This window comes from Asanoa siamensis (assembly GCF_016862555.1).
Taxonomy (GTDB): domain Bacteria; phylum Actinomycetota; class Actinomycetes; order Mycobacteriales; family Micromonosporaceae; genus Asanoa; species Asanoa siamensis.
This window is the reverse complement of sequence record NZ_BONE01000054.1, coordinates 1-56,854: the sequence shown is the minus strand read 5'-3', so window position 1 is coordinate 56,854 and position 56,854 is coordinate 1. Positions and strand designations below refer to the sequence as shown.

At 73.7% G+C, this 56,854-nt stretch carries 50 protein-coding genes; 31 read left to right on the top strand and 19 right to left on the bottom strand.

The genetic code is table 11. The features are described 5' to 3' along the window. Nucleotides 1-27 precede the first annotated feature (27 nt). Complete coding sequence (locus Asi02nite_RS28355) at nucleotides 28-951, bottom strand: NAD(P)/FAD-dependent oxidoreductase (protein ID WP_203716997.1); 924 nt, start codon at nucleotides 949-951, stop codon at nucleotides 28-30. Between the two features lie 68 nt (nucleotides 952-1,019). Between Asi02nite_RS28355 and Asi02nite_RS28350 the strand changes: the two genes are divergently transcribed. Next, entirely contained in the window at nucleotides 1,020-1,598 is a 579-nt protein-coding gene (locus Asi02nite_RS28350; protein ID WP_203716996.1) for a helix-turn-helix domain-containing protein, read from the top strand. 382 nt (nucleotides 1,599-1,980) lie between these two features. Here Asi02nite_RS28350 and Asi02nite_RS28345 read toward each other — a convergent pair whose 3' ends face one another. After that, nucleotides 1,981-2,391 carry a DUF2000 domain-containing protein gene (locus Asi02nite_RS28345; RefSeq protein WP_203716995.1) on the bottom strand — a complete coding sequence of 137 codons (411 nt, stop codon included), beginning with the start codon at nucleotides 2,389-2,391 and terminating at the stop codon, nucleotides 1,981-1,983. Nucleotides 2,392-2,441: 50 nt separating this feature from the next. On the opposite strand from Asi02nite_RS28345, the gene Asi02nite_RS28340 reads away from it, so the two are divergent. Continuing rightward, nucleotides 2,442-3,263 (top strand): AraC family transcriptional regulator, encoded by an 822-nt coding sequence (locus Asi02nite_RS28340; RefSeq protein ID WP_203716994.1) that lies wholly within the window; start codon nucleotides 2,442-2,444, stop codon nucleotides 3,261-3,263. 66 nt (nucleotides 3,264-3,329) lie between these two features. After that, entirely contained in the window at nucleotides 3,330-4,265 is a 936-nt protein-coding gene (locus Asi02nite_RS28335) for a tyrosine-type recombinase/integrase (protein WP_373312341.1), read from the top strand. Between the two features lie 32 nt (nucleotides 4,266-4,297). Here Asi02nite_RS28335 and Asi02nite_RS28330 read toward each other — a convergent pair whose 3' ends face one another. Continuing rightward, nucleotides 4,298-5,476: a winged helix DNA-binding domain-containing protein gene (locus tag Asi02nite_RS28330; protein ID WP_203716992.1), complete on the bottom strand. Its 1,179-nt coding sequence runs from the start codon at nucleotides 5,474-5,476 to the stop codon at nucleotides 4,298-4,300. 95 nt (nucleotides 5,477-5,571) lie between these two features. Here Asi02nite_RS28330 and Asi02nite_RS28325 point away from each other — a divergent pair, with 95 nt between their 5' ends. Together Asi02nite_RS28325 and Asi02nite_RS28320 are read left to right on the top strand one after the other, a co-directional pair. Continuing rightward, a complete protein-coding gene (locus Asi02nite_RS28325) occupies nucleotides 5,572-6,150 on the top strand; it encodes an ArsR/SmtB family transcription factor (protein ID WP_203716991.1) in 579 nt (192 codons plus the stop codon). Then, nucleotides 6,147-7,382, top strand: a complete 1,236-nt coding sequence (locus tag Asi02nite_RS28320; protein WP_203716990.1) for an MFS transporter — start codon at nucleotides 6,147-6,149, stop codon at nucleotides 7,380-7,382. Before Asi02nite_RS28325 ends, Asi02nite_RS28320 begins: the two co-directional genes overlap by 4 nt. Here the strand turns inward: Asi02nite_RS28320 and Asi02nite_RS28315 are convergent. Together Asi02nite_RS28315 and Asi02nite_RS28310 are read right to left on the bottom strand one after the other, a co-directional pair. Continuing rightward, nucleotides 7,359-7,679, bottom strand: a complete 321-nt coding sequence (locus tag Asi02nite_RS28315) for a helix-turn-helix domain-containing protein (RefSeq protein WP_203716989.1) — start codon at nucleotides 7,677-7,679, stop codon at nucleotides 7,359-7,361. The two genes, Asi02nite_RS28320 and Asi02nite_RS28315, sit on opposite strands and share 24 nt — an antisense overlap. Nucleotides 7,680-7,743: 64 nt before the next feature. Continuing rightward, complete coding sequence (locus tag Asi02nite_RS28310; RefSeq protein ID WP_373312340.1) at nucleotides 7,744-8,169, bottom strand: Hsp20/alpha crystallin family protein; 426 nt, start codon at nucleotides 8,167-8,169, stop codon at nucleotides 7,744-7,746. A 140-nt stretch (nucleotides 8,170-8,309) separates the two neighbouring features. Here Asi02nite_RS28310 and Asi02nite_RS28305 point away from each other — a divergent pair, with 140 nt between their 5' ends. From Asi02nite_RS28305 to Asi02nite_RS28285, 5 genes are all read left to right on the top strand, one after another. Further along, on the top strand, nucleotides 8,310-8,870 hold the full coding sequence (locus Asi02nite_RS28305; protein WP_203716988.1) for an RNA polymerase sigma factor: 561 nt from the start codon (nucleotides 8,310-8,312) through the stop codon (nucleotides 8,868-8,870). Continuing rightward, a complete protein-coding gene (locus Asi02nite_RS28300; RefSeq protein ID WP_203716987.1) occupies nucleotides 8,867-9,778 on the top strand; it encodes a zf-HC2 domain-containing protein in 912 nt (303 codons plus the stop codon). The genes Asi02nite_RS28305 and Asi02nite_RS28300 overlap by 4 nt, the downstream gene beginning before the upstream one ends. A 188-nt stretch (nucleotides 9,779-9,966) precedes the next feature. Then, complete coding sequence (locus Asi02nite_RS28295; protein WP_203716986.1) at nucleotides 9,967-10,647, top strand: hypothetical protein; 681 nt, start codon at nucleotides 9,967-9,969, stop codon at nucleotides 10,645-10,647. Next, a complete protein-coding gene (locus Asi02nite_RS28290) occupies nucleotides 10,644-11,456 on the top strand; it encodes an ABC transporter permease (RefSeq protein WP_203716985.1) in 813 nt (270 codons plus the stop codon). Before Asi02nite_RS28295 ends, Asi02nite_RS28290 begins: the two co-directional genes overlap by 4 nt. A 12-nt stretch (nucleotides 11,457-11,468) precedes the next feature. Further along, nucleotides 11,469-12,347, top strand: coding sequence for an ABC transporter ATP-binding protein (locus tag Asi02nite_RS28285; RefSeq protein WP_203716983.1), 879 nt, complete (start codon nucleotides 11,469-11,471; stop codon nucleotides 12,345-12,347). Nucleotides 12,348-12,859: 512 nt separating this feature from the next. On the opposite strand, the gene Asi02nite_RS28280 is transcribed toward Asi02nite_RS28285, so the two are convergent. Then, nucleotides 12,860-14,461 (bottom strand): Hsp70 family protein, encoded by a 1,602-nt coding sequence (locus Asi02nite_RS28280; protein WP_203716982.1) that lies wholly within the window; start codon nucleotides 14,459-14,461, stop codon nucleotides 12,860-12,862. Between the two features lie 43 nt (nucleotides 14,462-14,504). Between Asi02nite_RS28280 and Asi02nite_RS28275 the strand changes: the two genes are divergently transcribed. The 9 genes from Asi02nite_RS28275 to Asi02nite_RS28235 all read left to right on the top strand — a co-directional run bounded on the left by Asi02nite_RS28275 (nucleotide 14,505) and on the right by Asi02nite_RS28235 (nucleotide 24,138). Beyond that, nucleotides 14,505-15,263, top strand: a complete 759-nt coding sequence (locus Asi02nite_RS28275; protein ID WP_373312339.1) for a glycerophosphodiester phosphodiesterase family protein — start codon at nucleotides 14,505-14,507, stop codon at nucleotides 15,261-15,263. Nucleotides 15,264-15,282: 19 nt separating this feature from the next. After that, nucleotides 15,283-16,683: an MFS transporter gene (locus Asi02nite_RS28270; protein ID WP_203716979.1), complete on the top strand. Its 1,401-nt coding sequence runs from the start codon at nucleotides 15,283-15,285 to the stop codon at nucleotides 16,681-16,683. Nucleotides 16,684-16,720: 37 nt separating this feature from the next. After that, the gene (locus Asi02nite_RS28265; RefSeq protein ID WP_373312338.1) at nucleotides 16,721-17,410 is read left to right on the top strand and encodes a thymidine kinase; all 690 of its coding nucleotides are present in this window, start codon (nucleotides 16,721-16,723) and stop codon (nucleotides 17,408-17,410) included. A gap of 55 nt (nucleotides 17,411-17,465) precedes the next feature. Further along, nucleotides 17,466-18,017 (top strand): RNA polymerase sigma factor, encoded by a 552-nt coding sequence (locus tag Asi02nite_RS28260; RefSeq protein WP_203716977.1) that lies wholly within the window; start codon nucleotides 17,466-17,468, stop codon nucleotides 18,015-18,017. Continuing rightward, nucleotides 18,014-18,811, top strand: a complete 798-nt coding sequence (locus Asi02nite_RS28255; RefSeq protein ID WP_203716976.1) for a cupin domain-containing protein — start codon at nucleotides 18,014-18,016, stop codon at nucleotides 18,809-18,811. The genes Asi02nite_RS28260 and Asi02nite_RS28255 overlap by 4 nt, the downstream gene beginning before the upstream one ends. Continuing rightward, entirely contained in the window at nucleotides 18,808-19,680 is an 873-nt protein-coding gene (locus Asi02nite_RS28250) for an ABC transporter ATP-binding protein (RefSeq protein ID WP_203716974.1), read from the top strand. Before Asi02nite_RS28255 ends, Asi02nite_RS28250 begins: the two co-directional genes overlap by 4 nt. A 52-nt stretch (nucleotides 19,681-19,732) precedes the next feature. After that, nucleotides 19,733-21,337, top strand: coding sequence for a hypothetical protein (locus Asi02nite_RS28245; protein ID WP_203716973.1), 1,605 nt, complete (start codon nucleotides 19,733-19,735; stop codon nucleotides 21,335-21,337). A 56-nt stretch (nucleotides 21,338-21,393) separates the two neighbouring features. After that, a complete protein-coding gene (locus tag Asi02nite_RS28240) occupies nucleotides 21,394-22,068 on the top strand; it encodes a hypothetical protein (protein ID WP_203716972.1) in 675 nt (224 codons plus the stop codon). 387 nt (nucleotides 22,069-22,455) lie between these two features. Beyond that, nucleotides 22,456-24,138, top strand: a complete 1,683-nt coding sequence (locus Asi02nite_RS28235; protein ID WP_203716970.1) for an acyl-CoA dehydrogenase family protein — start codon at nucleotides 22,456-22,458, stop codon at nucleotides 24,136-24,138. Nucleotides 24,139-24,310: 172 nt separating this feature from the next. Here the strand turns inward: Asi02nite_RS28235 and Asi02nite_RS28230 are convergent, their stop codons facing one another. The 3 genes from Asi02nite_RS28230 to Asi02nite_RS28220 form a co-directional block, all read right to left on the bottom strand. Beyond that, nucleotides 24,311-24,979 carry a hypothetical protein gene (locus tag Asi02nite_RS28230; RefSeq protein WP_203716968.1) on the bottom strand — a complete coding sequence of 223 codons (669 nt, stop codon included), beginning with the start codon at nucleotides 24,977-24,979 and terminating at the stop codon, nucleotides 24,311-24,313. Continuing rightward, complete coding sequence (locus Asi02nite_RS28225) at nucleotides 24,976-26,823, bottom strand: dynamin family protein (RefSeq protein ID WP_203716966.1); 1,848 nt, start codon at nucleotides 26,821-26,823, stop codon at nucleotides 24,976-24,978. The genes Asi02nite_RS28230 and Asi02nite_RS28225 overlap by 4 nt, the downstream gene beginning before the upstream one ends. A gap of 63 nt (nucleotides 26,824-26,886) precedes the next feature. Then, on the bottom strand, nucleotides 26,887-28,407 hold the full coding sequence (locus tag Asi02nite_RS28220; protein WP_203716964.1) for a dynamin family protein: 1,521 nt from the start codon (nucleotides 28,405-28,407) through the stop codon (nucleotides 26,887-26,889). 245 nt (nucleotides 28,408-28,652) lie between these two features. On the opposite strand from Asi02nite_RS28220, the gene Asi02nite_RS28215 reads away from it, so the two are divergent. Both Asi02nite_RS28215 and Asi02nite_RS28210 read left to right on the top strand, forming a co-directional pair. Continuing rightward, a complete protein-coding gene (locus Asi02nite_RS28215; protein ID WP_275410397.1) occupies nucleotides 28,653-31,535 on the top strand; it encodes a helix-turn-helix transcriptional regulator in 2,883 nt (960 codons plus the stop codon). Between the two features lie 13 nt (nucleotides 31,536-31,548). Further along, a complete protein-coding gene (locus Asi02nite_RS28210; RefSeq protein ID WP_203716963.1) occupies nucleotides 31,549-32,082 on the top strand; it encodes a LuxR family transcriptional regulator in 534 nt (177 codons plus the stop codon). Between the two features lie 654 nt (nucleotides 32,083-32,736). Here Asi02nite_RS28210 and Asi02nite_RS28205 read toward each other — a convergent pair. From Asi02nite_RS28205 to Asi02nite_RS28190, 4 genes are all read right to left on the bottom strand, one after another. Beyond that, a complete protein-coding gene (locus Asi02nite_RS28205) occupies nucleotides 32,737-33,534 on the bottom strand; it encodes a lysophospholipid acyltransferase family protein (RefSeq protein ID WP_203716962.1) in 798 nt (265 codons plus the stop codon). 35 nt (nucleotides 33,535-33,569) lie between these two features. Next, nucleotides 33,570-34,046, bottom strand: a complete 477-nt coding sequence (locus Asi02nite_RS28200) for a pyridoxamine 5'-phosphate oxidase family protein (protein WP_203716961.1) — start codon at nucleotides 34,044-34,046, stop codon at nucleotides 33,570-33,572. A gap of 3 nt (nucleotides 34,047-34,049) precedes the next feature. After that, nucleotides 34,050-34,772, bottom strand: a complete 723-nt coding sequence (locus tag Asi02nite_RS28195; protein ID WP_203716960.1) for a hypothetical protein — start codon at nucleotides 34,770-34,772, stop codon at nucleotides 34,050-34,052. Between the two features lie 93 nt (nucleotides 34,773-34,865). Continuing rightward, a complete protein-coding gene (locus tag Asi02nite_RS28190) occupies nucleotides 34,866-35,708 on the bottom strand; it encodes a patatin-like phospholipase family protein (RefSeq protein WP_203716959.1) in 843 nt (280 codons plus the stop codon). A gap of 216 nt (nucleotides 35,709-35,924) precedes the next feature. Between Asi02nite_RS28190 and Asi02nite_RS28185 the strand changes: the two genes are divergently transcribed. Further along, nucleotides 35,925-42,392 carry a polymorphic toxin-type HINT domain-containing protein gene (locus Asi02nite_RS28185; protein ID WP_203716958.1) on the top strand — a complete coding sequence of 2,156 codons (6,468 nt, stop codon included), beginning with the start codon at nucleotides 35,925-35,927 and terminating at the stop codon, nucleotides 42,390-42,392. A gap of 520 nt (nucleotides 42,393-42,912) precedes the next feature. On the opposite strand, the gene Asi02nite_RS28180 is transcribed toward Asi02nite_RS28185, so the two are convergent. Both Asi02nite_RS28180 and Asi02nite_RS28175 read right to left on the bottom strand, forming a co-directional pair. Further along, nucleotides 42,913-43,542: a hypothetical protein gene (locus tag Asi02nite_RS28180; protein WP_203716953.1), complete on the bottom strand. Its 630-nt coding sequence runs from the start codon at nucleotides 43,540-43,542 to the stop codon at nucleotides 42,913-42,915. Between the two features lie 106 nt (nucleotides 43,543-43,648). After that, on the bottom strand, nucleotides 43,649-43,897 hold the full coding sequence (locus tag Asi02nite_RS28175; RefSeq protein ID WP_203716952.1) for a TIR domain-containing protein: 249 nt from the start codon (nucleotides 43,895-43,897) through the stop codon (nucleotides 43,649-43,651). Nucleotides 43,898-44,014: 117 nt separating this feature from the next. On the opposite strand from Asi02nite_RS28175, the gene Asi02nite_RS28170 reads away from it, so the two are divergent. Continuing rightward, entirely contained in the window at nucleotides 44,015-44,854 is an 840-nt protein-coding gene (locus Asi02nite_RS28170) for an AraC family transcriptional regulator (protein ID WP_239127179.1), read from the top strand. Nucleotides 44,855-44,925: 71 nt separating this feature from the next. Then, nucleotides 44,926-45,504, top strand: coding sequence for a dihydrofolate reductase family protein (locus tag Asi02nite_RS28165; RefSeq protein WP_203716950.1), 579 nt, complete (start codon nucleotides 44,926-44,928; stop codon nucleotides 45,502-45,504). Here Asi02nite_RS28165 and Asi02nite_RS28160 read toward each other — a convergent pair. Continuing rightward, nucleotides 45,455-46,291 carry an endonuclease/exonuclease/phosphatase family protein gene (locus Asi02nite_RS28160; protein ID WP_203716949.1) on the bottom strand — a complete coding sequence of 279 codons (837 nt, stop codon included), beginning with the start codon at nucleotides 46,289-46,291 and terminating at the stop codon, nucleotides 45,455-45,457. The genes Asi02nite_RS28165 and Asi02nite_RS28160 overlap by 50 nt on opposite strands. A 182-nt stretch (nucleotides 46,292-46,473) precedes the next feature. Between Asi02nite_RS28160 and Asi02nite_RS28155 the strand changes: the two genes are divergently transcribed. The 4 genes from Asi02nite_RS28155 to Asi02nite_RS28140 are packed head-to-tail and all read left to right on the top strand — an operon-like array spanning nucleotide 46,474 to nucleotide 51,423. Beyond that, nucleotides 46,474-47,886 (top strand): IucA/IucC family protein, encoded by a 1,413-nt coding sequence (locus tag Asi02nite_RS28155; protein ID WP_239127177.1) that lies wholly within the window; start codon nucleotides 46,474-46,476, stop codon nucleotides 47,884-47,886. After that, entirely contained in the window at nucleotides 47,883-49,460 is a 1,578-nt protein-coding gene (locus Asi02nite_RS28150) for an IucA/IucC family protein (protein ID WP_203716948.1), read from the top strand. The genes Asi02nite_RS28155 and Asi02nite_RS28150 overlap by 4 nt, the downstream gene beginning before the upstream one ends. After that, nucleotides 49,450-50,586, top strand: a complete 1,137-nt coding sequence (locus Asi02nite_RS28145; RefSeq protein ID WP_203716947.1) for a type III PLP-dependent enzyme domain-containing protein — start codon at nucleotides 49,450-49,452, stop codon at nucleotides 50,584-50,586. The genes Asi02nite_RS28150 and Asi02nite_RS28145 overlap by 11 nt, the downstream gene beginning before the upstream one ends. A gap of 9 nt (nucleotides 50,587-50,595) precedes the next feature. Beyond that, a complete protein-coding gene (locus Asi02nite_RS28140) occupies nucleotides 50,596-51,423 on the top strand; it encodes a hypothetical protein (RefSeq protein WP_203716946.1) in 828 nt (275 codons plus the stop codon). Here Asi02nite_RS28140 and Asi02nite_RS42430 read toward each other — a convergent pair. Both Asi02nite_RS42430 and Asi02nite_RS28130 read right to left on the bottom strand, forming a co-directional pair. Further along, on the bottom strand, nucleotides 51,405-53,342 hold the full coding sequence (locus Asi02nite_RS42430; protein WP_203716945.1) for a sigma-70 family RNA polymerase sigma factor: 1,938 nt from the start codon (nucleotides 53,340-53,342) through the stop codon (nucleotides 51,405-51,407). The two genes, Asi02nite_RS28140 and Asi02nite_RS42430, sit on opposite strands and share 19 nt — an antisense overlap. Before the next feature lie 159 nt (nucleotides 53,343-53,501). Beyond that, nucleotides 53,502-54,239 (bottom strand): arginase family protein, encoded by a 738-nt coding sequence (locus tag Asi02nite_RS28130; protein WP_203716944.1) that lies wholly within the window; start codon nucleotides 54,237-54,239, stop codon nucleotides 53,502-53,504. Between the two features lie 90 nt (nucleotides 54,240-54,329). On the opposite strand from Asi02nite_RS28130, the gene Asi02nite_RS28125 reads away from it, so the two are divergent. From Asi02nite_RS28125 to Asi02nite_RS28115, 3 genes are read left to right on the top strand one after another with little or no spacing between them, the layout of a single operon-like run. Further along, the gene (locus Asi02nite_RS28125; RefSeq protein ID WP_203716943.1) at nucleotides 54,330-54,959 is read left to right on the top strand and encodes a hypothetical protein; all 630 of its coding nucleotides are present in this window, start codon (nucleotides 54,330-54,332) and stop codon (nucleotides 54,957-54,959) included. Between the two features lie 46 nt (nucleotides 54,960-55,005). Continuing rightward, complete coding sequence (locus tag Asi02nite_RS28120; RefSeq protein ID WP_203716942.1) at nucleotides 55,006-55,866, top strand: SDR family NAD(P)-dependent oxidoreductase; 861 nt, start codon at nucleotides 55,006-55,008, stop codon at nucleotides 55,864-55,866. Between the two features lie 19 nt (nucleotides 55,867-55,885). Next, nucleotides 55,886-56,344, top strand: coding sequence for a MerR family transcriptional regulator (locus tag Asi02nite_RS28115; RefSeq protein ID WP_203716941.1), 459 nt, complete (start codon nucleotides 55,886-55,888; stop codon nucleotides 56,342-56,344). Between the two features lie 4 nt (nucleotides 56,345-56,348). Here Asi02nite_RS28115 and coaD read toward each other — a convergent pair. Further along, nucleotides 56,349-56,854, bottom strand: a 506-nt coding sequence (gene coaD / locus Asi02nite_RS28110; protein ID WP_239127174.1) for a pantetheine-phosphate adenylyltransferase, incomplete at its 5' end; no start/stop codon positions are given.

Sequence of the window (56,854 nt, the reverse complement as noted above, 5' to 3'; positions counted from 1 at the left end):
CTAGCCGGGGTGCGTCCGTGTGGTGGCTCAGCCGGCGGCGCGGTGGGCGTCCGCCATGACCAGGTCGGCGTTGATCATCGCGCCCGCGTTGAGGCCGGCGGCCGCGCTGACGATCACCTGGGCGCGGAGGTCCGTGACGTTGCCGGCCACCCAGACCCCTGGTACCGACGTGGCGCCGTTCGCGTCGGCCTTGACGCCTACCCCGACCTCCACCTCGCCCATTTTGACCGGCTCCGTTTCGACGCCAAGGTCGGTCAGGAGCGCGGAGCGGGCCACCATGCGGGTCGGGGTCACCCAGACGTCGCGGGTCAGGGTGTCGCCGCCGGCCAGGTGGAGGGTGCGGTCAGGGTCGAGCCTGGTGGCCCGGTCGTCGACGACCGTCACGCCGCGGGCGGCCAACAGCTTCGCCTCCTGCTCGGACGGGGCCGGCTGTCCGTTGAGGACGATGGTGACGTCGGCGCTCCACTGCCGCCACAGCAGGCCCGCGTGGGTGATGCCCGGTGTGGTGGCGATGATCCCGATCGCCTGGTCGCTTACCTCCCAACCATGGCAGTACGGGCAGTGCAGCACGTCGCTGCCGAGCCTGCCCGCGATGCCCGGGATGTCGGGGAGGTGGTCGGCCAGGCCGGTAGTGATCAGGAGCCGCCGCGCACCGTACTCCCGGCCGTCGTCGAGCGTGACCGTGAAGCCGTCGTCCGCCGGCTTGGCCGCGGTCGCCGTACCCGTCACGAACCTGGCGCCATAGCCCGCAACCTCCGTGCGGCCGAGTTCGAGCAGTTCCGCGGGCGGCGTGCCGTCACGGGTGAGAAAGTTGTGCACATGCCCGGCGGCGGCGTTGCGGGGCGTGCCGTTGTCGACGACCAGCACCGACCGCCGCGCGCGGGCCAGGGTGAGCGCGCCGGCGAGCCCCGCGGGCCCGCCACCGACCACGATGACGTCATACGTTTCCATGCGGTCCACGTTCCCTCGCGGCCCGGGACAGTGGCAAGTTTCGTTGCCGTTGTGGCAAATTCGGTGGCATGGAAGCGCGCGAAGTGGGCGAACGGCTACGGGCGTTGCGGAAGCAGCGCCGCATCACGCTGGCCGACCTGTCCGAGACGACCGGCATCTCGATCAGCACCCTGTCCCGCCTGGAGGCTGGCCGCCGCAAGCCGACGCTGGAGCTGCTGCTGCCGCTGGCCCGCGCACACCAGGTGGCCCTCGACGAGCTGGTCGGCGCGCCGGAGACCGGCGACCCCCGCGTGCACGGCCGCCCGATCCGCCGCGGCGAGGTCGTCTTCCTGCCACTCAGCCGCCGCCCGGGCGGGCTGCAGGCGTTCAAGCAGATCATCCCGCCGAGATATCCGTCGTTCGGCTACGAGCTGCAGACCCACGAGGGGTACGAGTGGTTCTACGTCCTCGCCGGCCGCGTGCGCCTGCAACTCGGCGAACACGACCTGACGCTGCGCGACGGCGAGGCCGCTGAGTTCGACACACGGACGCCGCACGCGATCACGAACCCCTACGAGGAGCCGGCCGAGGTACTCAGCCTCTTCGGCCCCCAGGGCGAACGCATGCACGTCCGCGCCCGCCCCAAGCGCGCGGACACCGGGAGTTGACGCGGTCCGGCCGGGGCCGCCGCGACCGCCCGCCCGGGACCGCCCGCCCGGCACCGCCGCGGACCGCCCGCCCGGCGTTACGCACCGCCCGCTTGCGCCGGACGATCACCCGCCGCAGCTACGTGGTGGGACCCTCCCGCAGGTTGGGCAGCACGGCGCGCACGTCGGCTGCGGCATCGCGGCCGCAGACCGGGCACGCGCGCTGTCGGCCCCGCCGCCCGGTACGGCCCGCGCGGCCGGCTCTGGCGGCGGCCTGGCGCGCACGCGGGCCCGCCGCCGGCGCCGCCGGCCAGCGGCCGGTCACGGGTGCAGGGCCGCGCCCTTGAAGGCCTAGTCGACGTCACCGCGCGGCCCGCCGCCCGCGCCGCCGGCCAGCGCCCGGTCACGGGTGTAGGGCCGCGCCCTTGAAGGCCTTGTCGACGTCACCGCGCGCCCCGTGGACAGCGATGCCGACCAGGTCCAGCTTGTCCGCGTGGACCGCCGCCACCGCGGCGCGGTTGTCGGCGTCGTTGCCCGTCGCGAACAGGTCCGCGGTGAACACCGCCGGTGTCAGGCCGCGGCGCAGTGCCCGCTCCCGTGCCGCGGTGAGCAGCGCCGCGTCGCCGGTGAAGACCATCACCGGCTGGCGGAACATCGGCAGGTACGGGGTGCCGTCGGCGTCCGCGTACGGCTGGCCGATCGTCTCCGGGCGCGTGCCGGCGATGCCGCTGACCAGGAACGCGGTCACGTTCAGCCGTTGCCACGTGGCCAGGTCGTCGCGGAGCAGCACAGCGATCTTGGTGTCGAACCTCATGACCTCCAGCGTGCCGGCGCGCGAGCCCGCCGGTCTTGTACGTTCCTGACATGGACGGTCAGCGACTGCGGGCCTGGCGGCCCGCGGTGCCGGGGATCGCCGAGGTGCTGCACGCCCGGTTCGTCACGCACGCCTACCCGCCGCACACCCACGACGCGTGGACGCTGCTGGTGGTCGACGACGGCGCGATCCGCTACGACCTGGACCGGCATGGCCACGGCGCGGTCGCCGACCAGGTCACCCTGCTGCCGCCGGACGTGCCGCACGACGGGCGGGCCGCGACACCGGGCGGCTTCGTCAAGCGCGTCGTCTACCTCGACGCCGACGTGGTCGGTCGCGACCTGACGGGCGCCGCCGTGGACCACCCGGCCCTGGCCGATCCGCTGCTGCGCCGCCGGGTCACCGAACTGCACCGCGTGCTCGACGGACCGGGCGAGGAACTGCAGGCCGAGAGCCGCCTCGCCCTCGTCGTGGACCGGCTCCGTGGTCATCTCGGCGCGCCGGCCCACCGCGAGCCGGAGCCGCGCCGGCTCGCCCGGGACCTGCGCGACCTGCTCGACGCCCACGTCGACACCGGCATCACGCTCGAGACCGCGGCCGCGCGGCTCGGTGGCGCGCACCCCACCCACCTCGTCCGCGCGTTCACGGCGTCGTTCGGCCTGCCGCCGCACGCCTATCTCGTCGGCCGGCGGGTCGACCGGGCCCGCGCGCTGCTGCTCGCCGGCCAGCCACCGGCGCAGGTCGCGGCCGCCGCCGGCTTCTACGACCAGGCCCACCTGACCCGCACGTTCCGTCGCTACCTCGGCACCACACCGGCGAAGTTCGCGCGGAGTGCGGCGCGCCGCCCGGCCGCGCCCGACCGTGCTGGCTAGCGTCTGCGCGTGACCTCGCTCGTGCCGGCCAGCCGCGGCGTGCCGGCGCCGCGTGACCCGCACCGCGTGCCCGTGGTGGCCGCATCCGGTGCGGGCGAGTTCACCGACGCGTGGCTCGCCAACCGGCGCCTCTCGCCCCACACCCGGGCCGCCTACCGCCGTGACGTCGGGAGTTGGCTGACCTGGTGCGGCGCCCGCGACCTCGACCCCCTCGCGGCGACGTTCCTGGACGTCAACGCCTACGCCCGCGAGGTCGAGGAGACCGCCGCCCCCACCACGGTCGCGCGCAAGATGTCGGCGCTGTCGAGCTGGTACGACTTCCTCGTCAAACTGCAGGCCCTCGACGGCAACCCGGTCGCCGGCGCCGACCGCCCCCGGCTCGACCGCGACCACTCGGCCACCATCGGCCTGCTCCCGGAGGAGGTCGACGCGCTGCTGCGCGCGGCCGCCGCCGCGACCGGCCCGACCGCCGCCCGGACCCGGGCCGCCCTCGCCCTGCTCGCCGACCTCGGCCTGCGGGTCGGTGAGCTGGTCTCGCTGGACGTCACCGACCTGGGGGAGGAGCGCGGTCACCGCAGCATCCGGTTCACCGGAAAGGGCGGCAAGCACCGCCGTCGGGCCTTGACGCCCGGCACGGCCGCCGCCGTCGACACCTACCTGACCGAGCGCGCCGCCGCCGAGGGTGTCACGGTCGCCGAGCTGACCGGGCCGCTGCTGGCCACCGCGTCCGGCGGACGGCTCGACCGGCACGCGCTCTTCCGCCTGGTACGCAAGGTCGCCCGCGACGCCGGCATCCCCGCCGCTGACAAGCTGTCGCCGCACTCGCTGCGCCACGCGTTCGCCACCACCGCCCGCGCGGAAGGCGTGGCGTTGGAGGACGTCCAGGACGCGATGGGCCACGCGGACCCCCGCACGACACGCCGCTACGACCGCGACCGCCACAACCTGGACCGCGACCCGGCCTACGCGATCTGGGCGGCCCGCGCCCGCCGCACGCCCTGACGGCGAACCCCCACCGCCGCCCGGCGAAAGGGCTACGAGCCGGACAGCTCCTTCTCCAGCGGCGTGCGGAACTTCGGCTTGACGCGGACGTCGCCCAGCCAGTCGGCCAGTTCGTCCGCCGCCGCGGCGATCCGCTTCGACGTGCCCGCGGGCACCTCCTCTAGTAGGCGGTGAACCACCCGCCCGTCCGGGTGCTGGCTCCAGCCGCCCACCACCCGCCCGTCGACCCAGACCGTCGGCCCCGGGTTGCCCGACCGGTCGAACAGGGCCGGCGCGTGCGGACCCAGATACCACCCGCGGCCGACCCAACCCATGATGGTCGGGTCGAGGGACGGTAGGAGCGCCACCCACGGCTCGGGCGACGCGACCGGCTCCACATCGGACGCGAGCACGTAACCGGTCTCGCCGCCGTCGAGGTCGACCGTCTCCACGTCCAGCGCGGCCAGCGCCGCCTTGACCTGGGCGCCCGTCCAGCCCGCCCACCACTTCAGATCGGCGGCCGTGCCAGGGCCGAAGCGCGCCAGCCAGAGCCGCGCCAGCTTCGCTCGCGCGGTCGCCGCGTCGTGCAGGTGCAGCCCGCCCGGGACCCAGTCGGCGGCCGGCGCCCACGCGTACTGTGTGGACAGCCATGACCCCCGCGGCCGTCCCCGGACGATGAGGCCCTGCATCGACAGCAGGTTGAGCACCCGCGACGTGATCGCCGGCGTCGCGCCGTAGCTCTTGTCGGTGTCGATGGTCAACAGCGTGCGCAGCCGCGGCTCGTCGGCCGACAGTTGCGCGGCGGTGGCCGAGCCCCGGGCCACCAGCGCGGCCAGCGTGCTCCGCTCGACGTCACGTAGCCAGTCGTCGCCGACGTCGTGGCCCGCCTCGGTCAGGTGCTTGAGCAGCAGCTTGCGCTGCACGACCGCGATCGCGTCGGTGCAGGCCGCCTGCACGATCGGTGCGTGCTCGACCGGGGCGATGAACACCGTGCGGCGCATGCCGAGCATCCGGATCAGCGTGCGGTCCGCGTACAACGCGTGCTCGATGTCCTTGATGACCGGTGCCTGCAGGCGCGCCGCGGCCGACAGGTAGACGGTCGCCGGGTCGGTGGCGTGCAGCACCACGAGGTCGCGGGTGACCTCGACCGGGTCGTGTGCGGATGGGCCGGCCAGCCGGTGGCGGAGCGCCAGGCGGGCCCGCCGCTCGGTCACGTCGATGCGTCGCGTCACGGCAGGGATCGTCGCACGACCCACCGACAAGAACCGGCCGTCGCCATGCAAAGACTCCCTTGCAAAGATTCCTTGGCAAAGATACCTTTGCATACATGACGGAGCGCGAAATCAACCTCGACGCGACAACGCTGCGCGGCCTGGCCCACCCCCTGCGGGTCCGGATCCTCGGTCTGCTGCGCGAAGACGGCCCGGCGACGGCCACCACGCTGGCGGAGCGGCTCGGCCAGTCGACCGGCGCCACCAGCTACCACCTGCGGATCCTGGCCAACTACGGCTTCGTCGTCGACGACCCGGAACGCAACGTCGGCCGCGAGCGCTGGTGGAAGGCCGCCCACCGGACCACCCGGCTCGACGTTCCCACGGGCCTGCAGGCGCCGCCCGAGGCGGAGGGCTACCTGCGCGCGGTCGCCACGCAGTACGCGGACCGGGTCGCCCGTTTCCTCGACGAGATGGTGTCGCTGCCGCCGCGCTGGCTCGACCCGTTCACGATCAGCGACTGGCGGCTGCGGCTCACCGCCGAAGAGGCGCAGGAGCTCAACGAGGCGATCTTCGCGTTCGCCGCGCGCTACCGGCGCGACGACGAGGACGTCCCGCACCCCGACGACGCCGAACGCGTGGTGCTCCAGGTGCAGATCCTGCCGTTCCCCGCGGCGCCGGACGCCGAGCGGTGAGGCACCGGCGCGCCCTCGTCGCGCTGCTCACCGCCGACACGATCTCGGCGGTCGGCACCCGGATGAGCGCGCTCGCGCTGCCGTGGTTCGTGCTGGTCAGCACCGACTCCGCGACCAAGGCGGGCGTGGTCGCGTTCGTCGAGATGCTGCCGTACGTGCTGGCCGCGGCCGCCGGCGGGCCGTGGATCGACCGGGTCGGCGGGCGCCGGTTCAGCATCGTCGCCGACGCGGGCAGCGCGCTCGCCGTCGCGGCTGTACCGTTGCTCCACCACGACATCGGGTTCGGCGGCCTGCTCGTCCTGGTGGGGATCGCGGGCGCCCTGCGCGGCTTCGGTGACACGGCCAAGGAGGCCATGTTCCCGCGGATCGCCGAGGCGTCCGGCATGGAGATGACCAGGGCGGCGAGCCTGCAGGACGGGTTGCACCGGCTGGCCACACTGCTCGGTGCGCCCATCGGCGGCGCGCTGATCGCGATCCTCGACGCCCCGACGGTGCTGCTGCTCGACGCGGCCTCGTTCGGGTTCAGCGCGGTGCTCGTACTCCTGCTGGTGCGGGTTCCGCGGGTTGTCGATCCGTCGGGCGCGGCCGAACCGTACCCGCAGGCGCTCCGGGCGGGTCTGGTCTTCCTGCGCGGCAACAAGCTGGCCGCGGCGATCGTGGTGATGCTGTTCGCGACGAACCTGTTCGACGCCGCGTACAGCTCGGTGCTGCTGCCGCTCTGGGCGACGCTGGTCGGGTCGCCGGTGGTGCTCGGCCTGGCCAACGGGTCGTTCGCGATCGGTGCGGTGCTGGGCAACATCGTGTTCACCGCGTACGCGCCGCGAGCCCCGCGCTGGGCGTTGTTCACCTTCGGGTTCATCGTCGGCGGCGCGCCACGGTTCCTCGCGATCGGTTTCTCCGAGGAGATCTGGCTGCTGTACGCGGTGTCGTTCGTCGCCGGCGTGGGCATCGCCGCGATCAACCCGATCCTCGGGGCGGTCATCTACGAGCGGGTGCCGCCGCACATGATGGCCCGGGTGCAGGGGGTGGCGACGGCGGTGAGCTGGGCCGGCATCCCGCTCGGCGGCCTGCTGGGCGGTGCGGTCGCGGGCGCCGTGGGCGTACACGTCGCCTTGATCGTCACGGGTCTGCTCTATCTCTTCGTGACGCTGGTGCCGCTGGTCCGGCCGGTGTGGCGCGAGCTGGACGTCCGGCCGGCGAAGCCCGTGTCAGTCGCGCAGCCGGCGGCGTAGCACCTCGATCATCGTGTTAGCCGCGGCGAGCTGGTATTCCAGGCTGATGATCCGGACCGCGGCGTCCAGCCGCATGCCGTCGTCGACGAGGTTGCGGGCCCGGTCGGCGCGCTGCAGGTCGTCGCGGCTGTAGCGCCGATGGCCGCCGCTGGACCGGTGCGCCTCGAAGAGACCCGCCGTCTCGACGGCCCGCAGGAACGCAGGCGTCACACCGAGGGCGTCGGCGGCGGCGCTCATCGCGTACGCGGGATAGCTCGCGTCGTCGAGTGCGCCGGGGCCCGGTCTGTTTCCGGCCATCTCGCGGCTCCTGTTCCGGTCGGACCCGCCGGTGCTCCCCGGCGGGTCCGACCGCTGTCACATGTCAGGCGGACGCGCCCTCGATCACCCTGTGGTCGGACCGGGTGACCTCGATGCGGCGCGGCTTGGCCCGCTCGGCCACCGGAATCGTCAGGGTCAGCACGCCGTCGCTGTAGTCGGCGCGGATCGCGTCGACGTCGAGGCCCTCGCCGAGCACCAACTGGCGGCGGTAGGTGCCGGCCGGGCGCTCGGAGACCAGGTAGGTCGCCTCGTCGGGGTCGTGCCGGCGACGCTCGGCCTGCACGGTCAACGTGTTGTTCTCGGCGGAGACGTCGAGGGAGTCGACGTCGATGCCGGGCATGTCGAACCGGACCACGAAGGTGTCGCCGGTGCGCAGGCAGTCCATCGGCATGAGAGCCGGCGTGCGTGCCGCGCCGAGCACCTCGTTGGCGAGCCGGTCGAAGTCACGGAACGGGTCGAAACGCATCATGATCAGCACACCTCCCAGGGCGGGTTGTCGTGTCGTCGTGCCAGGGATGTTGTCCTTGGCGAAGCGGAAAGTCTATACCCACCGCTGCAGATTTCAAATCCGCCGTGAACCTTCTGGCTCCGGAGTGGTACTCACATGCGATGGACGGGTCCGACGAGGCGTTGGTGCGCCGCGTGGCCGGTGGTGACGAGCAGGCGCTGGAGCTGCTCTACACGGGTCACGCGGCCGCGCTGTTGCGCTATGCCGCACAGCTGACGGGTGACCGTGGGCTGGCGGAAGAGGCACTCCAGGACACGTTCGTCGCCGTGTGGCAGGGCGCGGCGGTCCGGTTCGGCGGCGGCTCCACCGTGCGCACCTGGCTGTTCGGGATCTGCCGCAACCAGGCGGGCAAACGGCTCCGTTCGGCCCCACCGCCCGCCCTGCCACTCGACGCCGCGGCGGCCATGGCGAGCGCTCTCGCCACGCCCGACGAGGTCGCCCTGGCCCGCGCCGATGTCAGCGCGGTCGGGGCGGCGCTGGCCCGGTTGCCCGCCGGGCATCGCGAGGTGCTCCATCTGGTGTTCGCGGCCGAGCTACCGATGACCGAGGTCGCCGCGCTGCTCGACATACCGCTCGGCACGGTCAAGAGCCGCCTGTTCAACGCCCGCGCCGCCCTGGCCAGGGCTCTGCCACAGCTCACCGCGAAGGAGGCTGGCCGATGACCCATCCCGTCGACGCGCTCCCGGCGTACACGGCCGGCACGCTATCGCCGCCGATGGCGGCGGACATCGCCGACCACCTGCGGGGTTGCGCTTCCTGCCGCGCCGACGCCGCGTCGTGGTCCGCGTTGGCCACGGGGATACGCGCGGCCACCCCGACCCTGGCTGCCATGGACCCGCCGCCGTTCGCGGCCGTCCGCGCGCGCCTGGTCGCATCGGCGCCCCCGGTCGCACCTGCCTACCGCCCGGCCGCCGCGGCCGGGCGCTGGTCGGCGCCGGTGCGGGTCGCGTGGGGGCTGCTGACGCGGCAGGTGCGGCTGGTCGGCTGGCGGGTGTGGGCGGTCGCGATCATGGTGATCGGCGGGGGTGCCGCGTTCGCCGGGTCCGCTCCGCCCGGCCGCGCCGGTGAGCTGCTGTCGCTGGTGATCCCGCTGGTCGCGGCCGTGTCGGTCGCCGCCGCGTGCGGCGCCGACGGCGAGGCGGTCGAGCTCGTGCGGTCGACGCCGACGTCGACGCGGGTGCTGGTGCTGGCGCGACTCACGCTGGTCCTCGCCGTCACCGTCGGGGTCGGCGCGCTCGCCTCGACGGCGATGGCCTGGCCGCGTGGTGATCTCCTGCTCGCGGAGCTGTTCCTGACCTGGTTCGGGCCGTTGGTGCCGCTGTCGGCGCTGAGCTTCACCCTGGCGGTGCTGTGGCGGCCGGAGGCCGGCGCGGCCGTGGTGCTGGGCTGCTGGATCCTGCGGCTGCTCGCACCGACGGCGCTGCTCGACCGCGGTCTGTCGACGGTGCTCGACGCGGTGTGGCGACCCGGGGTGCCCATGGTCGTGGGGGCGGTCGCGCTGACGTTGGTCGTCGTCGGCCTGGCTCCGCTGGCCAACCGGCGTGTGGTCCGGCCGGCCGCCTTGTCGTGACCGCGCTGTTCGGAGCCGCTGGCCAGGGTCAGCGCTTCGGCGACGAGTGTCCAGGTCAGTTGGTCGGCGGCGGCGCGGTCGATCATGGCTTGGGGGACCTCGGCGAATCTGCCCGTCGTCTCCTTCGTCATCCGAAAATCCTGCCTTCGTCGCGTGAACCTTCGGCGCCCGCCCCGGTACTCACCATCGTGAGACTTCCCATCTGGCTTCATGAGGCGCGTCGGGCCGGGCCCGCAGCGCTCGTCGCGGCGCCGGCCGCGTTGCTGCTCATGGCCATCGTCGCCATCGCCATCCAGGTCACCGGCGCCGGGCACAGGCGAGCCGAGCTGATCCTGGTCGCCGGGCTCGAGGGCGTCGTCCCTCTGGCGGTCGCGATGGCGGCGCTGACCATCGTCGTCCGCGAGAATTGTCGCGAGCTGCACCTGTCCCTGCCCACCCCGCATCTCGTCACCATCGGTCGCCGCCTCGGCGTGCTCGGCGCCATCACCGTCGCGGCCTGCGTCGTCTACGCCGCGGTGGCCGTCGTCGCGGGCTTCCGGGTCGGCCCGGGCGGTGGCGTGCTGGTGTGGATCGCGCCGACCCTGTGGCTGGCCGGCTTCGCCGCGCTGGTCGCGGCGATCAGCCGCAGCACGGTGCTGGCCAGCAGCGCGGTCGCCCTGGTGTGGCTGGGCGAGCTGTTCTGGGCGCAGACCTTCGTCGACAACGCGGGGCTCCGGCCGCTGTTCCTGTTCTTCACCACTCGGCTCGGCGACAGCCCGGGCTGGGCCGGCAACCGGGTCGGCCTGCTCGCCGGCGGTCTGGTCTTCCTGGTGGCCACCGCCGCCGTGCTGCTGCGGCCCGAACGACTGCTGACCGAGGAGGACGCGTGACCGCGCTGCTCGCCGTGGCCCGCTACGAATTCCGGATGCAGGCCCGCAAACGCTCACTGTGGATCTCCGCGGTGCTGCTCGGCGGTGCCCTGGTCGTCCTGCAGGGCGAGCGCGGCCCGCACCACCTGCCGCTGGACACGCCGGCCCGAGAGGTCGTGGGCACCTGGGCGCTGCTGTTCTCGATCCTGATGCCGCTCGCCTACGGCATGCTGCTGGCCGACCGCCTGGTCCGCGACCGCAAGCTCCGCGTCGAGCCGCTGCTGGAGAGCCTTCCGCACGCGCCGGCGACCCGGCTCGCCGGCAAGTTCCTCGGCGGCGTCGCCGCCTGCGGGCTGCCGGGCCTCGCGGCGCTGCTGATCGCGGTCGCCACCGAGCTGCCCAAGCGCCACGACCCGGCCCTGATCGGCTGGGCACTGGTGGCGTTCGCCGTCGTCACCCTGCCGGGCATCGCGATGGTCGCCGGCTTCGCCCTGGTCTGCCCGACGCTGGTCTCGGTGCCACTGTTCCGGGTGCTGTTCGTCGGCTACTGGTTCTGGGGCAACATGCTCGCCCCGGGCCTCCTACCGTCGCTGACGGGCACGCTGCTGACGCCGATCGGTGACTACGCCGCGACCTGGCTGCTGGGCAACGGCGCCACGGCCCTGTTCGCCGGCACGCCCGGCATCCTGCCCTTCCTCCGCCCCGACCCGACCGCGGCGACCGCCGCCGCGAGCGTCGCCGTGATCGTCCTGTTCGGGCTGATCCCGCTGGCCGTCGCCGCTTTCCTCGCCCACCGCAACGCCCGCCAGACCTGGCCGGCCAAGGCCTGAGAGGACCCCACCGTGCACATCGAGATCACCGACCTACGGCGCCGCTTCGGCCGGGTGACCGCCCTCGACGGGGTCGACCTCACCGTCTCCAACGGGATGTTCGGCCTGCTGGGCACCAACGGCGCGGGCAAGACCACGCTGATGCGGATCCTGGCTGGGGTGCTGCCCGCCACCTCGGGCCGGGCCGTGGTCGGCGACCACGACCTGTCGACCCGCGCGGGCCGCGTGGCGGTCCAGCGCCGCCTGGGCTACCTGCCGCAGGACGTCGGCCTCTATCCCGATCTGACGCCGACCGAGTTCCTCGACTACATCGGCCTGCTCAAGGGCCTCGACGACCGCGCGGCCCGCTGCCGGCAGATCGGGGAGCTCCTCGAGTTGGTCGGCCTGTCCGCGGAGGCGGGCCGCAAGCTCAAGGGCTTCTCGGGCGGCATGCGCCGCCGCGTCGGCATCGCCCAGGCGCTGCTGGGCGACCCGACGCTGCTCATCGTCGACGAACCGACGGTCGGCCTGGACCCGGAGGAACGGATCCGCTTCCGCACGCTCCTATCCAGCCTGGCGGGCAACCGCACTGTGCTGCTCAGCACGCACATCGTCGAAGACGTGGCGCAAACCTGCCGCCAGACGGCGGTCCTAGCCGGCGGCCGTGTCCTGTTCACGGGCGCGGTCACCGACCTCACGGCCCGCGCCGACGGGGTGACCTGGGAGATCATCACCCCAGGCCCACCACCCACGGAGGGCGTCGTGGTCTCGGCCATCGCGCGGGCGGACGGCACCCACTACCGCGTGGTCAGCCCGCGGCCGCCGGCGCCCGATGCCGTGCTTGTTAGCCCGTCGTTGGAGGAGGGGTATGTCGCTTTGATGCGCTCCGCGACCCCAACCCCGGTCGGCTGACGCCCCGGCCACCGCCGGGGCGGCGACCTTGACCCGGCGGTGGCCCGGTCGGCCGGCGGCCGTGACCGCCCCGGCTGGGCCGCGCGCGATCGGGTAACGCGGCGGGTCGGTCACGCGGGGCAGACCGAACTCGCTCGGGAAGGCGGCCACCTGCCAGGCGCCCGGGTGGCCCGGGCGACCGGGACCGCCGGCTGCGCTGCAGGCGACCGGTTACCCGGGGATCGGGACCGGCGGCTGTGCCGCGGGTGATCGATTACCTGGCGGGTCGGTCACGCGGGGCAGACCGAACTCGCTCGGGATGGCGGCCACCTTGACCCCGGCGCCCCGGCGCCCCGGCGCCCCGGTCGGCCCGGCGACCGGGACCGTCGGGGCGATCGGTTACCCGGCGACCCGGAACGCCGACCGCGCCGCGGGCGATCGGTTACCCAGCGACCGGGACCGCGGGCTGCGCTGCGGGCCATCCGATACCCGGCGGGTCGGTCATGCGGGGCAGACCGAACTCGCTCCGCCCGTCAGCCGTTCAGGAGCATCAGCGCCAGCACCGTGGCCGCGATCGCGACCGCGATGCTGAGGGCGATGACCCAGGCCAGCCCCGCGCGGTTGGGGGCCGGCGAGACGGTCGGCGGGACGGGCTGGCTCGGCACGAAGCCGCCGTAGCCGGTGGCTGGGCTGGCTGGTGCCGGATAACCCGGGCCCGCTGGGCCGGGATAGCCCGGGCCACCGTTGGCCGGCGCCAGGTTGCCCGGGCTGCCGCCGGCTTGGGGTGAGTTGCCCACGCCAGCGTCGGCTTGGGCCGGGTTGCCCGGGCTGCCGTCGGCCTGGGGAGGGTAAGCCGGGCCGGTGCCGGCGGTCGGCGGGTAACCCGGGACAGAGCCCGCGCCGCCCGGATAGCCCGAGGCAGTCCCGGCTGAGGGTCCGTGGTCCGGCGCCCCCTGACCAGCGCCGGACGTGGGCACCCGCTGCGTCGGCACCACGAACCCCGACGGCGGCGACACCGGCCGGTCCCCGCCCGACCCCATCGGCAGGCGCTGCGTCGGCACCCGGGCCCCGGGAGACTCGACCTCAGGGCTGACCGCACCTTGCGCCACGACCGTCTCGGGCTGTTCCAGTGCCGTCGGGGCTATGCCCAACTCCTGATGGATCATCCGGGCCACCAGCGGCATCCGGCTCGAGCCGCCTACCAGGAACACGCCTACCAGGTCGTCCTCGTCCAGGCGGGCGTCCGCGATCGTGCGGGCCAGGCAGTCGACCGTGCGTGTCAGCATGGGGCGGGCCAGGCGTTCCAGTTCGTCGCGGGTCACGTGCGCCGCCACGTCCAGGGCCGGCAGGTGGATGTCCGCCGACGACGTGCGGGACAGCGCCTCCTTCGCGCCCCGCACGTCGTCGTACAGCAATGCGCGTTGGCGGCGTTCCGCCGCTGACGACGGCGTCACGACCGCGTCCCAGACCGCCGTCCGCGACGACGAGTACGCCGCGCCCAGGTGCTCCACCAGCGCCTGGTCCAGGTCGAGCCCGCCGACGTCCGGCAAACCGTGCGCGGAGAGCACCTCGAAACCGCCGGGGGACCTGCGCACCACCGCCGCGTCGAAGGTGCCGCCGCCCAGGTCGTACACCGCCAGTGACGCGCCGACCGGGACCGCCCCGCGGAGCACGCCCGTGAAGTAGCGCGCCGCCGCTACCGGCTCCGGGAGCAGCACCGGGGTGCCGGGCAGGCCCGCCGACGACGCCGCCTCGACCAGCACCCCCGTGCGCAGGCCGGACCAGCCCGCCGGGTGCGTCAACACGACCGAGAACGACTCGCCCGCCCACCGCCGCGCCTCCTCCGCCACCCGGCCCAGCACGGCCCCGACCAGCGACGGCACCGGCACCGACCGCGCGCCCAGCAGCACCGAACCCTCGTCCACCCGCCGCTTCGGGTTGGGCTCGAACCGCGCCGGGTCGAGGCGGGCCGCCCGCACCGCGTCGGCGCCCGCGACCAGACGGTCGGACGGATCGAGGTAGACGGCGGACGGCAACAGGGGCGAGCCGTCGAACAGCAGCGGCCGTGACGTGCCATCGACGGCAACCACCGCCACCGTGTGCGACGTGCCGAAATCGATGCCCACCGCCCGCATGGCCGTCACCCTATCGTCGGTCGAGGCCGGCATACTCCGTCGCGTGCACCCGTATCTTGACGCCCCCACGCCGCTCGCGTTCGCCCACCGGGGCGGCGCCGCCGACGGTGACGAGAACACCGCCGAGGCGTTCGGGCGCGCGATCGCGCTCGGCTACCGCTATGTCGAGACCGACGTGCACGGCACCCGCGACGGCGTCGCGGTCGTCTTCCACGACTCCGATCTGCGCAGGGTGACCGGCCAGCCGGGCCAGATCCGCAACATGACGATCAAGGACCTGGAGGCGGTACGCGTCAACGGCTCGGCCGCCGTGCCCCGGCTCGACGACGTCCTCGCCGCGTGGCCGCAGGTGCGGTTCAACATCGACGTCAAGGCGGCGCCCGGCATCGCACCCACCGTGCAGGCGGTCAAGGACGCGAAGGCCGCCGACCGCGTCCTGCTCGCCAGCTTCAGCGACAGCCGTCTGGCCCGCATCCGCGCCCTCGCCGGCCCGGAGATCGCCACCTCCCTCGGCATGCGCGGCGTCACCAGGCTGTGGCTGGCGTCGAGGCGCAACAGCAAGATCAGGATGCACCCGAGTGTGGTCGCCGCGCAGGTCCCGCCACGGTACGGGCGCCTCACCGTCGTCGATCGACGCTTCGTCGCGTACACCCAGAAGCTCGGCCTGCAGGTTCATGTCTGGACGATCGACGAACCCGAGCCGATGCACCACTTACTGGATCTCGGCGTGGATGGCATCATGACCGATCGCGTCGACGTGTTGCGCGACGTCTACATCGCCCGCGGCCTCTGGCCCGCCTGACCACCCCGAGGAACATCCGATGGCCGAGGTCACCGCCGCGACACCCGTCGACGCCGCGCCACCGCCGAGCACCAAACGGGAGCGCACCGGCTGGTACATGTACGACTGGGCCAACTCGGCCTTCCAGACCACGGTCATCACGGTCTTCCTCGGCCCGTTCCTGACCACGGTCACCGAGCTCGCCGCCGGCTGCGCGCTGGGGGCCGACGAGTGCACCGGGCGCGTCCATCCACTGGGGATCGAGATCGCGGCCGGCTCCTTCTACCCGTACCTCATCTCGCTCTCGGTCCTGCTCCAGGTCTTCGTGCTCCCGATCGTGGGCGCGATCGCCGACCGTACGCCGCGCAAGAAGTGGCTGCTGGCCGGCTTCGCGTTCCTCGGCTCGCTGGCCACGATCCTGTTCGCGTTCGTCACGGGCGACCGCTATCTGCTCGGCGGACTGCTGTTCCTCGTCGCCAACATCTCGTTCGGCGCCGCGTTCGTGGTCAACAACTCGTTCCTGCCCCAACTCGCCGCGCCCGACGACCGCGACCGGGTGTCGAGCCGCGGCTGGGCGCTGGGCTATCTCGGCGGCGGCCTCCTGCTGCTGCTCAACCTCGTCGCCGTGATGCTGCTCAGCCAGGACGGCAACGACCAGCGCACCCTCGACCTGGCCCGCTGGTCGATCGTGTCGGCGGGCATCTGGTGGGCGGCGTTCACGGTGCTGCCGCTGCTGTGGCTGCGGGACCGGCCGGTCGTCGTCGACGCGACCACGCCGGCACCGCGCGGCAACGTGCTCACCGACGGGTTCCGGCAGCTCGGCGGCACGATCAGGCACCTCAAGGCGTACCCGCTGACCTTGTTCTTCCTGCTCGCGTTCCTGGTGTTCAACGACGGCATCCAGACGGTGATCACGCTGTCGAGCCAGTACGGCACCGAGGAGCTCAAGCTCGAGCAGAACACGTTGATCATCACGATCCTGCTGGTGCAGTTCCTGGCGTTCGGCGGCGCGCTGGGGCTGGGGCGGCTCGCGGAGAAGATCGGCGCCTGGAAGACCGTGCTGATCAGCCTGGTGCTCTGGACCGGCGTGATCATCGGGGCGTTCTGGCTGCCGGCCGAGGCGCCGGTGCCGTTCATGATCCTCGGCGCGTGCATCGGCATCGTGCTGGGCGGCAGCCAGGCGTTGAGCCGGTCGCTGTTCAGCCAGATGATCCCGCCGGGCAAGGAGGGCGAATACTACGGTTTCTACGAAATCAGCGACAAGGGTACGAGTTGGCTCGGGCCGCTGGCCTTCGGTCTGGTGTTCCAGCTCACTGACTCGTACCGCGTCGGCATCATCTCATTGGTGTTCTTCTTCGTCGTGGGCTTCTTCCTGCTGCTGGCGGTGCCGGTCCGCCGGGCGATCGTGGCCGCGGGGAACACGCCGCCGCGCGTGCTGTGAGCGGATCTCGCGTATCCGGCGGTTAGGCTGCCGGATCGTGACCGACGACTCCGCACTGTCCACGACCTGCCACGCCGCCGGCGACGGGCGGCTGCGCCACGGCGCGGCCCTCAAGTTCTTCTGGGGGCCGATGGACTGCGGCAAGTCGACGATGGCGCTGCAGATGAACTATAACCACGCGCGGCAGGGGCGGCGTGGCCTGGTGCTGACGCGGATCGACCGGTCGCTCGGCCCCAAGGTCACCTCCCGGATCGGGCTGGCGCACGACGCGATCGAGGTCACCGATGATCTCGACCTGGTGGAGCTGGTCCGGTCGAAGTGGGCCGCCGGGGTCGGTGTCGACTATCTGATCTGCGACGAGGCCTGTTTCTACGGTGAGCAGCACATCGAGCAGATGGTGGAGCTGGTCGACTGTTACGACGTGGACGTGTTCGCGTTCGGTCTGGCCAGCGATTTCCGGTCGGTGCTGTTTCCCGCGGCGCGGCGGTTGTTCGAGCTGGCCGACTCCGTGGAGCGGATCCAGGTCGAGGTGTTGTGCTGGTGCGGGCGGGCCGGTGCGTTGAACGCGCGGGTCGTCAACGGGGTGGTGGCCCGGTCGGGTGAGCAGGTCGTGATCGGGGATACGGCGTCCGACGCGGACGTCCGTTATCAGGTGTTGTGCCGGCGGCATTTCATGGCCGGTGAGCTGGGTTCCGTCGCACCGCAACCGGCACTGCCGGGCATGTGAGAAATTCTTTGTCGGTACGCGAACCAGATCGGTTCCTCGTTCCGATGAAGAGTATGTGAGACCACCACCTCCTCCGAGTGACGCTGATCTGCTGGCTCATGTCGCCGCGGGCGACCGGGCGGCGTTCGAGGCGTTCTACCGGCGGCACGCGGCCTGGCTGGTGCTGCGGCTGCGGCATCGCTGCCCCGACGACGGGCTGGTCGACGAGGTGGTGCAGGAGACGTTCCTCGACGTCTGGCGTGGTGCCGCGCGGTTCCATGCCTCACCGTCCGCCGACGTCGCCGGCTGGCTGTGGCGGGTCGGGTCGCGGCGGCTGGTCGACGCGCTACGGCGGCGGCATTCCCGCGACCGGTTGGGCCGGCTGCTGGCCCGGTTCCGGCGCCGCGACGAGCCGTCCGCCGAGGAGCAGGTGCTGCGGGGGGTCGAACACGGCGACCTGTCCGGTGCGCTGGCGCGGCTCTCGCCTGAGCTGCGCGCCGTCATCCAGGCCACGGTGATCGACGGCCTGTCCACCGCCGAGGCCGCCGTCCTGTTGGGCATTCCGGCCGGCACGGTCAAGTCCCGGGCGATGCGCGCCCGCCAACAGTTGCGTGCGGAGTTGACATGACCACCACCTGGCATGTTCCTGACGACGACCTACGCGCCTATGCCGGGCAGGGCCTCGGGCCGCCGCTGCTCTGGTCGACCGAGACCCACCTGGCGTCCTGCGCCGTGTGCCGCTCGCGGCTGGCCGCGCTGGTCCCGGTCGACGCCGGTTGGGCGCGGCTCGACGCGGCGCTGGACGCGCCGCGTCCAGGGCCGGTGGAGCGGGTGCTGGTCCTGGTCGGCGTCCCCGACCACACCGCGCGGCTGCTGACGGCCACACCGGCACTGCGCCTGTCGTGGCTCGCGGCCGTCGCGGCCACGCTGGTGCTGACGGCCCTGCTGGCCAACGCGGCCACGCCCGTGGTGTTCCTAGGGGTGGCGCCGCTGCTGACGCTGATCGGCGTCGCGGTCTCGTTCGGGCCGGGCGTCGACCCGACCTACGAGATCACCGTGACGTCGCCGGTGCACGCGTTCCGGCTGCTGCTGTTGCGCTGCGTCGCGGTGCTGGTGGCCAACACGCTGCTCTGCGCGGCGGCGACGCTGTTCGTCCCGGGCTACGGCCTGACCATCGCCGGGTGGTTCCTGCCGTCGCTGGCGCTGACGGTGCTCACGCTGCTGCTGTCGCCGCGGCTCGGCCCGGCCTGGGCGGCGGTGCTGGTCGGCGCCGGCTGGGTGCTGGCGGTGACCTGGGCCGAGATGCTGCCCTTCTCCGCCGCCGGCCAACTGTCCCTGTGCGCGGTCGTGGCCGTGCTGTCCGTGCTCCTGGCCCGCCGGGCCGCCCTGTTCGACGTCCTGACGACCCGGAGGATCCGATGACCCTCGCCACCGACACCGCTGTCCGCGCCGACGGGGTGGTGCTGCGCTACGGGCGCACGACCGCCCTCGACGGGGTCTCCCTGTCGCTCGGCACCGGCGTGACCGGCCTGCTCGGCCCCAACGGCGCCGGCAAGACCACGCTGCTGCGGGTGATCGCGACCGCGGTGCGGCCCGATTCCGGCACGGTCTCGGCGTTCGGCCACGACGCGTTGACCGGCCCGGGCCGGCTCGCGGTCCGTCGCCGCCTCGGCTACCTGCCGCAGGACCCGGGCTTCCACCCGTCGTTCACGGCGTTCGAGTTCGTCGACTACGTCGCGATCCTCAAGGAGCTGACGGTCCGGTCGGCCCGGCACGCCGAGGTACGCCGCGTGCTCGCCCAGGTCGGTCTCGACGAACAGCGTGGCAAGCGGATCCGGGCCCTGTCGGGCGGCATGCGGCAGCGGGTCGCCCTGGCCGCGGCCCTGGTCGGCGACCCGGCGCTGCTGATCCTCGACGAGCCGACGGTCGGTCTCGACCCCGAGCAGCGGATGCGCTTCCGGGAGCTCTTCGCCGACCTCGGCGAGGACCGGGCGGTGCTGCTGTCGACCCACCAGACCGAGGACGTCATGTCGCTGTGCCGCACGGTCGTGGTCCTCGACGAGGGCCGGGTCCGCTTCGACGGCACACCGGTGGAGCTGGCCGCCCAGGCCGCGGGCCGCGTCTGGACCAGCGAGACGCGCGCGACGGGCGCCCTGGCGTCGTGGCGCACGGGCACGGGCTCCTACCGCCAGGTCGGCGACCCACCACTCGGCGCCGACCTGCTCGAGCCGACCATCGAGGACGGCTACCTGACCCTGGTCGGCCTACGCGCGACGGAGGACCCGCGATGACGGCGCTGCTCGACGCGCGGGCCCGCCGGTCTCTGCGCGAGGGGGGTGTGCGATGACGATGGTGGTTGACGCGCCGCGGGACGCCGCGCCGGTCGCGGCCGCGGTGTCGCGGCGGCAGGCGATGCTGGCGCTGGCCCGGTTCGAGGCGGTGCGCATGGCGCGGCATCCGGTGACCGTGGCCGCGCTGCTGCTTTACCTGGGGCCGTGGGTGTGGAATCTGGCGCGTCCGGGCGCCGACCGCTATCCGGTCCTGCACGCCGACATGGCGATGCTGCAGATGGCCGTGATGCTCGTCCTCGGCGGCGCCGCGCTGGTGGTGGCCAACCTGGCGGTGCTGCGGGAACGGCGGCACCGCACCGACGCGGTGTCCGACCTGCTGGTGCTGCCGCCGACCTGGCGTACGGGTGCGTTCCTGCTCGCGACCCTGGCCCCGGCCGCGCTGACGCTCGCCGTCTTCGCGGGGCAGGTGCTGACGCTCGCGCTCCTACCCGGGCGGGCCGGCCGGGTCGACCCGTTCGACGTGGCGATCCCGGCGGCGATCGTCGCCGTGCTCGGCGTGGGCGGTGTGCTGCTGGGCCGGGTGATCCGCTCGCCCATTGTGGCGCCGTTGGTCGCGGTGATCTTCGCGGCGGTGGGGTTCGTGGCGGTCGCGTCGGTCGCCACCGGCACGACCTGGGGGCGGCTGCTGCCGATCCTGCCCGACGACCTACCGATCGCGTTGCCATGGGCGCTGCTCGCGCGACCGTCGGGCTGGCACCTCGCCTACCTCGTGGGGCTGACCGCCGTGCTCGTCGTGGTCGTCCTGTTCCACGCCGGCCTGCGGGCGCGGGCGGCCGTGCCGGCGTTGGCGGCGGCGCTCGCGGTGACGGTGGGTGCGGGCAGCGTCCAGCTCGGCCAGGACGACGAGATCCTGGCGGCCCGGGTCGCGGCCAACGACAACCCCGCGCCGTTCCAGACGTGCGAGACGCGCGGGCAGGTGACCTACTGCGCGTTCGACGATTTCACGGCCTGGGTCCCGGCGTGGTCTCGTGTTGTCGACGACGTGGTCCGGCTGACCCCACCCGGTGCTGTCGCGGCGGGGCCGCCGCTGGCGGTGCGGCAGTGGGTGTGGTCCGACCGCTACCCGACGTTCGGCGGCAGCTTCGGTCCGGAGTGGTTCGAGGCGCGCTCGCGCACGCAGCGCGCCACCGACACCGCCGCGGGCACGCCGGAGGCGATCCCGGTAGGCACCGCCTGGGGTGACGAGGCCAGCGCCGCCGCATTCGCCGGTGGCGTCGCCTACCGCATCGTCACGGGTCGGGCGGTGACGAGCAGCACGACCGCGTGCGGGCCGCGCGGCGCTCTGATCGTCTGGCTGACCGGCCAGGCCAACGCGCGCACGGCGGCCGGCTTGCGGCAGCTCGACAACCAGAGCAGCGGGGCGTTGGCGCTGGTCGACTACACGATCGACAACTCCCTGCTCGTCGACGACCGCGCCGCGGGTGTCGGCCTGGCCCTGCTCGAACGCCCGCCGACCGAGGCGACGGCGCTGGTGGCGACGCACTGGGCGGAGCTGACGGCACCGGGCACGACCCTCGAGCAGGCGGCGCAGCTGTTGGGCGTCCCGGCGCCACCACCCGCGGACCCGTCGCTGGACAGCAAGCGCTGCGACTCGTGAGGGGTTCGTCTTTGTCGACGCGTGGACGGGTGTCGGGGTCCGAAGTGGAGGACGGTGTGGTGCGTCTCGTGACGGTCGGGGTCGCGGCGGCGGTGCCGGCGATCCGGGCGGTGCGGTGGCTGCCGCCGGTGGGCGGGCTGCTGGTGGGCTACGCGATGGTGGGTCTGCCGGCCGCGGTCTCGGGGCCTTCCAGCCCTGAGCTGCTGGTCATCCTGCTCCGGTTGGCGGCGGTGTGCGCGGGTCTCGCAGTGGGGTTCCTGCTCGACGACCCGTCCCGGCCGACGACGCTGACGTCGCCGACGCCGGCCTGGCTACCGCTGGCGGCCCGGCTGGGCGCCGGGGCGGTGGTGCTCGCCGCCTGGTGGTGGGCGACCCTGGCCACGGCCCTTGCGGCGGCCGGCCCGGCGTCGGTGGTGCTGCCGCGCGGCGACCTCACCCTGGAGACGGCCGCCGTGGTGGCGGTGGCGGTCGCGGCGGGCACGCTGGTCTGGCGGCGGTCGGCCCGCGGCTCCGTCGGCCTGGTGGCGGCCCCGGTCTTCCTGGCGGCGGTTGTGGTCGCGGCGCTGCTACCGGACCGGGTCGCCTTGCTGGCCGCGCCCGGCGCCCCGACCTGGGACGCTGCGCACGACCGTTGGATGGTGGTGCTGATCGGGGCTGGGACCGGCGCGCTGCTCGCGGCGACGTGGTCGCCGGTGTCCCCGCGCCGCACAACGGCTGCGGCCTCCGGCTAGCCGCGCTTCGGGGCACGCAGGTAAGCCCGCCGGCGGCGACGGGATCGGACCGCTGGCTCCGGCGGTTCGTCGCTGGGCTGTCAGCACCGGCGGCTGCACGCGGGGCTGTTGGCACGGGCGGCTCGACGCGGGGCTGTTGGCCACGAGCGCTGCCAGATCGGGTAGTCGAGCAGGGGTGGCCTCGTCGTTGTCAGTCGGCGGGTTGCCCGCATCGGGTCCGTGTCGGCTGTGGCCACAGCCGGGCCGGTGGGCCGGCAGTCAAGGCGTTGAGCCGTCCGGCGAGGGCTGTGGGCCTTCCGGCGCTTGCGGCGGCGTTGTGTGGTCGGGGGTGCGTCTGCTCGATTACCGTCGGGGCCAACCGCTTCGCTCGTTCGTGAAGGAGCCGCCATGGCCCGGTTCGTGCAGCCGCTGCCGCCGTTGGAGGATCCGTACGCGGGGGATCGGTTTCTGCGCGTCTGGCTCGACCGGCAGCTCGGCGCCACCGGGCATGCCTTGGCCAAGGCGCGGCTGACCGATCTCGCCGCCGATGTCGCCGGGCCACTGAGGGCCGCGCACGGCGATGCCGAGGCGCATCCGCCGGTGTTGGTCCGCTACGACCCGTGGGGGGCGCGGGTCGACCGGGTCGAGACCTCCGCCGGCTGGCAGGCGCAGCGGGCCGCGGCCGCGCGGCACGCCGTCGTCGCGCTTCCGTATCTCGAGGAGACGCGCGGCACGTGGGGGGCCGCGACCCGGATCGTCCAGCATGCGTTGCTGCATCTGTACGGGCCCGAGTCCGCTACCTTCTCCTGTCCCGTCGCCATGGCCGACGGTGCCGCGGCGCTGCTGTCCCGCGGTGACGTGGGCCGCGACGTCCGCGACGCCTGGCTGCCGCGGCTGCTCTCCACCGACCCCGACACCGCGATCACCAGCGGGCAGTGGATGACCGAGTCGCAGGGCGGGTCCGACCTGGCCCGGTCGTCGACCGTCGCCCGGCATGACGGCGGGCGGTGGCTGCTCACCGGTGAGAAGTGGTTCTGCTCGGCGGCCGACTCCGCGATGGCGGTCGCGCTCGCGCGTCCGGAGGGTGGCGCGCCGGGGAGCCGGGCGCTGGTGCCGTTCCTGATGCCGCGGTATGCCGACGGCGCGGGCGGCGGGGCGCCTGCCCCGGGTGTGACAGTGCGCCGGCTCAAGGACAAGCTCGGCACCCGGGCCCTGCCCACCGCGGAGATCGGGCTCACCGATGCCGTCGGGATTCCGCTCGGTGACCCCGCCCAGCCGGGGCTGGTCCGGGCGATGACGCTCGTGGTGATCACCCGGCTGCACAACGCCGCGGCGGCCGCCGGTGGGATGCGGCGGGGGCTCGACTACGCGATCGCGTACGCGAAAGCCCGCCACGTCGCCGGCGGCCTCCTGTTCGACTCGCCGCTGCACCGGGCCACGCTGGCCACCCTCGCCGTCGACGCCGCCGGTGCGTTCGTGCTCGCCGGGCACGCGTTCGCGCTGCTCGGCCGGGTCGAGGTCGGCTCGGATCCGGCCGCGGCGGCCGAACTGCGGCTGGTCGCCCCGCTGGCGAAGCTCGCCACGGGGCGGCTGGCGGTCTCGTCGGCCAGCGAGTACGTCGAGTGTTTCGGCGGTGCCGGCTACGTCGAGGACACCGGTGTGCCGCGGCTGCTCCGCGACGCGCAGGTCCTGCCGATCTGGGAAGGCACCACCAACGTGCTGGCGCTCGACGCGCTCCGCGCGGTCGCCCGCGACGACGCCGCCACACCCGTGGTCGCGCGGGTCGCGGCGGCGGCCGACCTGGCCCGCGGCCTGTCACCGGCGGTCGCCGACTCGCTCGCCGCCGCGGCCCGGGACCTGGGCGCCCGGTTCGCCGAGGTGGCCGCCGACCCGACCGCGGCGACGGTCGTGGCGAGCGCGCGCGGGCTGGCGTTGCGCACCGCGTACGCGCTGGCCGCTGCCCTGCTCGTCGAACAGGCCGCGGACCGCGACGACCTGGCCGAGACCATCGCCCGGCTGTGGACCCGCCGCTGGCTACGCGGTGACGACATCGCGGTGGACGCGGCCAACTACGTCGACGTCCTTTGCTGAGGCAGATCAGACGCGTGGCTTGATTCGCGTCAGCGGCGGCTGTCGTCCACGCATCAGGGCCGCGTCGCGCTCGGCGCCACCGGACTATGCCGGCTCGGCAGTCGAGCCGGGCTCCCGCGACCGCCGCACGGTAGACGGCGGGACCTGCATCACGCTGGGCGACCGCGGTCGGTCAGGCTAGCGGTGGCCCCCAGAACCGCGCCAGCGCCGACGTAGCCGGATCCTCCGACCCGACCAGTGCCTCCCACCCCGACGAAGCCGGGTCCAGTCCCGCGTACGCGGCCAGATCTGCGGGCTCCGGCGCGTCGCCCGCGACCAGATCGGCGGGCCCGGCGACGCCGAGGGACGCCGGGTCCGTCCACGGCGCGCCGTCGATCGGCTCCGGCAGCGCGGCGCCGAGGTCGAGGGCCGCGGGGAACTCCGGGGTCGGCCACAGGGCGTCCGTGTACGCGGAGACGTCCGGGTCGGTGCCGAACAGGTGTGTGGCGTCGATCGGGCCGAGCCCGTCGGTGCCGTCCTCGTCGAGGCCCGCCGCCCAGTTGTGGTGGTCGCTGACCAGCGCGTCCGGGGCGAACGGATCGTCGGCCCCGAACCCGGCCGGGTCGTCATGCCCGGCCAGGTGGTCACCGGCGGACAACCCATCGCCGGAGGAGAGATCGCCACCCGACAGGTCGTCGAAGCCGCCGTGGTCGTCGCCCGGGCCGCCGTACCCGCCGGCTGCGTCGTAGTCGTCGCCCCCGTCGTACCCGAAATGGTCGTGATGATCGCCGACCCCGTCGAAGCCGGCAGGGTCGTCGTGGGGGCCGTGCCCGTCGTCGTCCCAGGTCCAGTCGTCGGTCATGGCAGCTCCTGGTCTTCGGTGGTCGCGGCGGGTGCCAGGGTCCGAGCGCGGACCAGCACCATGTCGACCTGCTTGATGCGCGACCGGATCGCCTCGCGTTCGGCGGCCACGGCGGCGCGGCGACGGGTCCGTTCGGCCTTGTCGTCGGCGAGCGCCTTGTCGATCTCGGCGATGTGCGCGTCGAGTTGCGCCAGCCGGCGCTCGATGGCGTCGTCGAGGGCGAGCGTCAGCGCGTACTGCAGGTCGGTGAACCGGTGCATGATCTCGTCGGACAGCGCCGCCCGGGCCTCGCTGAGGACGTCGCGCAGCCACAGCCGGGCCTGGGCGCGGTCGCTCTGGGCGCGGCGGCGATAGAGGATGAAGGCCCCGGCGGCCAGGCCCAGACCCAGACCCGCGACGGGTACGAGCAGCCCGCCGCCCAGCAACGCCGAAGCGCCCAGCGCCGACGCCCCCGCCATCGCACCCCGGCCGGCCATGAACGCCATGCCACCGGCCGACATGGCGATCATCATGTTGTCGGTGCCGGTGTCCCGCGGCGGCCGCGACGTGAGGGCGTGCCGCAGCGTCGCGTTGAGCCGGGCGAGCACGAACTGCAGCTCGTCGGCGCCGAACACCTGGGCGAGGACCTTCTCGGCGACCTTGCGGAACCGGAACTCCAGATCCTGCGACAGCCGTACCGACAGTGCCTGCAATGCCGTGTCCAGGTCGCTGGGCAGCGCCTTGAGCTCGTCGCTCTTCGCCTTGTCGATGCGGGTGAGGAGATCGTCCTGGAGCTGACCCACGTACGTGCGCAGCTTGCCCGTCGCCTCCACCCGCGCCCGCTGCGTCTCGGTGTTCAGCGTCAGCGACCACTGCCGCGACTCGGTGCGCTTGCGCGCCGCCAGCGCCGCCCGGTCGGCTCGGGCCTTGGCGACGTCGGCCGGGTCGGGGTCGGTCGCGGTGAGCCGCTCGCCGGCCCGCAGGTCGAGGCGGACCAGCTCGCTGCGTACGGAGCGCAGCACGTTGGCCTTCTGCAGCAGGTGCCCGTTGCCGGCCAGCTCGATCAGCGCGTGCTGCAGCGGCGCGATCCGCGACTCGCGGACCAGCTCGGTGCCGGCGTCGCCGGGCAGCGTCATCGACAGCTGTGCCAGCCGCGCGGACACCGGGAACCAGGGCGCCTGCGCGAAGCGCGGCGCGTGCGTCTGGAGCTGGGCGCGGTCGTCGGCGAGGATCGTGCGCCAGCCGGGGTACGCGTCGATCTTGGTCAGCGCGAACACGACCACGTTGACCCGCTTGCTTGCCTCGATCAGGAACTCGAGCTCGGGGCGGGTGAACGGCCCGGACGCGTCGACGACGAACAGCAGCGCGCCGGCCTGCGCGGCGGCGTCGAGGGCGACCTCGGCGTGCAGCGGGTCCAGGCCGCCGGTGCCGGGGGTGTCGACCAGGCTGAGGTATTGCAGGAGCGGCGCGGAGTGGGTCACCTCGACCCGCCGCGGCGGCCGGGTGCCCTCCGGGAGCTGGCCCAGCGTGGTCGCCCAGTCGCGCAGCTGCCCCAGCTCGAGGCCGACGGGTTCGGCGCGGTCCGGCACCCACGCCCGGGCGCCGTGCGTCGCGCCGGGCACGAACTCCAGGTAGGTGGCGGTCGCCACGGCCGCGTCGACCGGCGACAGGTCCGGGACACCGATCAGGGCGTTGACCAGGGAGCTCTTGCCGCGCTTGGTCTCGCCGACCACGACGATCGACGGGCGGGTGACGGCGCGGCGGCGGGTCGCCTCGATGTCGGCGGCCGCGTCGGCGTCGGCGCGGCGCAGGAACGCCAGCGACCCGTCGACGGCCTCGCCCAGCAGGGCACCAAGATCACTCATTGCCGCACCTCGCTCCGCGAGGAGCACCAACGAGCCGCTCACTGAGCCAGCCGGTTCGCTCGCTCACGATGCCACCCCTTCCCGCAGGCGCTGGGAGAGCAGGTGGAAGCCGCGGTGGACGACCAGGGCCACCCGGGACTGGGCGGGGCTGGCGCCGGCGACCGCGTAGACCCGCCAGCGGGCGGCCGCGGCCAGCGCCGCCTCGCGCAGCTCGTCGGGGCCGGCGGCGGGCAGGCCGAGGATCCACTGCGGGTCCTGCGAGAGCGCCAGCCGGGTCAGCTCCTGCTCCATCGGCGTCGGCAGCTCGACGGCGCCGCCGCTGACCTGCTGGGCGACCTCGAGCAGCCGCAGGCGGTGATATTCGGGCCGCTGCAGCACCCGCTCGATCGCGTCGCGCAGCACCTCGCGGTCGGGGATCGTGTCGGCGTGCCCGGCGGCCTTCTCCAGCGTCGAGAGCGCCCATCCCGCCTTGATCGCATCGGTCCGCCAGCGGAACGCGTGGTCGAGCGTGTGCCGCAGCCGCGGGAACCCGGACGCCTGGTAGAGCATCCGCACCAGGTCACCGCTGCCCAGCGTCGGGTGCGCGGCGAGCTGTGCCAGGGAGAAGCCGATCCCGTACAGGTCGAGCAGGGTCAAAAGCCTTTCCCGGTGCTCACGGGGTACGGGGGCCGGCCGCGAGACGAACAGGTCCACCGAGGCCAGCAGCAGCGTACGGTCGGCGGCCGGCAGCCCGGAGAGCACCCGCAGCGCCTCGCAGTCGGCCGCGGTGAGCCGGCCGGCCTCGGTCGTCTCGGCGAGCAGCCCGACGACCGGTACGACGCCGGAGACGACGCGGCGCAGCGTCTGGGCCTGGGTGTTGGCGAGCCCTTCGGCGACCGGCCAGGGGTCGCCGGGGCCTTCGACGAGCTTGTCGGCCTTGTTGAACAGGCCGACGGAGTTGATCGGGTTGCTGGCCAGCCGCGCCGAGACCGACCGGAACGCCTCGAGCGCGGCCACGTCGTCGTCGCGTACGGCCTGCGTGAACACGTACACGATCGCCTCCGCCCCGGAGATCGCGCCCGCGGAGTCGGCGTCGAGCCCGTCGTCGATCGGCGCGGTGGCGTCCTCGAACAAGAACCGCCGGGCGCCGGCGGACACGGACGCGTTGGTGGACGACAGGCCGGGCGTGTCGACGACGGTCAGGTCACGCAGGTTGGCGCTGGTCAGGGCAACATCGACAAAAGCCACCTCAGCCGCGGGTACGCCCAACCGCTGGGGAATCATCCCCGTTTCGTCCAGGGGCAGGCTGACCCGGCTGCCGTCGCGGCGCACGACGTCGACCCGGTCGGCGGTGCCGTAGCGGAACTGGGTGACCACCCGGGTGCACTCACCGACCTCGGTCGGCGCGACCCGCCGGCCGATCAGCGCGTTGACCAGGGTCGACTTGCCGGCTTTGAGGCGCCCGGCGATCGCGACCCGCAGCGGCTCGTCGAGGCGCTGCCGGACCCGCCGCACCTGGACGCGCGCGGCGTCGGAGGTGAGCCGGGGGCTGACCTCGTCACACAACCCGGCGACGACCTGCCGCAGCGCGAGCGGTGCCGTCATGCCGCGACCCGCCCTGACCCGACGCTCCCGCGCAAACCGCCCGAACCGGGCATGGCGCCCGTGCTGGGGTCGTCAGGGCGCGGACCGTCGGCGACAATGGCGGTGGCCCGTCGGGGGTGCGCGGTCATTGTGGCGTGGTCCTCCTGGCTGGGTCGCTCGACCAACACTACGAATATCCTGCCGGCGGCAGGATCCCATGTTCGTGCCACCGGGATCCCGCAAGGACGGCGAGGGTCGGAGGATGAGTGCCGCACGCACCGGGCACCGGCGTCGCCGACCGTGCGGCCGGCGGATCGGCCGACACGGCGCCCGACGACGTCGTCGCGCGCGCCCGCGCCCTGCTGGCCACCCCGGGCCTGGTCGTGATCACGGGCGCGCCCGGCAGCGGCCGCAGCGCCGCCCTGCGCGACCTGGCGACGGCGTTCCGCGGCCCGGTCTTCACCGGCGGCGGCCTGGCCATGCTCCAGGACGTCCCGGCGCTGGCCCTGTCCCGGGCGGTCCGCGTCCGGCTGCCGGCCCACGACGCCGCACTTCTTGCCGAGGCGGTCCGCTCGCGGGTCCGGGGCGGGCTGCTCGTCGTCGACGACCTGCAGTGGGCCGACCCGGCGACGGTCGCCGCCGTCGCGGCGCTGGCGGCGCACACCCGCGTCGCGGTCGCCCTGCGCACCCCGCACCGCCTGCCGGCCGAGGCGGTGGCCGGGCTGCGGGCCGCGGCCGCCGGCTGGTTGACCCTGCCGCCTCTGGACGCCGCCGCGGCCGCCGATCTGGCGCGCAAGGTGGCGCCGGCCCTTGGTGACGCGGCGGTGGCCGAGGTTGTCCGGCGGGCGGGGGGCATCCCGCTCGCGGTGCAGGCGCTGGCCCGGCACGCGGCCGCCGGGCGCCCTGCGCCGGCCGCGGGCCGCGCTGCGCCGGCCTCCGGACGCGCTGCGGTGGCTGCGGGCCGCGCTGTGCCGGCCTCGGGCGGGCCCGCGCAGGGCTCGGGCGGGTCCGCGCCGGACGATGGCGGCCCCGCGCCAGCCTCGGGCCGCGTTGCGCCGGCGTTGGGTGGGTCCGCGGGGGACGACGGCGACCCCGTGCCGGCGTTGGGCGGGTCCGCGCCGGACGACGGCGACCCTGCGCTGGCCTCGGGTGGAGCTGCGCCGGACAACGGCGACCCCGCGCCGGCCTCGGGCCGCTCCGTGCCGGCCCTGGGCCGCTCTGCGCCGGACGACGGCGACCCCGATGCGACCGGGGCGTTGCCGGTCGCGGCGCCCACACCGGAGGTCGACCAGGTCGCCTACGCGATCGCCGAGGCGCTCGCCGATCTCACCCGCCCCGCCCGTACCGCGATGGCGGCGCTCGGCCTGCTCGGCCGGCCGGCCCATCCCACGATGCTGGGAACCGGTGTCGACGAGCTTCGCGAGGCGGGCCTGGTCGTGGCGCTCGACGTCCAGGCGGCCGACCTGGTCGGGCCGGCCTCGCCGTACGTGGCCGAGGTCGCGGCCGGCATGCTCGATCCCGCGGCCCGCGCCGCCCTGCACCGTCGGCTCGCCGCGCTGACCCCCGACCGGGAGGCCGCCCGGCATCTCGCCGCCGCCGGTGACGACGCCGCCGCGGCCGCCCGCGCCCTGGCCGCCGCCGACCGCGCCGCGACCGTCGGGGAACGGGCCGAACTGCTGCTGCTCGCCTGCGACCTGCCCGGCGCCCGCCCCGCCGACGCGACCCGGATCGCCGCGGCGGCGGCCGCGCTCGCTGCCGGCCGGCCGCGGGACGCCGTGCGGGTGCTCGCGGCGCCCGGCGCCCCGCTCGGTGTCGACGCCGCCGTGCTGCGGGCCGAGGCCCTGCTCCAGGTCGGTGACCTGGTCGGGGCGCGGGCGGCGGCGGCGCCCGTACCCGATGACGCGCCCCCACCCGTGCGGGCCGGCCGCGACCGGGTGCTGCTGCTGGCCCGGCTGGCGACCGACCGGGCCGGTGCGCTCGGCGACGCCGCCCGGCACGGTGACGCGCCCGAGCATGCCGGCCTGCGGGCCGCCGTCGCGGCGGTGCGGGCGGCGGCGCGGGTGCCGGGCTGGGAATTCGGGCTGGCGTCCGCGGCCGAGGCCGCCGCGGCGGCCGGTGATCCGCTCGCGACCCGGTGGAGTGCCTGGCTGCTGGTGGAGACGCTCGCGGCCGACGGGCGCCTGCGGGAGGCCGCGGCCACCGCGGATCGGGCGGCGGCGGCGTGCGCGGCCGATCTCGCGTACAGCTGGCAGGCCCGGTTCCTCGCCGCCGCCCTGTGGTGCGTGGCGCTGCGTGGTGATCCGGGCGGCACCCCGGCCGACGACGTGGTGCGCCGGGCCGCGGACCTCACGGACCGCACGGTGCCGCGGCTGGCCCGGGCGTACGCGGTCGCGGCGGCGAGCCTGGTCGAGGCCGACGGTGGCCTGCTCGCGCCGGCCCGCGCGCGGCTGGCGGCCGCCGCACCGGTGCCGGGCGCCGCGGCGCTGCTCGGCTGGGTCGCGCGGGAGGCCGCCTGGCTCGACGGGCAGCCCGAGCGGGCCGCCGAGCCCTCGGACGACACCGCGCCGCCCCTGGTGGACGGGCTGCGCCGGATCACCGCCCGCTGGGCCGCGTACGACGGTGGCACTGCGGAGAACGGCGACCGGGATCCGGCGGACCTCGATGCGACGGACGGCGCGTCCGCTGGTCTGCCCGCGGTCCGCGAGACGCTGGCGGCGTGGTCGGGTACGGGAGGCTTCGACCAGGCCGCGGCGGCCTGGCACGACCTGGTCGTCCGCGAGGAGGTGCGCTGCCTGCTGGCCGCCGGCCTGCACGAGCCCGACCCGGAACGCGCGGTGGCGGCGCTGCTGGCCGCGGAGTCGCTGGCGGAGTCGGCGGGCCTGGTGGTGCTGCTCGGCCGGGCCCGGCGGGCGCTGCGCCGCCACGCGGTGCGGCGCGAGACCCGCGGCCCGCGGGCGGGTTCCGACCTGACGGAGCGGGAACGCGACGTGCTGCGCCTGGTCGCCCAGGGCGAGCCGAGCCGCCGGATCGCCGGTCAGCTCGGCATCTCGGCCGAGACGGTCGAGACCCACATCCGGGCGGGCATGCGCAAGCTCGGCGCCCGCACCCGCACGGCGGCGGCCGCGCTGGCGTTGGAACAGCTGCGATGACGGGGGTGGAGGCGTGACCGGCGAGGACCAGCCGCGGTACGTGCTGCCCAGCACCGGCGACGCCACAGCGGTCTTGCGGCGCCTCGCCCGGTCGGGCTGGAACACCCGGGAGGGCTTCGCCCTGACCGAACAGGCCTGGGACCTGACCGGCAACCGGCTGCTGCTGTTCGGCCGCGTCCCCGACCGGGAAACGGTCAAGCTGGTGGTCCTCGCGGCGGCCCGCGGCGCCGGGGTCGTCGCGATCACCGACACCGCGGGCGACATCGGCCGGTCGCTGCTCGCCGACCTGACGCGCCTGGGCCCGGTCCACCGCGACGCGGGCGGCACCGACCCGGGCCCGGTAGCGACGGCCCCGGGCGAACTCCTCCCGGAACAACGCGCCCTCCTGGACCGCCTGGCCAACGGCGAAACCATAGCGGCGGCCGCGGCGGCGGAGTTCCTGTCGCTACGCACGGCGAACCGCCGCATAGCCCAGGCCCGCGACACGCTCGGCGTCCGCACGACCCGCGAAGCGGTCCTCACCTACCTCCGCCAACGCGCCACCTGACCTGGGCCGGCGCGCCACGCGAACGCTCCTGCGCGACGCGTCGCCCTGGACCGTCTGCACGACGGACGGCGCTCGCGGCATGCGGCGCGGGGCCTCCAGGGTTGGGACCGGGTCCGTGATCCACGCGGTTGCAGCTCTGCTGTCTACGACGGGCCACGACCGCGGCGCGGTTGGCCACCACCTGGACGCTCGTTGGGCCCGCGCCCGAGCCGGTGATGGTCCGCGCGGGCTGCGGCGTCTGCTGTTCAGGGCGGAGGCCCGTCCGGTTGCGGGCCGGCGTGTTTGTGACGCTATCGGGACGCTCGTCTGGCCCGCGCCCGAGCCGGTGATGGTCCGCGCGGCCTGCGGCGTCTGCCGTCCACGGGCGGAGGCCCGTCCGGTTGCGACCCGGCGTTCGGTTTGTATGGCTATCGGGACGCGCGACGGGCCCGCGCCCGAGTCGGCGATGGTCCGCGCGGCCTGCTGCGCCACTCGGCGACACGCCGGATTGGTCAAGCCAACTCCCGGCAAACGCGCCGCCGAGACGTGATCTCCGGGTTGCGGCTCCGGCGTCGGGGTTGTGGGATGCGGGCCTGGCTCGACGCGTCAGCGAGTTTGTCCGGCGGGAGCGACGGTCCGCACCACCACGGACCCGGGACCGGATCCCGAATGTGATCAGGGTGTAGGGCGGCGACGGTAGCGCCGCGTCACGTCGACCGGCCGTGTCCTGTCGACGAAGTGTGGCAGGTCCGGCTCGTCCGGGCGGATCGCCGCCAACGTCTCCGTCAGTCCCTCGATGATGCGTTCGGTGGCGCGTTGGGCCGCGCCCGGGACGCCCGGGATCAGGTCGGAGAGGTCGACCGGCTTGCCGAAGTGCACGCGGATCACCGGGCGGTGGACGACGGCGTGGGCGGCGCCGCGGACGATGCCTTTGAACGACGTGGCGTACGGGACGATTTCGTGGGAGCCCCACTGGGCGATCGGGACCACCGGGGCGCCGCTGAGGAAGGCCAGGCGGGCCGTGCCCGTCTTGCCGCGTTCCGGCCACATCGTGGGGTCCAGGCCTATGCGGCCTTCCGGGTAGACCATGACGACGCAGCCGTCCTTGATGGCGTCGGCGGCTACCTGGAGCGCGTCGGCTACCGAGGCCGTGCGGCGGTCGACGCGCAGGTGGCCTGAGCGGCGCATCACGAAGCCGACGAACGGCGCGCGGAAAAGGCCGCCGGTCGCCATGATGCGGGGGCGGACGCGGCGGACGCCGGTGGCGGCCGTCAGGACGATCGGGTCGAACGGGCTGATGTGGTTGGCCGCCAGGATCATCGGGCCGCGGCGCAGGCCCTCGGGGACGTCGCCGCTGACCCGCAGGCGGCCGACCAGGGGCATGAGGAAGCGGGCCAGCCACTGCAGGAACTTCCAGAACCGTGGCGGCTGCCAGGTCGTGGAGGTGGTGGGGGGCGCGGTCTCGGCTTCCATCAGGCCATGATCGTGCCACACGCGGCGATCATGGCTCAGCGCTCGAAGCGCCGCACCGCCGTGTCGGGGCGCCACAGTTCGATGACCAGCTTGTCGATCGCCGGGGACAGGCCCGTGTGGACGACCTCGTGCAGGTCGAGGCGGAACAGGTGCATGCTGTCGGGCGAGCCGTCGGGGATGACCGCGGCGAACCGGTCGAGGTCGGTGACCGTCTCGACGACCCCGGACAGCTTGGCCTCACCCGGCCACGACGCCGGGTCGTCGCCCGGGTCGATCGTGGCCGAGTGCAGCGCGTAGCGCGGGTCGCGTAGCAGGTCCTGGGCCTTGCGGGCCTGCCACATGCTGCCCGACCACAGGTCGTCGCCGGCGAACGTCGTCTCGACGCCGCTGATCCTGGGCGCGCCGTCGCGACGCACGGTGGCCAGGGTCTTGTGCTTGTTGGCGTCGAGCGCCGACCGCACCCGCGCCGCCAGCTCCGGCGCCTGCGCCACGAAGACCGCCCAGGACGCCACGGCTCAGCCCACGTCCCGTAGCTCCGCCAGGCGGGCCTCGATCTCGGCCAGCTCCGCGCGTAGCTTCTGCGCCTGCGTCTCGGCCTCGGCCCGCTCGGCGGCCATGATCTGCTCGACGGTCTCGTGGACGCCGGGGACGTCGACCATGGCGACCATCTTCAGCGCCTCGGCCGGGCGGATCACGTAGGGCTTGGCCAGGCTCTTGCTGCCCTGCGACGCCGCCACCGTCCACTCGCCGTCGGCGTAGGCCAGCGTCACCGTCAGCCCGGCCGGGCCCTTCGGCTTGGCCGCCTTCGCGGGCCGCTTCGCCGGGCGCGGCGCCTCGACGGGCTCCTCCACCGTGGACGGGGACGTGGTCACGTTCTTCTCCTCACGTGGCGCGGGGACGACGGGTGCGGGGGGTAGCAGGCCGGGGCCGGGTGGCGGCTCGTCGGCCGGCGGCGCGGCCGCCGCCTTCTTGGCCGGTGTCGCACGGCTCGCGCCGCGCACGGGAACCGCCAGGTCCGTGGGGGAGAAGGGGAGCTCGTCGCGGCCGAACCGGACCACCACGAACTCGTCGGACGCGTCCGGGTCGGTCAGCTCGACCACCTGGCCGGTCTGGCCTTCGATCTGGCCGGCGGCGGCCGTGAACACCACCTTGGGCTTGCGGCCGGCCGCGAGACTGTCGCGGATCGACGACAGCTCGTCGGTGGACAGACCGCGGACAGCGGTGCGCGCGGCGGCCATCAGGGAACCCCTCTCATCCGTACACCTGTTTGATTTTGTGCAGGCTCTTCTTACCAGGCGCCTACGACAAAACCGAACGCGGCACGCCGCCGGTCAGGAAGACCAGACCGCCGCGACCCGCGCCACCTCGGCCGCGGCCTGCGCCCGACCGGCCCGCGCCGAGGGTGCCCGCGCCGCCGGGTCGAGCACGTTGCGCCCGATCGCCCGCCGCGCCGCGGGATCCGGCGTGACCATGACCACCTCGGCGCCGGCCCGGCGCAGCGTCGCGAGCTGCCGGCCCAGGCGGTGGTGCCGGCCGACCGCACGGGCGATGGGCGCCAGCAGCACCACCCGGTCACAGCCGGTCGCGAGGTCGACGTTGGTGGTCGAGCGCACACCGCCGTCGACGTAGCGGCGCCCGTCGATCGTCACCGGCGGCCAGACGCCCGGCACCGCGCAGCTCGCGCCGACCGCGTCGACGATGTCGACCCCGGAGTCGCCGGTGAACACGGTCGTCTCGCCGCTGCCCGCGTCGACGGCCACGATCCGCAGGTCGCGTCCCGTCGGCCAGTCGACGGTCGGGAGCCGGGCCGCGATCACCGCCCGGCGCCGCGCCTCGGGCATCGTCGGGGCCCGCAACGCCATCGCGCCGACGCGCGCGGCGGCCCGCACCGGGTCACGCGACGTCGCGGACGCCCACACCCAGGACGCCACCGACGTCCACCCGAGCTTCGCGGGGGTCCCGGTCTCAGGTGGCGCGAGCTGCGCGGCATAGAGGTCTTCGACGGGTACGCCCGACGCGACGCCGGCGCCGACGAACGAGCCCGCCGACGTGCCGACGACCACGTCGGCGGCGGTCAGGTCCACGCCCTGCGCCGCGAGGCCGGCCAGCATCCCGAGCTCCCACGCGATTCCCGTGACGCCGCCACCGCCACAGACCAACGCTCTGCCACCCATGCGAAGCAGGGTACGGGCAACGACCGCCGTCCCGTCGACAATGGATCATCGAAATTGTCAGAACGGATTTGCGTACGCCAATTTCCGTATCGCGATCAAGGCAATAGGTTGCAGTTGATTTCTGTCATCTAGGTGACTCCGGAATTCCATTGAATTACCTCTATGATCGGCCGTGGATTGCTGACGAGAGATCCGTCCACGGGGGAGGGTCCGACCATGTCCAGTCGCACCGTGCGCGGCCGTGTGCGCGCATTGGCGGCGTTCTGCGCGCTGATCATGACGGTCACGCTGCTGCAGCCGCTGACACCCAACGCCGCCGCGGCGGCGCCGCCCACGCCACCGGGCCCCGGCCAGGGTCCGGTCGACCGGCCGATGCCCAAGGGCGTGCGCCCCGACACCGCGTTCCCGCCCGACAAGCGCCCACCGCTCGTCCCGCCGGAGGTCCGCGCCGACGGCGCACCCAAGGAGCTGTCCAGAGCCGCGTGGGAGCGCCGCACCAGCGCCCGCGTCGCCGCCGAGGACAGGGTCTTCACCGAGGTGCTCGCCCGGCCCGGCTTCCTGCTCGGCGACACCTCCGTCAGCCTCTACTTCAACGTCAACGCCGCGGCGCCGGCATTTTCCAGCTGGCGGGTCACCGCCTACGACAAGGAGTCGCAGACCGAGCAGGCGTCGACCACGCTGACCCGCGACGAGATCGCCCGCTCGCAGTGCTCCGGCCAACGCGACTTCTGCCGGTCCTTCGGGCGCGAGCACGGCTGGACCCTCGACCCGGCGCGGACCTACGAGGTCACCATGACCGCGGTCCTCGACGACGGCCGCGAGATCGTCTCCGAGCGCCCCGAGGTCCGGCCCCGCGCCACCATCGTGCCGCCGGCGATCCCGCTCGGCCAGGCCGGTGGCTGCGGGTGCGGCAACGCGCTCGCGCTGACCAGCGCCGGCCAGGCCATCCGCGGCAACGGCGTCAACACCGCCACCGGGGCCTTCATCCAGGTCAAGCAGGACCTGGCGATGGTCTCCTTCGGTGTCCCGTTCGTCTCGTCCCGCACCTACTCGTCGGCCAACGGCACCGGCCCGCTCGGCGCCGGCTGGGCCTGGTCCTACGCGATGGCCGTCACCCCGACCGACGGCGGTGCGGTCGTGCGCGCCGAGGACGGCGCGGAAGCCACCTACCGGCTCGACGGCGACACCTACCGCCGCCCGGCCGGCGTGCGCTCCAACCTGCGCAGGGCCGGCGACGGGTGGGAGCTGACCACCCCGCGCAACATCGCGTACACCTTCGACGCCCAGGGTCGGCTCGTCTCCATCACCAACCCGCGCGGCATGGGCGTGCGGCTGACCCACACCGAGAACGCCGTCACGATCACCGACGCCTCCGGTCGCGTCGCGAAGGCCACCCTCGAGGGCGGCCTCATCCGCGAGATCAGCCTGCCCGACCACCGCAAGGTCAGATTCTTCTACACCGGCTCGCTGCTCACCGCCCACCTCGACGCCCGCGGCAAGCTCTGGAAGTACGCCTACCACCCCAACGGCCTGCTCGCCGACGTCACCAACCCGGACAAGGTCGTCGAGGTCCGCACCGGGTACGACGCCGGCAACCGGGTCAACCGCCAGCTCGACGCGCTGGGCAACGCGACGACCTTCGAGTGGCGCGCCGCCGACGAGGAGGCGCTGACCACCGACGCCGACGGGGTCCGGGTCTACGACGGCTACCGCGGCAACGTGCTGGTCTACACCCTGCGCGGCAACGGCGACTCCGAGCACCACCGCTACGACACCTCGCTCAACCGCGGCCTGGTGGTCGACGGCAAGCAGAGCCAGCACGAGTCGCGTTTCGACGACCGCGGCAACCGGACCCGGCGGGACGCGCCGCAGTCGCTCGGCTTCAAGGAGGACACCGAGTACGACGCGCGCAACAACCCGACGAAGCACACCGACGCCAACGGCAAGGTCTGGCAGGACGACTACAACGAGTTCGACGAGCTGGTCAAGAGCACCGACCCGAAGAAGAACACGGTCACCTACGAGTACGACGCGCGCGGGCTGCTGCTGGCCAGCACCGACCAGCGCAAGAAGGTGACCCGGTACGAGTACCTGCCCGCCGGCGACGCGAACGTCGGGCTGCCGAAGGCCGTCACCTCACCCGGCGGCCGCCGCGTCGAGTTCCGGTACGACCGCACGGGGCGGCAGGTCGAGGTGACCGACCCGCGCGGCACCGTGCCCCACGCCGACCGGCGGGACTACACGACCCGCTACGAGTTCGACGCCCAGGACCGGGCCACGGAGGTGCACGAGCCCGGCAAGGACGACCCGTGGCGGACCAGCTTCGACGACGTCGGTCGGCTCGTGGCCCAGACCACCCCGATGGGCGCCCGCACCGAATACCGCTACTTCGACAACGGCCTGCTCAAGACCGTCAAGGACCCACGGCGGACCCTGTCCTACACCTACACCGACGCGGGGCGCCGGGCGTCGGCCCGGATGGAGCTCGACGACCAGCCCGACCCGGTGACGACGTACGCGTACAACGCCAAGGGTCTGCTCCACAAGGTCACCTCGCCGCGCGGCAACCTGCCCGGCGCGACCGCGGCCGACCACACCACCACCTACTTCTACGACGCCAACGACAACCCGCTGCGGATGGAGCGCCCCTACCCGGGCGGCGTCACCGTCAAGCGCGACATCCGGGTCGACGACCTCAACCGCACCACGGCGAAGGTGGACGAGCACGACAAGCAGTCCACGTTCGAGCGCGACAACCTCGGCCAGGTCACCGCCGCCGAAGACAACCTGGGCCGGCGCACCGAGCTCGGCTACGACGACAACAGCCAGCAGACGTCGATCAAAGATCCTGAGCAGGGCGTCGTCGAGTACGAGTACGACGAGGCCGGCAACAAGGTCAAGGCGAAGCGGGCGACCGGCGGCGTCAGCACCTTCGTCTACGACGACGACGGGCTGCTGGCCAGCTCGACCGAGCCGCGCGGCAACGTCGCCGGCGCCGACCCGGCCCGGTTCACGACCCGCTACGAGTACGACCTGGCCGGCAACACGACGCGGACGACCGACCCGCTCGGCCACACCACGACCATGCGGTACGACGCCAACAACCGGCTGTCCTCCGTCACCGACGCGAAGAACCGCACCACGCAGTACACCTACCGCGACGACAACCTGCCGCGCACCGTGCGGACACCCGACGCGCCGCACGACCGCGACGACCCGACCCGGTACGCGACCGTCTACGACTACTTCGACGACGGGATGGTCTCGTCGGTCCGCGACCCGAACGGCAACCGCAGCTGGCTGTCCTACGACGACGGCGGCCGCCTGGTCAAGGAGACCGACCCGCTGGGCCGCGTCACCGAGAACACGTACGACGTCGAAGGCAACCGGGTCTCGACCCTGACCCGGTGGGAGCACGAGCGGCTCTCGCCGACGGAGCGGGCCAAGCGCACGATCGTCGACACCTACGACATCGTCGGCCGGCGCGACGCCCGGGCACTGGGCACCGACGGGCCCCGCTACTCGTGGCGGTACGACGCCAAGGACCGGATCACCGCGTACGTCGACCCGACCGGTCACCGCACCGTGGAGTACGACGACGAGGACCAGATCCGGGCGGTCACCCGGGTCGAGGCGGGCCTCGAGGAGACGTTCCGCTACGAGTACGACGTCCGCGGCAACATCAAGCTGCGCGAGTACCCGGACGGCACCCGGGCCACCGCCACCTACGACGCCGACAGCCAGCTCAAGACGCTGAACGTGGCCGGCGGCTCCGTCGGCGACACCCAGGCGAGCTGGGCCTTCGACTACGACGTGGCGGGCAACCGGGAGGTCACCTGGCTGCCGGCCGCCACCGGCCTGCTCGAGCGCCGCAGGTTCGACGACGCGGGCCGGTTGACCGGCATCGGCCCCGAACAGGTGCCGCAGGCTGCGCCCGCGCGGCTGCCCGACCCGGGCCTGCTCGCCCTCGGTGACCGGCCCGACCCGCCGACCGGTGTGACCGCGCAACCGGGTGCCGCCCTCGCGGTGGTCTCCTGGAAGCCGCCCAAGGACGACGACCTCACGGGCTACACGGTCACCGCCGCACCGGGGGGCCGGTCCACGACCGTCGGCGCCGACGCCACCAGCGCGGTCGTGCACGGGCTGGACGCCGGCACCGCGTACACGTTCACCGTCACCGCCCACGACGAGGACGGCCCCGGCGAGGTCTCGCCACCGTCCGCGCCCGTCACTCCGGTCGCGTTGCCGCAGAACCCCGTCTCGGCGTTCCAGCTCGAGCTCGACCAGGTCGGCAACCCCACCCGGGTCGTCACCACCCGCGGCGGCGTCTCCGAGTCCGTGGCCTACGCGTACGACAAGGCCGACCGGCTGACCTCGGCCTGCTACGCGGCCACGGACTGCGACGACCGGACGCGGCCGGCCGGGCGCATCGACTACCGTTACGACCTGCTCGGCAACCGCACGAGCCAGAAGCGCAGCGGTTCGGCCGGGGACGACACCACCACCTACGAGTACGACGACGCCAGCCAGCTCAGGAAGCAGGTCGTCCGCGAGCCCCGGCACGTCACCACGACCGCCTACGACTACGACGCCAACGGCAACCAGACGAAGGCCGGCACCGACCGGTTCACGTACAACCTGGACAACACCCTCGCCAAGGCCACCGTCGGCGGACGGGACGCCGCGTTCGGCTACGGCGCCGACGGGTTGCGGCTGACCGCCACCACCGACCCGGGCAAGCCGGAGTCGGCCACCCAGCGCTGGTCCTGGGACGTCGCCGGCACCCTGCCGCAGATCGCCGTCGACACGGTCACCGACGCCAACGGCGCCACGGTCGAGAAACGCGGGTTCACGTACGGGCCCGACGACGAGCCGCTGGCCCTGCTCGACGCGGCCACCGGAGCGCACGCCTACACCCACGACTGGTTGGGCGGGGTGGCGAACATGCTCACCCCGGCGGGCACGCCGGAGGTCGGCTACGACTACGACCCGTTCGGCAACCCGCGCGTCGGCGCGACCCTGGCCGGGACGACGTCGCCGGGGACCGAGACCGCGCCCGGCGCGGTGCAGGCGCAGGCGGGCGGCCCGGAGAACCCGCTGCAGTTCACCGGCGCCTACCAGGACTCCACCACCGGCAACGGCAACTACTACCTACGGGCCCGCAACTACAACCCCGGCACCGGCCGGTTCACCGCCACCGACCCGATGCCGGTGGGCGCCTCCGCGGTCTCGCCCTACATCTACGCCGACAACAACCCGAACGTCTACACCGACCCGACCGGCGCGATGTTCGAGCCGGGCGACGGCGGCGGCACCGGCACGACCACACCCGCGGCGACCGACGTGCCGCAGGTCAACCCCGAAGACGTCGCCAGGGCCAACCAGATCCAGAGCAAGAGCGTCCTGGACGTCGTCCTGGAGGCCGGCGGCCAGATCCTGATGGAGTTCCTCGGGATCAACGACATCCTCAACTGCCTCAAGGGCGACCTGGGCGCCTGCGTCTCGATGGTCATCGGCGCCCTGCCCTGGGGCAAGATCTTCAAGGCGAAGAAGATCGCCGAGGCCATCTTCCGGGCCGGCAAGGCGGTCATCACCTTCTTCAAGGAGCTCGACTGGGCCCGCGCGATCCTGCGGGGCGCGGAACGGGCCGCCGAGGCCGCCAAGGCGGCCGCCGCGGCCGCGGCCCGGGAAGCCGCGCAGAAGGCGGCCGCGGCCAAGGCCGCCGCGGAAGCCGCGGCCAGACGGGCGGCCGCGCAGGCCGCCGCCCGCGCCAAGGCACTGGCGGCCAAGGCGAAGGCCAAGACCAAACGCAACTCCGACGGTGGCGGCTGCGCCTGCAAGTGCGCGAACAGCTTCGTCGCCGGCACCGTGGTCGTCCTCGCCGACGGCACCCGCAAGGCGATCGAGCAGGTCGAGCCGGGTGACACCGTGCTGGCCACCGACCCGCGGACGGGCCGGACCGAGGCACGGCAGGTCACGCACACGATCCGCACCGACAGCGACAAGGAGTACGTCGAGGTCACGGTGCAGGGCGGTGACACCCTCACGACCACCGACCACCACCCGTTCTGGTCGGTCACGCGGGGCCGCTGGGTCGACGCCGGCGACCTGCGGCCGGGGGAGTTGCTGCGCACGTCGGCCGGCACCTACGTCCAGGTCGGCGCGGTCCGGACGTTCGAGGCGGAGCGGATCACCTACGACCTCACGGTCGACGGCATCCACACCTACTACGTCGGCGCGGGGGCGCAGTCCGTCCTCGTCCACAACACCGACTGCCACGAGGCGGGCCTGTCCCACGCCGAGGAGGCGGCGGGGGGCTTCGACCGCCCCGGCGGCGTCACGGGCGCGCTGCGCACCGAGAGCGGCTGGTTCGCCGACCCGCTGTCGTCGGGAAACCGCAACATCCACCCGAGCGTCGCCGGCAGTCCCGCGCCACACACGAAGGCGGGCTTCAAGCACCACCTGGAGGCCCAGGTCGCGGCGATGATGCGCCAGAACCCGGCAATGCGCAAGGCAACCCTCTACATCCACTTCCGCGGCGACGACATCAAGCGTGAGGTGTGCGGAGCGTGCGACGACACGCTGCGCGACATGCTGCCGGAGGGTGCGGAGCTGACGGTGGTCTTCCGGCAGAAGGACGGCAGCATCTTCGAGTCGGTGCCCTATATCGGCAACGCCAACTGACCGGACGGTGCCGGGCCGCACGTGTGTGCGGCTCGGCACCGCCTTCGGCTCAGCTCGGCCCGGACCGGTCCAGGCCGGTCCGGCTACGATCCGAAACCGCTACGCTTCGAGGCCGCCACGGCCTGGTCAAATTCGGTCCAGTCGGGTCCGGCACGGTTCGAGAGCGCCATGGTCAGGTCCAGTCCGGTGCGGCACGGTCCGGGTCGCCTGCTGCGGTTGGCTCGGTCCAGCACTGTCTACGGCACCAGTCCGCCCCGGCACCGTCTGCAGTCAGCACGGTCCGGTCCCGCACCGTCAACGTTCGGGACCTGGCACCGGTCTGGGGACCGGCTGGCCTGGCACCGGTTACGGGCCCACACCGGTCTAGGGCCCTGCAGCGGTTACGTCGCCCGGCGGCGCACGTGCGCCGCCGGTGCGGGCGCGCACGTGCGACCCGCACCGGGTTACTTCGCGTGGGGCATGTGTGCGGCGCGGCACCGGGTTACGCGCCGGGCGGCACGCGCCGCCGGGCTGGCGGCCGTTACCTCGTGGGGCGGTGCCAGGTGATCGTGGCTATGGACTCCAGGCGGGTCAGGGCGGTGGGTTCGCGGGCTGCTACCTCGACCTGCCAGCCGCCGTCGGCGGCTACGACCTGGACCAGGGTGTCGTCGCCCGTGAAGATTCGGTGGCCGGGGGTTGGCCACTGCCATGCGCCGAATCCGATTTCTTCTAGCGGGGAGAGGATTTCGGCCACGGCGGCGTCGGGGGCCGCGGATGTCCATAGCCGGTGGGGGACACTGTGGACCAGTTCGCGGGTGGCGGTGTGGATCAGGAACTGCGTGAAGGGTTCCGGGTTGCGTTGCCAGGGCTCGTAGAGTTCCGCGTCGTGGACCGTGCCCGGGTCGGCCGGGTCGAAGGACCAGCGCCAGTCGCCCGTGGCGTCCACCATGAACACTGCCTTGCCGTCGTCGGCCACCTGGATTTTCTCCGGCGGCACCATCGACGTCATCCGGGTGAGCCGGGCGTCCCAGCGCGACGCGAGCGTGTGCCAATGCTTGAGCGGTGCGGGCAGCCAGTCGCAGGTGTCGGGAAGCGGTATCGCCGCGCGGACCGGCGGGCCGTACCAGCTGGTGATCAGATCGTGCAGCGTGATGTCCCGGGGATCCTTCACGCGGGCCATTCTGGCACGCGCCTACCGCCTTCCCGGGACACCCGGGTAATCAGCGGTTGTTCGATAATGCACATTATGTCAACCTAGCGAGGGAACGCGAGCGCCGTCAGGTTTCCAGGTAGGTGATCGGCTTGCCCTGCGCCGTGGCGTAGGCGATCTCCGCGCGGGTCGACCCGCCGATGTAGCCGCCCACGTTCAGCACGTGCACCCGGTCGGCCAGGTCGATCTTCCGCAGGTGCAACTCCGCCAGGGCGGCCTTCGCGCCAGGGTCGGGCGCGGCGTGCGGGTGGAAACCCACCGACAACACGATCGCGCCCTCCAGCGTGAGGCGGTAGTTCGCCTCGTCGAGCCGCACAGCACGACGATCGGCGGGCGCCCCGCGGCCACGTCATCGATCATGGGACATGAGTCTGCCATCCCGCTCCCCTGCCCCACCCATGATCCAAACCGAGGCGTCGGCGATGCTGGGCACGTGGAGTACGTGTCCGTAGTGCCGCGACCGCCGCTCGACCGGCTGATCGACGACCTCTACTACCTGGAGGGTGCGCCTCCGTACGCCCGCCTGACCCTGCCGCCGAGCCCGGGCGCGTTGCTCGTCCTCAACCTCGGGCCGCCGTTCCGCATCCGCGCCGGCGCCGACGTCGAGGCGACCGACTACGCCGACGGTTGCGTGATCACCGTGCCCACCCGCGCGTGGGAGTTCAGCTACCCACCCTGGACCCGGTCCGTCGGCGCGCACCTCAAGCCGTGGGGTCTGGCACCGTTCCTGCCGATGCCCGCGGCCGAGCTGCGCGACCGCCCGGTGACGGTCGAACAGGTCTGGGGCCGACCCGCGGTCGCCGAGCTGCGCGACCGGCTCGCCACGGCGCACGGCCCGCACGAGATGCTGACGCTGCTCGAGGACGCGCTCGCGCGACGGCTGTGCGCGACCCGGGGCCTTGGGCTGGTCCGCCACACGAGCGGTGTCATCGCGGCAACCGGCGGGGCGGTCGCGATCGCCGACCTGCGGGCGGCGGCCGGCGTCAGCAGCACCCACCTGACGCAGCGGTTCAAGGAGCTCGTCGGCGTCACACCCAAACGGCTGGCCCGCACCCAGCGTTTCGCCGCCACCCTGCTCGCGATCGACTTCGCCGCGCCGGTCGACTGGAGCGACGTCGCCGGTGCCGCGGGCTACTTCGACCAGGCCCACTTCGGCCACGAGTTCCGGGCGTTCACCGGGCTCACGCCGACCCGGTACGCGCAGGTCCGGCGGCGGTTCGCGCGCGAGCACCCCGGCAACGTGCTGGACAACTGGTCACTGCCGGCCGATTGATTTCCTACAAGAGCGACGACCCGCGACCCACTATTTTGGGGCCCATCCCAAGAAAAACCGGAGGAGAGCCCGTGGGCACGGTGGTCATGTACAGCTCGGTGTCGGTCGACGGTTTCATCGCGGACGCGAACGACGACCCCGGGCCGCTGTTCGAGTGGCTGGTCAGCGGTGACGTGCCGTTGGACGACAGCGGCGCGGTGAAGGTCTCCCGCACGTCCTACGACTACACCCGCGCCTACTGGGACCAGGTCGGGGCGACCGTCGCCGGCCGCCACGTCTTCGACCTCACGGACGGCTGGGACGGCAAGCCGCCCGGCGGCATCGACCACGTGGTCGTCGTGACGCACCGCCCGCCGCCCGAGGGCTGGGACCCGGCGGCGCCGTTCCACTTCGTCGACGGTGTCGAGGCGGCCGTGGCCAGGGCGCGGGAACTCGCGGGTGACCGCCTGGTCGAGGTCGCCGCCGGTGACGTCGGTGGCCAGGCGCTGGCCGCGGGGCTGGTCGACGAGGTGCGCATGGACGTCGTACCCGTCGTGTTCGGATCCGGGAAGCGCTACTTCGGGTCGGTCGACGCGCAGCACCTGTTGGAGGACCCGGAGGTCATCCGGGGTGACCGGGTGCTGCACCTGCGCTACCGGGTGCGCCGTTGAGCGGGAGGTCGACCACGAGCGGGCGGTGGTCGGAGACCGGGACGACGGGGGTGGTGACGTCCGCTGTGGACGGCCAGGTCCCCCAGCCGCGCGGGTCCGCGAGCACGTGGTCGAGTTGCACCCGCGGCGCCGACGACGGGAACGTCGGCACCCGGCCCAGCGGCCGCCACCCCGACCCCAGGGCCGCCGGCGCCGCGGGCAGATTGAGGTCTCCGAGCAGCATGCGCGGGGCCGGGAACGTGCGCAGCACCCGGACCACCTGGCGGAGCTGCCACAGGTTCCAGCCGGGCACGAACGACAGGTGGGTCGCCCCGACCGTCACGTCGCCCCAGGGAGTGTCGAGGACCGCGACGACCATCACGCGGGGCTCGTCGCGCAGCAGCATCGGGCGCCCGCGGCCGCCGGCGGGCCCCACCATGTAGATCGGGCCCGGGACCGGTGACGGTGAGAGCCGCAGCGTGCGCCACGAGCGGACCGGGTAGCGGCTCACCAGGCCGATGCCGTAGTTCGGCTCGTCGGCACCGTCGTCGTCGAACGACAGCGGCCGGTAGGTCTCCCCCGGCGTCCCGACCACCGCCGCCACGAAGCGGTGCGACACCGCGCCCGCGGCCTCGGCGGCGACGGTCGTCAGGTCCAGGGAGCCCGAGCGGGGCTGCAGCCGGTCGACCTCCTGGAGGGCCAGGACGTCGGCGTCGATCGCCGCCACCGACTCCGCGAACCGTTTCCTGTCGACGATGCCGTCGTCGATGGATCGGCCGTGTAACACGTTGAAGGTCGCCAACCGCACCTATGCACCCTACGGGGTGATGTGGCAGGGTGGCCGCGTGATCTTCAAGGTCCTGGTCTGCACCGCCCTCGTCTTCATCCTCATCGGTACGGCCGGTATCTGGCTGCGCCGCTCCCGGGACCGCTGAACAAGCGACCGGGGTCACGCCAGTAGGTAAGGCTGCCCTTAGTAAGCTTGCGGGTGTGAGTGGCACGACGGCGGAGCCCCTCGACGGGCCCGACCCGTCGACGACCGCGCGGTGGCTGGAACGTCACCGCCCCGACCTGCACCCGGCCTACCTGCTGCACCTGCCCGCGGCCCGCGACGCGATCCGCCACCGGCTGGTCACCGCCTTCGACCGCGAGAAGATCAAGGCCCCCCACGGGTACGCGGACCCGGCCGCGCTGCTGCGCGCGATGGGCCACGACCGGTTCGCCGCCGAGGTCGACAACAGCGTCGCCAACCTCGCCCTCGCCCACGCCACCCAGCCGCGCCCCGACCACGGCCCACCCGCGATCACCCGCCCGGCCCCGCCGCACTGGGAGCAACTCGTCGTCGACGGGCACCCGCTGCACCCCGGCTGCCGTACCCGATCGGGCATGTCCACCCAGGACGTCCTCGCCTACGCCCCCGAGCACCGCCCGGTCGTCGACCTCGTCCAGGTCCAGGTCCCGCCCGACCGCTGGCACACCACCGGGGAGGGCCTGCCGCCGCTGCTGCACCTGCACCCGTGGCAGTGGGAGCGCGTCCGCGCCGACCACCCCTGGCTGCGCCCCACGGGCACCCGCCCGGCCCGCCCGCTGATGTCGCTGCGGACCCTCGCGCCGCTCGACGACCCGGCCCTGCACCTCAAGACCGCCATCGACGCGCAGCTCACCAGCGCCGTCCGCACGGTCTCCCCCGCCGCCGTCGAGAACGGACCGGCGCTGACCGCGTTCCTCGCCGGACAGACGACGACCATGACGATCCTGCGGGAGTACGCCGCCGGCGCCGTCACCACCGACGCCGGCCCCGACCGCCGCCTCGCCGTCGTCCACCGCCAGGCCCCGCCGCCCCACGCGATCCCCGTCGCCGCCCTGTCCGCGCCCTCACCCGCCGGCGGCGCCCCGATCGCGATGGAAGCGGTCCGGCTCGCGTACGCCGGCGACCCGCGACCCTTCCTCACCGACCTGACCCGCCTGCTCGTCACCGGCCCCCTCGACCTCCTCGACCGCGGCATCGGCCTCGAGGCGCACGGCCAGAACACCCTGCTCACGCTCGACCGGGGCCGCCCCGGCGCCCTCTACTACCGCGACGTCGGCGGCATCCGGATCGACCCGACGAGCACGGCGACGCCACCCCTGCGCGGCGACATCGCCGCGATCGACCCCGACGAGCCAGAGACCACCCTGCTCGCCGCCCTCACCGTCGTCCTCGGCCAGATCGTCGGCACCCTCGCCGCCGCCACCGCCACCCCGCCCGCGCAGCTGTGGGCGGCCGCGGCCCGCACCGCCGGCGACCGCCTCCTGCGCCGGGAGACGCTGCCGGTCAAGGCGACCACGAGCATGCGCCTGGCCACGGACCCGCTCGAACCGATCTGGGCCTACGTACCGAACCCGCTGACGGAGCACAGGTGACCACCGACCTCGACACCGCCGCCCGGCACACCACCGCCCGGCTGGCGCTCACCGCGCCCGCGCTCGTGGCGCCGTTCCGGGCCGCCCTGCCGCGCGCCGCCGCCACCGTCGGCCGCCGCCTCGCCGGCGCCCTCTACCGGGAGGACATCGGCGACGCCCGCGAGCGGTTCGCCGGCGTCGGCCGCCGCCACGGCTTCGACCGCCTCGAGGTCGACAAGCTCGAGGACCCGCCCGCGGACCTGCTCCCACGCGGCCTCCCCGGCGCCGCCGCGCTCACCGAGGAGCTCACCAACGCCACCGTGAACCTCGCCCTGGCCCTCGCCCGCCCCCAGCCGAAAGACCCCGGCGACGACCCCGACGGACGCGCCCTCGCCTACGAGCGGGTCGCGATCGACGGCCACAACCTGCACCCGTGCGGGCGCACCCGCCTCGGCTGGGACACCGACGACACCCTGCGCCACGACGTCGAGGCCGGCACGACCACGGTCGCGTTCATCGCCGTACACCCCGATCTCCTGACCGGCGACGCTCTCGATCTGGCCGCCGGCTACGACGGCGTCCCCGACGGCGCCACCGTCATCCCCGTCCACCAGTGGCAGCGCGACACCGTCCTGCGCCACCGCTACGCCGACCTCTACGCCGCCGGCCGCATCCGCGACCTCGACGGCACCATCGAGGCCGCGCCCACCGCCGCCGTCCGCACCCTGCTGCTGCCACCCGCCCGCGACGGCCACCGCCGCTACCTCAAGCTCTCCCTCGACATCCAGGTCACCTCCACCCGCCGCAGCATCTCCACGGCCAGCACCCGCAACGGCCCCGCCATCTCCACCGTCCTGCACCGCCTCCTCGCCGACGACCCCACCACCGTCCTGCTCGCCGAGACCGCCGGCACCGCCCTGTCCGCCGGCGCCGGCCGCGACGGGTCCGCGATCCTGCGCGACGGCCTCGACCGCCACCTCGCACCCAGCGAGACCGCGATCCCCGGCGGCGGCCTCACCGCCGGCGACACCCTCGACCACCTCGTCCCCCCGGGAGCGGGGAGTGCTCTCCACTTCGTCGGCGCGTACGCCCGCCTGCTCCTGCCACCCGTCGTCGGCCTCGCCGCCCGCCACGGCATCGCCCTCGAAGCCCACCTGCAGAACTGCCTGCCCACCTTCGTCGACGGCCGCCCACACCGGATCGTCTTCCGCGACTTCGCCGGCCTGCGCCTCTACCTGCCGCGCCTCGCCGACCCGCCGCCGCTGTGGCCGGGCTCCGTCGTCGCCACCGACGACGTCGACGTCATGCGCGCCAAACTCGGCTACACCGCCCTGCAGGCCCACCTCGGCGAGATCGTCGTCCGCCTCACCCGCTCCCACGACCTCGACGAGGACCGCGCCTGGCGGGAGATCCGCGCCGCCCTCGACGAGGCCTACGAGCCGCTGCTGCGCGACCCCACCTGCGCCCGCGCCGCCAAGGAGGACCACGCCGCCCTGACCGCCCGCACCGTCCCGCACAAGGCACTCGTGCGGATGCGGCTGGCCGGCCACGGAGACCGCTACGTACCCGTGCAGAATCCGCTGCATGATCCCTGAACGGGTCGCCGCCGCCATCCGCGCCGGCCGCCGACCGGTCTGCGCCTACGTCTACGACCCGGACATCGCGACACGCCGGATCGCCGACCTCCGCGCGGCCCTCCCGGCCGGCACCCGCGTCCTCTACGCCGTCAAGGCCAACAGCAACCCCGACCTGGTGCGCGCCATCGCCACCCACGCCGACGGCCTCGAGGTCGCCTCCGGCGGCGAGCTCGACCTCGCCCTCGCCGCCGGCGCGCAGACCATCGCGTTCGCCGGCCCCGCCAAGACCGACGACGAGCTGCGCGCCGCCGTCGCCGCCGACGCCATGATCCACGTCGAGAGCGCCCACGAGCTGCGCCGCCTCACCCACCTCGCCCGCGGCCACCACCCCAGGACAGCCCTACGGGTGAACCGCGCCGCCGACACACCCAGCGGCAGCCACCGGATGACCGGCACACCCACCCCGTTCGGCATCGCCGAGGACGACCTCGACACCCTCCCGCGCGACCTGCCGATCAGCGGCTTCCACCTTCACGCCGTCTCCAACAACCTCGACGCCGCCGCCCACGCCCGCTTCGTCGATGACGCCGTCGCCTGGTCGCTCACCACCGCGCGGCGCCTCGGCATCACCCTCACCTACGTCAACGCCGGCGGCGGCCTCGGCATCGACTACACCGGCGACACCACCTTCGACCTCAACCGGCTGCGGATCACCCCACCCCCGGCCGGCGTCACCCTCACCGTCGAACCCGGACGGTGGATCGCCGCCGACACCGGCTGGTACGCCGCCGAGGTCATCGACCTCAAACGCAACCACGGCCGCTGGTTCGCCGTCCTGCGCGGCGGCACCCACCACTTCCGCCTCCCCGCCGCCTGGGGCTACAGCCACCCCTTCACCGTGCTGCCCGTCGACGACTGGCCCCACCCGTACGCCCGCCCCGAGGTATCGAACGTGGACGTCGACGCCACCGGCGAGCTCTGCACCCCCCGCGACGTCCTCACCCGCGCCCAGCACGTCGACCGCCTGCGCGTCGGCGACGTGCTCGTCTACGCCCGCACCGGCGCGTACGGGTGGGATATCTCCCACCACGACTTCCTACGTCACCCGTACCCGGAGGTGACCGTCCTGCCGCCCGTGAGCTAGCGTCGGGCCGTGACGACGCCCTCCATCCTGCGCGGCGGCCGCCGTGTCCACACCGGCCGCCGACTCGGCCAGGTGATCGGCCGCAAGCCCACCGGCATCACCGGCGCACAATGGAACACCGCCGGCACCGTCGTCCTGGACCACCTCGTCACCGACGCCGCCACCGAAGCGCCCGAGTTCGCGCTGATCTTCAGCGCCGCCGAACCCGGCGGGCGCGTCGAACGGATGACCACCGCCGTCTGCGACGCCGTCGGCCTGCCCCTGCTGCGGATCACCTCGGCCGCGCTCACCGGCGCCGACCACGGCACCCAGATCCTCAACTACATCCTCGACGCCCGCGCCTTCGGCGAAGGCGACGACTCCCATGCTGGGGCCGCCGAGGGCGGCCGCGGCTACCGGGACATCGTCGGCCGCCTACCCGACGGCCGCACCGGCTACGTCAACGACCTCTCCTCCGTAGCTCGCGCCGCCGCCGTCGACGCGTACGCCGCCCGGCAGCTCTTCGACCCGATCATCCGCGGCATCCGCGTCCGCTGGACCGGCGGCCCCGCCGAAGGCTGGGCCTGGCTCCAACTCCAGGAAGGCGGGTACGTGTTCGAACGCGTCCTGCTCGCCGAACACCGCACCACCTGCGGCGTCCCCGCCGACCGCCTCGCCGAGGACCTCGCCGGCGCCGCCATCGGCCAACGCCTCAAACTGCGCCACAGCGCCGAGCCGGACCTCGTCGACCTCGCCCACATCGAGGCCCGACTCCGCGACCTGTCCGCCCGCCGCGACGAGCTGACCGACGGCTTCCCGTACGAACACCTGCTCGTGGATCAGCCCGCCGCCCGGTAGGCCGTACCCATCGGCGTCAACGCGCCGCTCTCCTGGTAGAGACCCGTGTGGCTGTCCGCCGTCGACGGCAACCCGAACCACGAGTACCGCTCCACGTACGACAGGCCCTGCAGCATGTCCGTCGCCCCGTTGATGAACGCCACCTGCTGCGCGTCGCTCGGATAGTGCGCACCCGACCCGTCGAACCGGATCAACGCGAACTCCGTCAACCAGATCGGCAGCTTGTACTTCGCGTACACCTGCTGGATGTAGCCCTTCAGCTGCCCGACCGCCGCCGCGGAGAAGTCACCGCCGTACCAGTGCAGCGTGATGAAGTCGACCCGGTAACCCTTCTCCTTCGCGCCCCTCATGAACTGGTCCAGCCACTTGCCCGTGTCCGCCGCGCCGAACGCCACCGACGGGCTGCCCAACCGCATCCCCGTCGCCTGCAGCTTCGGCCACAGCTCCAACGCCTTCGCCGGCGTCATGTTCGCCTGCTCCGCCATGTCGGGCTCGTTGAACCCCAGCAGCGTGTCACCCTCCCGCTTCGCCTGCGCGAGCGTCGAGTCGGTGGCGTTGGCCGTACCCCAGATCATCGGCACGAACTCGACCCCGCTCGCCGGCATACGGTCGTTGTTCGCACCCCAGTTGTAGTACCAGGAGGCGCCGACCGCCTTCAGGCCCGCGTTCACCGCCGGGAAATCCCAGACCGCGGCGCCCTTCTTCGCCGTCGTGCGGGTCGGCGGCAACGGCTTCGCCGCCGTCTTCCTCGGGGACGGCTTCGCGGTGGGCGAGACCGTCGCCGACGGGACCGCCGTCGGACTCAGCGTCGGATCAGGGGATACGCGCGACGGCGCCCCGCTCGTGGGAGGAGGCAACAGGGCCGCCGCCGGAACCGCGTCGTCGGCGCGCACCACGCTGAACGTGACAGCCGCCGTCGCCGCCACCGCGACCGTCGCGACCGCCGCCGCGACCGGCTTCGAGATCGCCAGACCCTTCAACACCCAGCCGGCGCTTTTCGCGGCCGTACCCGCCGCCGTGCCGGTGACGCTCGTCGTGCCCGTCGCCAGCCCCTCCACCGCCGCGCCCGTCGCCGCGTTCCAGCCCGTCGCCGCCGCCGCGCCGACCGCACCGCCCGACACCGCCGCCGCGCCGCCGGCCATCCCCAGCACGCCCGCGACCAACCCCGCCGCCGGCGCCACCAGACCGATGCCGGCCAGCAGGCGCTCCGCCGCCACCAACTGCACCTGCGCCTGGCCGCAGTAGCCACAGTCCCGCACGTGCCGGGCCAGCCGCTTGCGCCACAACGCGTCCGGCCGCCCCGACCAGCCCGCCACGAGATCGTCGAGGTCCGCGCAGCGCGGCCGCGCCGTCAGGGCCCGCACCACGATCCGGGCCGTGTCGAGGGTCGCCTTCATCCGCTGGACGCGTACCGCCGCGTGCTGGTTCGTCAGCCCCAGCGACAGCGCCAGGTCGTCGCGGGTCAGCTCGCCCGACGACTCCAGCCACCACAACGAGAGCAGCTCACGGTCGTCGGGATCCAGCCACCGGGTCGCCTCGGCGACCTCCCGGCGCTGGCCGGAGAGCTCGAGCTGCAGGATCGTCAGGTCCGCGAAGTCCGCGACCGGCTGCCCGACGTCGTCGCCCGGGTGGCCCGCCTGGCGCGCCCGGTAGGGGTCGGCCTGCCGGTCCCGTACCTGCCGGACGGCGATCGCGACCAGCCACGCCCGGAACCGGGTCGGGTCGCGCAGGGTCCGCAGCCCGGTCAGGCACCGCAACATCGTCTCCTGAACCACGTCGTCGACATCGGGGTGCCCGTCGAGCGCCCGGCCGACCACGTTGTAGACCAGCGGTAGATACTCGGCGACCAGCTGGTCGACCGCCCGCGGATCCCCGTCCCGAGCGGCGAGCACCAACGCCTGCTCGTACCCTTCGTGCATCGCACCTCTCCTTGAAGCCGCCTCATCGTGGCGCACAGGAGACCAGCGGGGCGACCACGGGATAACACATTTAAGGCGCCCCTAGGACTTGTTCGACCGGGCGTAGCGTCGTCGGCGCTTTCTTGTCGTCGCGACTGGCCGCACACCCTGTAAGGCGTCCTAGGATGTTAGGTGGGCGAGGAGGTCTTGCCGTTCCGCCTGGGTCTGTGGCGACGGTGCCGGGTGCCAGGGGCAGGCGAGGTCGATCGCGGCCACCCGGCCGGTCCGCAGGACCTCGTCCATCGCGGCGCGGACGGCCGCGGCGCTAGGGCCGCCGGGCGCCGGGAAACGCAGGCCGGGTAGCGCGCCCGCGTCGATCACGTCGAGGTCGACGTGCAGCACCAGCGGGCCGTCCGGCAGGGTGCCCAGGTCCTCGACGGTGCGCGTGGCGGGCGCGGTGGCGCCGTCCAGGTAGGTGATCTCCGCGGGGTCGAGGTCGCGGGCGCCGACGAGCAGCGCGCGGTCGACGTCGACGGGCCGGTTCACCGCGAGGTCCGGGTGGGCGCCCAGAGCGAGCCGCAACGACAGCCCACCGAGGTAGCCGGAGGTCGTCGTGTCGAGCGTGTGGACGTCGCCGTGCGCGTCGAACCAGACGATCCCGGGATCGAAACCGGCCCGCTGCACCCCGGCGAGGGTGCCGAGGGCGACGAGACAGTCGCCGGACACGACGGTCGGCACGTCCCCGTCGGTTATCTGGTGGGCGACCCGCTCGGCTACGGCGTCGTGCAGGGCTCTGAGCCGCTCCCAGGTGGTGCCGGCGGGCAGCACCGGGACTACCGTCACCGCCCCGGCGGGCAGGGGGATGCTCTCGTCGGTCAGCCGCTCGTCCTGATGCCAGGGCACGTGAAAGGTCACCACGCGGGCAGCCTATGGGCCCGGACGGCCCGCCGCCGGGGTCGCGTTGCCGGCCGGACGGCGGCGGCTCGGGCCAGGACCTAAGCTCGCCGGGTGAAGATCATCGAAGGTGACCTGCGCGAGGCGCCGAACTGCGATGCCAGCGGCGTCGACCGGCGGGCGTTCGGGGAGTTCGTGAGCCCACGGGGCGAGCTCGCCTCCTACGCGTTCGGGTGGATCGCCGGCATCGAGCCGCGCGTCGGGTCCATGACGGTCGGGATCGGCGCCGGGAACCCCGGTGGCGGCACGTTCCACGCCCGGGTCTTCGTGCACGACGGCGAGCACGCGTTCGGGCTGGTCGACGAGCCGTTCGAGCGCGTACCGGAGGGTGGTCCCCACCTGACCGCCGACCAGGCCCGCGCCCACGAGGACCTGCCGTTCGTCTGGGCGGTCGTCGACCAGGTCATGGACCGCGACCGCCGCGCCCGCTGGATGCGCCACTGGCTGCTCGGCACCACCTGCGCCCAGACACCCGCGACCCGCGACCGCCGCGAGCCGGTCCTGAGCGTCACCCACGCGGACGGCGCCTGGCAGCTCGGCGGCACCAGCGACGCCGCCGGAACAGCGACGATCAGCCACCTGTCCCACGCGATCGACGCGGACCCGACGCTGCTCGACGTCCTCGACCTGGAGCCCGGCGAACAAGCCACCCGCCTGCGGGTCGGCGGCCTCTGGTGCCGCTGACCGCGGCTTGCGTTCGAGCGCACTCGAAGCTCTAGCGTCCGGGGCCATGACCACGAAGACATGGCTCATCTCGGGTGCGAGCTGCGGTCTCGGCCTGGCGCTCGCCGAGGCCGCCCTGGCGGCCGGCGAGCAGGTGATCGGGACAGCGCGCCGGGCCGAACGGTTCTCCTCGTTGACGGCGCGGCACGGGGACCGTTTCCTGGCCGTCGCGCACGACGTGCGCGACACGGCCGGAGCGGCCGCGGTCGTGCGCCGGGCGCTGGACGTGTTCGGGCACGTCGACGTGCTCGTCAACAACGCCGGCGCCGGCCAGGTCGGCACCGCCGAGGAGATCACGGATGCCGCGCTGCGGGCGATGCTCGAACAGCACCTGTTCGGCCCGGCCGCCTACGTGCGTGCCGTGCTGCCCCACCTGCGGGCGCGTCGCGCGGGTGCGATCGTGCAGATGAGCAGCCAGGGCGGGCGGATGTCGTTCCCCGCCGTGGGCAGCTACTCGGCCGGCAAGTTCGCGCTCGAAGGCTGGTCGGAGGCGCTCGCCGGCGAGGTCGCACCGTTCGGCATCCGCGTCCTCATCGTCGAGCCCAGCCGCTTCCGCACGGCGTTCAACGCCGCCGACGTGCTCAACACGGCCCGGCGGAGCGAGGTCTACGACACGACCACCGGAGCCGTACGCACGAACATGGCCGAAGCCGACGGCATCCAGGAGGGCGACCCGGCCCGCGCCGCCCGGGTGATCCGCAACCTGCTCGACACCCCCGACGCGCCGCTGCGGCTCCCCCTCGGCGCCGAGGCGGTCCGCAACCTCACCCGCGCCTACGGCGGTGCGCTCGACGACGTCGAGAAGTGGGCGTCCGTGAGCGAGTCGGCGGACTTCCCGGGCCTGCCGCCCGCCGTACGCGCGTTCTGACCGCCGTACCCTCGGGGTCATGGCAACCCAAGCGCTGGTCGCGCGCATCCTCGCCGCCGGCGACGGGCCGTCGGCGATCGACGCGCTGCACGACGACGCCACGATCGAGGCCGCGGCGACGCCGCTGAGCGTCGCCGACGCGGCCCGGCTCGTCGGCCTGTCGGCGCACACCCTGCGGTACTACGAGCAGGAAGGGCTCGTGCGGCCCGCGCGCAACGGCGCCGGGCACCGCGAGTACGCCGCGTCCGACCTGCGCCGCCTCGTCTTCCTCACCCGGATGCGGCTGTCCGGCATGACGATGACCGACCTCAAGCGTTACATCGCGCTCGTCGAGCAGGGCCCGCGCACCGTCCCGGAACGCCGCCGCATCATGCTCGAGCAGCGCGACCGGATCGCGCGGCAGATCCGCGAGCTCGGGCTTGCGCTGGAGACGACCGAGCACAAGATCCGCGTCTACGACGGACACCCGGAAGGCTGAGGGCTCAGATTCGCGCCGCGGTCGCTGACGTCGTCACCAGCTCCGGCCGGGCCGGAACGAAGACCGTGGTCATGCCCAGGGATTCGTTCATCCCCGCGAGCCCCTGCTCGTAGGCGTAGTCGGTAGCGTCCCGGACGCCGCGGACGATCACCGCGCATCCGTGGCCACGGCAGTAGTCCGCGGTCAGGCCGCGCCACGCGTCCACCGACACGTTGCCCCAGTCCGCCGGGAGCCCACGCGAGATCGCGGCGGCCCGAGCGGCCGCCGGCTGCGACGGGCGCTTGTCGTCGTTGACCGCGACCAGCACGACGACATGGTCGAACAGCCGGCGCGCCCGGGCGACGACATCGAGGTGCCCCGGGGTGAAGGGATCGAACGTCCCGGGATAGACCGCACGGGTCACGGCAGGCGTCAGGTCAGCGGCATCGCCTTGATGAACCCCGCGGGTCGGGGCGGGCGTCACGATGTGGGCCGGTTCCACGGCGACGCCCGGATGGACAGCGCGGTCGC

Bases quoted from the DNA above. Each gene is read 5' to 3' on its own strand.
- Asi02nite_RS28355 (WP_203716997.1), bottom strand. From the start codon at position 951: ATGGAAACGTATGACGTCATCGTGGTCGGTGGCGGGCCCGCGGGGCTC.
- Asi02nite_RS28350 (WP_203716996.1), top strand. From the start codon at position 1,020: ATGGAAGCGCGCGAAGTGGGCGAACGGCTACGGGCGTTGCGGAAGCAG.
- Asi02nite_RS28345 (WP_203716995.1), bottom strand. From the start codon at position 2,391: ATGAGGTTCGACACCAAGATCGCTGTGCTGCTCCGCGACGACCTGGCC.
- Asi02nite_RS28340 (WP_203716994.1), top strand. From the start codon at position 2,442: ATGGACGGTCAGCGACTGCGGGCCTGGCGGCCCGCGGTGCCGGGGATC.
- Asi02nite_RS28325 (WP_203716991.1), top strand. From the start codon at position 5,572: ATGACGGAGCGCGAAATCAACCTCGACGCGACAACGCTGCGCGGCCTG.
- Asi02nite_RS28315 (WP_203716989.1), bottom strand. From the start codon at position 7,679: ATGGCCGGAAACAGACCGGGCCCCGGCGCACTCGACGACGCGAGCTAT.
- Asi02nite_RS28310 (WP_373312340.1), bottom strand. From the start codon at position 8,169: ATGATGCGTTTCGACCCGTTCCGTGACTTCGACCGGCTCGCCAACGAG.
- Asi02nite_RS28305 (WP_203716988.1), top strand. From the start codon at position 8,310: ATGGACGGGTCCGACGAGGCGTTGGTGCGCCGCGTGGCCGGTGGTGAC.
- Asi02nite_RS28300 (WP_203716987.1), top strand. From the start codon at position 8,867: ATGACCCATCCCGTCGACGCGCTCCCGGCGTACACGGCCGGCACGCTA.
- Asi02nite_RS28280 (WP_203716982.1), bottom strand. From the start codon at position 14,461: ATGCGGGCGGTGGGCATCGATTTCGGCACGTCGCACACGGTGGCGGTG.
- Asi02nite_RS28270 (WP_203716979.1), top strand. From the start codon at position 15,283: ATGGCCGAGGTCACCGCCGCGACACCCGTCGACGCCGCGCCACCGCCG.
- Asi02nite_RS28255 (WP_203716976.1), top strand. From the start codon at position 18,014: ATGACCACCACCTGGCATGTTCCTGACGACGACCTACGCGCCTATGCC.
- Asi02nite_RS28250 (WP_203716974.1), top strand. From the start codon at position 18,808: ATGACCCTCGCCACCGACACCGCTGTCCGCGCCGACGGGGTGGTGCTG.
- Asi02nite_RS28245 (WP_203716973.1), top strand. From the start codon at position 19,733: ATGACGATGGTGGTTGACGCGCCGCGGGACGCCGCGCCGGTCGCGGCC.
- Asi02nite_RS28235 (WP_203716970.1), top strand. From the start codon at position 22,456: ATGGCCCGGTTCGTGCAGCCGCTGCCGCCGTTGGAGGATCCGTACGCG.
- Asi02nite_RS28230 (WP_203716968.1), bottom strand. From the start codon at position 24,979: ATGACCGACGACTGGACCTGGGACGACGACGGGCACGGCCCCCACGAC.
- Asi02nite_RS28225 (WP_203716966.1), bottom strand. From the start codon at position 26,823: ATGAGTGATCTTGGTGCCCTGCTGGGCGAGGCCGTCGACGGGTCGCTG.
- Asi02nite_RS28220 (WP_203716964.1), bottom strand. From the start codon at position 28,407: ATGACGGCACCGCTCGCGCTGCGGCAGGTCGTCGCCGGGTTGTGTGAC.
- Asi02nite_RS28205 (WP_203716962.1), bottom strand. From the start codon at position 33,534: ATGGAAGCCGAGACCGCGCCCCCCACCACCTCCACGACCTGGCAGCCG.
- Asi02nite_RS28195 (WP_203716960.1), bottom strand. From the start codon at position 34,772: ATGGCCGCCGCGCGCACCGCTGTCCGCGGTCTGTCCACCGACGAGCTG.
- Asi02nite_RS28190 (WP_203716959.1), bottom strand. From the start codon at position 35,708: ATGGGTGGCAGAGCGTTGGTCTGTGGCGGTGGCGGCGTCACGGGAATC.
- Asi02nite_RS28185 (WP_203716958.1), top strand. From the start codon at position 35,925: ATGTCCAGTCGCACCGTGCGCGGCCGTGTGCGCGCATTGGCGGCGTTC.
- Asi02nite_RS28145 (WP_203716947.1), top strand. From the start codon at position 49,450: ATGATCCCTGAACGGGTCGCCGCCGCCATCCGCGCCGGCCGCCGACCG.
- Asi02nite_RS42430 (WP_203716945.1), bottom strand. From the start codon at position 53,342: ATGCACGAAGGGTACGAGCAGGCGTTGGTGCTCGCCGCTCGGGACGGG.
- Asi02nite_RS28120 (WP_203716942.1), top strand. From the start codon at position 55,006: ATGACCACGAAGACATGGCTCATCTCGGGTGCGAGCTGCGGTCTCGGC.
- Asi02nite_RS28115 (WP_203716941.1), top strand. From the start codon at position 55,886: ATGGCAACCCAAGCGCTGGTCGCGCGCATCCTCGCCGCCGGCGACGGG.